52 protein-coding genes and 1 tRNA gene (2 of these 53 cut by a window edge) are annotated in these 57,671 nt (G+C 40.7%); 13 read left to right on the forward strand and 40 right to left on the reverse strand.

The genetic code is table 11. From position 1 onward, the window contains the following. The 3 genes from AC1DDK_RS09710 to AC1DDK_RS09720 form a co-directional block, all read right to left on the reverse strand. On the reverse strand, positions 1 to 2,348 hold the 5' portion of the coding sequence (locus AC1DDK_RS09710) for a TonB-dependent receptor (RefSeq protein WP_337714974.1). 295 nt of this gene lie to the left of the window's left edge; 2,348 of the gene's 2,643 nt are visible here — the first part of the coding sequence; it begins with the start codon at positions 2,346 to 2,348; its stop codon lies beyond the left edge, outside the window. Positions 2,349 to 2,485: 137 nt separating this feature from the next. Continuing rightward, positions 2,486 to 3,469, reverse strand: a complete 984-nt coding sequence (locus AC1DDK_RS09715; protein ID WP_172663443.1) for a FecR family protein — start codon at positions 3,467 to 3,469, stop codon at positions 2,486 to 2,488. A gap of 70 nt (positions 3,470 to 3,539) precedes the next feature. After that, positions 3,540 to 4,145, reverse strand: a complete 606-nt coding sequence (locus AC1DDK_RS09720; RefSeq protein WP_172663444.1) for an RNA polymerase sigma factor — start codon at positions 4,143 to 4,145, stop codon at positions 3,540 to 3,542. A 362-nt stretch (positions 4,146 to 4,507) separates the two neighbouring features. On the opposite strand from AC1DDK_RS09720, the gene AC1DDK_RS09725 reads away from it, so the two are divergent. Together AC1DDK_RS09725 and AC1DDK_RS09730 are read left to right on the forward strand one after the other, a co-directional pair. Continuing rightward, positions 4,508 to 5,350 (forward strand): hypothetical protein, encoded by an 843-nt coding sequence (locus tag AC1DDK_RS09725; RefSeq protein ID WP_337714976.1) that lies wholly within the window; start codon positions 4,508 to 4,510, stop codon positions 5,348 to 5,350. Between the two features lie 19 nt (positions 5,351 to 5,369). Next, on the forward strand, positions 5,370 to 7,808 hold the full coding sequence (locus AC1DDK_RS09730; RefSeq protein ID WP_337714978.1) for a bifunctional YncE family protein/alkaline phosphatase family protein: 2,439 nt from the start codon (positions 5,370 to 5,372) through the stop codon (positions 7,806 to 7,808). 51 nt (positions 7,809 to 7,859) lie between these two features. Here the strand turns inward: AC1DDK_RS09730 and AC1DDK_RS09735 are convergent, their stop codons facing one another. The 8 genes from AC1DDK_RS09735 to AC1DDK_RS09770 form a co-directional block, all read right to left on the reverse strand. After that, positions 7,860 to 9,155 carry a sensor histidine kinase gene (locus tag AC1DDK_RS09735; RefSeq protein WP_337714980.1) on the reverse strand — a complete coding sequence of 432 codons (1,296 nt, stop codon included), beginning with the start codon at positions 9,153 to 9,155 and terminating at the stop codon, positions 7,860 to 7,862. Next, positions 9,139 to 10,515 (reverse strand): sigma-54-dependent transcriptional regulator, encoded by a 1,377-nt coding sequence (locus AC1DDK_RS09740; RefSeq protein ID WP_172663448.1) that lies wholly within the window; start codon positions 10,513 to 10,515, stop codon positions 9,139 to 9,141. Before AC1DDK_RS09740 ends, AC1DDK_RS09735 begins: the two co-directional genes overlap by 17 nt. A gap of 19 nt (positions 10,516 to 10,534) precedes the next feature. Continuing rightward, a complete protein-coding gene (locus AC1DDK_RS09745; protein ID WP_288880135.1) occupies positions 10,535 to 11,662 on the reverse strand; it encodes an ABC transporter permease in 1,128 nt (375 codons plus the stop codon). A gap of 23 nt (positions 11,663 to 11,685) precedes the next feature. Beyond that, complete coding sequence (locus AC1DDK_RS09750; protein WP_288880138.1) at positions 11,686 to 12,936, reverse strand: ABC transporter permease; 1,251 nt, start codon at positions 12,934 to 12,936, stop codon at positions 11,686 to 11,688. A 19-nt stretch (positions 12,937 to 12,955) separates the two neighbouring features. Next, positions 12,956 to 13,624, reverse strand: a complete 669-nt coding sequence (locus AC1DDK_RS09755; RefSeq protein WP_172663451.1) for an ABC transporter ATP-binding protein — start codon at positions 13,622 to 13,624, stop codon at positions 12,956 to 12,958. A gap of 220 nt (positions 13,625 to 13,844) precedes the next feature. Beyond that, complete coding sequence (locus AC1DDK_RS09760; protein WP_337714982.1) at positions 13,845 to 15,311, reverse strand: TolC family protein; 1,467 nt, start codon at positions 15,309 to 15,311, stop codon at positions 13,845 to 13,847. Between the two features lie 9 nt (positions 15,312 to 15,320). After that, on the reverse strand, positions 15,321 to 16,565 hold the full coding sequence (locus AC1DDK_RS09765; RefSeq protein WP_172663452.1) for an efflux RND transporter periplasmic adaptor subunit: 1,245 nt from the start codon (positions 16,563 to 16,565) through the stop codon (positions 15,321 to 15,323). Between the two features lie 180 nt (positions 16,566 to 16,745). Next, positions 16,746 to 17,120 carry a hypothetical protein gene (locus AC1DDK_RS09770; RefSeq protein WP_288880147.1) on the reverse strand — a complete coding sequence of 125 codons (375 nt, stop codon included), beginning with the start codon at positions 17,118 to 17,120 and terminating at the stop codon, positions 16,746 to 16,748. 202 nt (positions 17,121 to 17,322) lie between these two features. Here AC1DDK_RS09770 and AC1DDK_RS09775 point away from each other — a divergent pair, with 202 nt between their 5' ends. Continuing rightward, entirely contained in the window at positions 17,323 to 17,739 is a 417-nt protein-coding gene (locus tag AC1DDK_RS09775) for an EamA family transporter (RefSeq protein WP_172663454.1), read from the forward strand. Positions 17,740 to 17,793: 54 nt separating this feature from the next. On the opposite strand, the gene AC1DDK_RS09780 is transcribed toward AC1DDK_RS09775, so the two are convergent. Further along, the gene (locus AC1DDK_RS09780; protein WP_337714984.1) at positions 17,794 to 20,199 is read right to left on the reverse strand and encodes a TonB-dependent receptor; all 2,406 of its coding nucleotides are present in this window, start codon (positions 20,197 to 20,199) and stop codon (positions 17,794 to 17,796) included. 319 nt (positions 20,200 to 20,518) lie between these two features. On the opposite strand from AC1DDK_RS09780, the gene AC1DDK_RS09785 reads away from it, so the two are divergent. Next, a tRNA-Ser gene (locus AC1DDK_RS09785) sits at positions 20,519 to 20,603 on the forward strand. A 474-nt stretch (positions 20,604 to 21,077) separates the two neighbouring features. Here the strand turns inward: AC1DDK_RS09785 and AC1DDK_RS09790 are convergent. Both AC1DDK_RS09790 and AC1DDK_RS09795 read right to left on the reverse strand, forming a co-directional pair. Then, positions 21,078 to 21,695 carry a response regulator transcription factor gene (locus AC1DDK_RS09790; protein WP_337714986.1) on the reverse strand — a complete coding sequence of 206 codons (618 nt, stop codon included), beginning with the start codon at positions 21,693 to 21,695 and terminating at the stop codon, positions 21,078 to 21,080. Then, positions 21,692 to 22,276 carry a sensor histidine kinase gene (locus tag AC1DDK_RS09795; RefSeq protein WP_337714988.1) on the reverse strand — a complete coding sequence of 195 codons (585 nt, stop codon included), beginning with the start codon at positions 22,274 to 22,276 and terminating at the stop codon, positions 21,692 to 21,694. The genes AC1DDK_RS09790 and AC1DDK_RS09795 overlap by 4 nt, the downstream gene beginning before the upstream one ends. 104 nt (positions 22,277 to 22,380) lie before the next feature. Here AC1DDK_RS09795 and AC1DDK_RS09800 point away from each other — a divergent pair, with 104 nt between their 5' ends. After that, a complete protein-coding gene (locus AC1DDK_RS09800) occupies positions 22,381 to 22,620 on the forward strand; it encodes a hypothetical protein (protein WP_337714991.1) in 240 nt (79 codons plus the stop codon). A 3-nt stretch (positions 22,621 to 22,623) separates the two neighbouring features. Further along, the gene (locus AC1DDK_RS09805) at positions 22,624 to 22,935 is read left to right on the forward strand and encodes a hypothetical protein (protein ID WP_337714993.1); all 312 of its coding nucleotides are present in this window, start codon (positions 22,624 to 22,626) and stop codon (positions 22,933 to 22,935) included. Between the two features lie 3 nt (positions 22,936 to 22,938). On the opposite strand, the gene AC1DDK_RS09810 is transcribed toward AC1DDK_RS09805, so the two are convergent. The 5 genes from AC1DDK_RS09810 to AC1DDK_RS09830 all read right to left on the reverse strand — a co-directional run bounded on the left by AC1DDK_RS09810 (position 22,939) and on the right by AC1DDK_RS09830 (position 26,736). Continuing rightward, complete coding sequence (locus AC1DDK_RS09810; RefSeq protein WP_337714995.1) at positions 22,939 to 24,297, reverse strand: IPT/TIG domain-containing protein; 1,359 nt, start codon at positions 24,295 to 24,297, stop codon at positions 22,939 to 22,941. 479 nt (positions 24,298 to 24,776) lie between these two features. Beyond that, entirely contained in the window at positions 24,777 to 25,373 is a 597-nt protein-coding gene (locus AC1DDK_RS09815) for a hypothetical protein (protein ID WP_337714997.1), read from the reverse strand. A gap of 29 nt (positions 25,374 to 25,402) precedes the next feature. After that, the gene (locus AC1DDK_RS09820) at positions 25,403 to 25,831 is read right to left on the reverse strand and encodes a VOC family protein (RefSeq protein ID WP_172663608.1); all 429 of its coding nucleotides are present in this window, start codon (positions 25,829 to 25,831) and stop codon (positions 25,403 to 25,405) included. A 93-nt stretch (positions 25,832 to 25,924) separates the two neighbouring features. Beyond that, a complete protein-coding gene (locus tag AC1DDK_RS09825) occupies positions 25,925 to 26,419 on the reverse strand; it encodes an SRPBCC family protein (protein WP_337714999.1) in 495 nt (164 codons plus the stop codon). After that, positions 26,419 to 26,736, reverse strand: coding sequence for an ArsR/SmtB family transcription factor (locus AC1DDK_RS09830; RefSeq protein WP_172663610.1), 318 nt, complete (start codon positions 26,734 to 26,736; stop codon positions 26,419 to 26,421). Before AC1DDK_RS09830 ends, AC1DDK_RS09825 begins: the two co-directional genes overlap by 1 nt. A gap of 466 nt (positions 26,737 to 27,202) precedes the next feature. Here AC1DDK_RS09830 and AC1DDK_RS09835 point away from each other — a divergent pair, with 466 nt between their 5' ends. Further along, positions 27,203 to 27,832 carry a hypothetical protein gene (locus tag AC1DDK_RS09835; RefSeq protein ID WP_172663611.1) on the forward strand — a complete coding sequence of 210 codons (630 nt, stop codon included), beginning with the start codon at positions 27,203 to 27,205 and terminating at the stop codon, positions 27,830 to 27,832. 397 nt (positions 27,833 to 28,229) lie between these two features. On the opposite strand, the gene AC1DDK_RS09840 is transcribed toward AC1DDK_RS09835, so the two are convergent. From AC1DDK_RS09840 to AC1DDK_RS09875, 8 genes are all read right to left on the reverse strand, one after another. After that, on the reverse strand, positions 28,230 to 28,583 hold the full coding sequence (locus tag AC1DDK_RS09840; RefSeq protein WP_172663612.1) for a hypothetical protein: 354 nt from the start codon (positions 28,581 to 28,583) through the stop codon (positions 28,230 to 28,232). 83 nt (positions 28,584 to 28,666) lie between these two features. Beyond that, entirely contained in the window at positions 28,667 to 29,422 is a 756-nt protein-coding gene (locus AC1DDK_RS09845; RefSeq protein WP_288880217.1) for an SDR family oxidoreductase, read from the reverse strand. Positions 29,423 to 29,511: 89 nt separating this feature from the next. After that, positions 29,512 to 29,865 carry a helix-turn-helix domain-containing protein gene (locus AC1DDK_RS09850; protein WP_246269735.1) on the reverse strand — a complete coding sequence of 118 codons (354 nt, stop codon included), beginning with the start codon at positions 29,863 to 29,865 and terminating at the stop codon, positions 29,512 to 29,514. Positions 29,866 to 30,332: 467 nt separating this feature from the next. Further along, on the reverse strand, positions 30,333 to 31,862 hold the full coding sequence (locus tag AC1DDK_RS09855) for a M61 family metallopeptidase (RefSeq protein ID WP_288880219.1): 1,530 nt from the start codon (positions 31,860 to 31,862) through the stop codon (positions 30,333 to 30,335). Positions 31,863 to 32,121: 259 nt separating this feature from the next. Continuing rightward, positions 32,122 to 32,949, reverse strand: coding sequence for a hypothetical protein (locus tag AC1DDK_RS09860; protein WP_172663616.1), 828 nt, complete (start codon positions 32,947 to 32,949; stop codon positions 32,122 to 32,124). Positions 32,950 to 32,960: 11 nt separating this feature from the next. Further along, positions 32,961 to 36,260: a TonB-dependent receptor gene (locus tag AC1DDK_RS09865; protein WP_288880222.1), complete on the reverse strand. Its 3,300-nt coding sequence runs from the start codon at positions 36,258 to 36,260 to the stop codon at positions 32,961 to 32,963. Positions 36,261 to 36,492: 232 nt separating this feature from the next. Next, positions 36,493 to 37,506 carry a FecR family protein gene (locus tag AC1DDK_RS09870; RefSeq protein WP_288880224.1) on the reverse strand — a complete coding sequence of 338 codons (1,014 nt, stop codon included), beginning with the start codon at positions 37,504 to 37,506 and terminating at the stop codon, positions 36,493 to 36,495. A gap of 122 nt (positions 37,507 to 37,628) precedes the next feature. After that, entirely contained in the window at positions 37,629 to 38,219 is a 591-nt protein-coding gene (locus AC1DDK_RS09875; protein ID WP_288880226.1) for a sigma-70 family RNA polymerase sigma factor, read from the reverse strand. A gap of 227 nt (positions 38,220 to 38,446) precedes the next feature. Here AC1DDK_RS09875 and AC1DDK_RS09880 point away from each other — a divergent pair, with 227 nt between their 5' ends. Then, entirely contained in the window at positions 38,447 to 40,990 is a 2,544-nt protein-coding gene (locus AC1DDK_RS09880; RefSeq protein ID WP_337715001.1) for an SEL1-like repeat protein, read from the forward strand. Between the two features lie 22 nt (positions 40,991 to 41,012). Here the strand turns inward: AC1DDK_RS09880 and AC1DDK_RS09885 are convergent, their stop codons facing one another. Genes AC1DDK_RS09885 through AC1DDK_RS09895 form a run of 3 tightly spaced genes read right to left on the reverse strand, consistent with a single transcriptional unit; the run spans position 41,013 to position 45,637 of the window. After that, positions 41,013 to 41,534, reverse strand: a complete 522-nt coding sequence (locus AC1DDK_RS09885; protein WP_172663621.1) for a hypothetical protein — start codon at positions 41,532 to 41,534, stop codon at positions 41,013 to 41,015. Between the two features lie 49 nt (positions 41,535 to 41,583). Next, positions 41,584 to 42,468, reverse strand: coding sequence for an HlyD family secretion protein (locus tag AC1DDK_RS09890; protein WP_337715003.1), 885 nt, complete (start codon positions 42,466 to 42,468; stop codon positions 41,584 to 41,586). 40 nt (positions 42,469 to 42,508) lie between these two features. Beyond that, positions 42,509 to 45,637 carry a beta-L-arabinofuranosidase domain-containing protein gene (locus AC1DDK_RS09895; RefSeq protein WP_337715005.1) on the reverse strand — a complete coding sequence of 1,043 codons (3,129 nt, stop codon included), beginning with the start codon at positions 45,635 to 45,637 and terminating at the stop codon, positions 42,509 to 42,511. Between the two features lie 265 nt (positions 45,638 to 45,902). Between AC1DDK_RS09895 and AC1DDK_RS09900 the strand changes: the two genes are divergently transcribed. After that, on the forward strand, positions 45,903 to 47,378 hold the full coding sequence (locus AC1DDK_RS09900; protein ID WP_337715008.1) for a family 43 glycosylhydrolase: 1,476 nt from the start codon (positions 45,903 to 45,905) through the stop codon (positions 47,376 to 47,378). Between the two features lie 71 nt (positions 47,379 to 47,449). Here the strand turns inward: AC1DDK_RS09900 and AC1DDK_RS09905 are convergent, their stop codons facing one another. Then, the gene (locus AC1DDK_RS09905; protein WP_288880237.1) at positions 47,450 to 48,427 is read right to left on the reverse strand and encodes an NmrA/HSCARG family protein; all 978 of its coding nucleotides are present in this window, start codon (positions 48,425 to 48,427) and stop codon (positions 47,450 to 47,452) included. A 114-nt stretch (positions 48,428 to 48,541) separates the two neighbouring features. On the opposite strand from AC1DDK_RS09905, the gene AC1DDK_RS09910 reads away from it, so the two are divergent. Then, a complete protein-coding gene (locus AC1DDK_RS09910) occupies positions 48,542 to 48,919 on the forward strand; it encodes a winged helix-turn-helix transcriptional regulator (protein ID WP_172663625.1) in 378 nt (125 codons plus the stop codon). A 36-nt stretch (positions 48,920 to 48,955) separates the two neighbouring features. Here the strand turns inward: AC1DDK_RS09910 and AC1DDK_RS09915 are convergent, their stop codons facing one another. The 7 genes from AC1DDK_RS09915 to AC1DDK_RS09945 form a co-directional block, all read right to left on the reverse strand. Further along, positions 48,956 to 49,168, reverse strand: coding sequence for a DUF6965 family protein (locus tag AC1DDK_RS09915; RefSeq protein WP_172663626.1), 213 nt, complete (start codon positions 49,166 to 49,168; stop codon positions 48,956 to 48,958). Between the two features lie 269 nt (positions 49,169 to 49,437). Then, a complete protein-coding gene (locus AC1DDK_RS09920; RefSeq protein ID WP_337715010.1) occupies positions 49,438 to 50,154 on the reverse strand; it encodes a hypothetical protein in 717 nt (238 codons plus the stop codon). Then, the gene (locus AC1DDK_RS09925) at positions 50,147 to 50,467 is read right to left on the reverse strand and encodes a hypothetical protein (protein ID WP_337715012.1); all 321 of its coding nucleotides are present in this window, start codon (positions 50,465 to 50,467) and stop codon (positions 50,147 to 50,149) included. The genes AC1DDK_RS09920 and AC1DDK_RS09925 overlap by 8 nt, the downstream gene beginning before the upstream one ends. Before the next feature lie 133 nt (positions 50,468 to 50,600). Further along, positions 50,601 to 51,416, reverse strand: a complete 816-nt coding sequence (locus AC1DDK_RS09930; protein WP_337715014.1) for an SDR family NAD(P)-dependent oxidoreductase — start codon at positions 51,414 to 51,416, stop codon at positions 50,601 to 50,603. A gap of 128 nt (positions 51,417 to 51,544) precedes the next feature. Then, on the reverse strand, positions 51,545 to 51,967 hold the full coding sequence (locus tag AC1DDK_RS09935) for a hypothetical protein (protein ID WP_172663630.1): 423 nt from the start codon (positions 51,965 to 51,967) through the stop codon (positions 51,545 to 51,547). Between the two features lie 135 nt (positions 51,968 to 52,102). After that, the gene (locus AC1DDK_RS09940; protein WP_477633873.1) at positions 52,103 to 53,002 is read right to left on the reverse strand and encodes an alpha/beta hydrolase; all 900 of its coding nucleotides are present in this window, start codon (positions 53,000 to 53,002) and stop codon (positions 52,103 to 52,105) included. Positions 53,003 to 53,087: 85 nt separating this feature from the next. Continuing rightward, a complete protein-coding gene (locus AC1DDK_RS09945; protein ID WP_288880251.1) occupies positions 53,088 to 53,999 on the reverse strand; it encodes a helix-turn-helix domain-containing protein in 912 nt (303 codons plus the stop codon). Positions 54,000 to 54,167: 168 nt separating this feature from the next. Here AC1DDK_RS09945 and AC1DDK_RS09950 point away from each other — a divergent pair, with 168 nt between their 5' ends. Genes AC1DDK_RS09950 through AC1DDK_RS09960 form a run of 3 tightly spaced genes read left to right on the forward strand, consistent with a single transcriptional unit; the run spans position 54,168 to position 55,591 of the window. Beyond that, positions 54,168 to 54,395 (forward strand): hypothetical protein, encoded by a 228-nt coding sequence (locus AC1DDK_RS09950; protein ID WP_172663632.1) that lies wholly within the window; start codon positions 54,168 to 54,170, stop codon positions 54,393 to 54,395. Between the two features lie 49 nt (positions 54,396 to 54,444). Beyond that, positions 54,445 to 54,984: a Crp/Fnr family transcriptional regulator gene (locus AC1DDK_RS09955; RefSeq protein ID WP_172663633.1), complete on the forward strand. Its 540-nt coding sequence runs from the start codon at positions 54,445 to 54,447 to the stop codon at positions 54,982 to 54,984. Positions 54,985 to 55,042: 58 nt separating this feature from the next. Further along, a complete protein-coding gene (locus AC1DDK_RS09960) occupies positions 55,043 to 55,591 on the forward strand; it encodes a DinB family protein (RefSeq protein ID WP_172663634.1) in 549 nt (182 codons plus the stop codon). A gap of 27 nt (positions 55,592 to 55,618) precedes the next feature. Here the strand turns inward: AC1DDK_RS09960 and AC1DDK_RS09965 are convergent, their stop codons facing one another. Continuing rightward, positions 55,619 to 56,464 (reverse strand): N-acetylglucosamine kinase, encoded by an 846-nt coding sequence (locus tag AC1DDK_RS09965; protein WP_337715017.1) that lies wholly within the window; start codon positions 56,462 to 56,464, stop codon positions 55,619 to 55,621. 20 nt (positions 56,465 to 56,484) lie between these two features. Further along, positions 56,485 to 57,671, reverse strand: partial view of a sugar MFS transporter gene (locus AC1DDK_RS09970; RefSeq protein WP_288880260.1) — the 3' portion only. 106 nt of this gene lie beyond the right edge of the window; 1,187 of the gene's 1,293 nt are visible here — the last part of the coding sequence; the start codon falls outside the window, past its right edge — the gene reads right to left on this strand; its stop codon occupies positions 56,485 to 56,487.

Raw genomic sequence — 57,671 nt, forward strand, 5'->3', positions numbered from 1 at the left:
ACAGCATTTCCAGTAGAATATACCCAATTTGCAGAAACACTCCATTTTTGGCTCAGTTTATATACGCTGACAACAGAAACATCATGAGTTTTATCCTGACGGGCATTATACCATTGATTGTTGTTGATGCCATCGATTTTTCTTTCCGTTTTTGATAATGTGTAACCTAACCAGCCGCTAAGCCTGCCCGCTTTCTTTTTCAACAGCAGCTCCATACCATAAGCACGCCCCTTGCCAAACAGCAACTGCGTTTCAATTGGTCTGTTTGTAAATATATCAGCACCATTGCGGTAATCAATCTGATTTTTCAGTGTCTTGTAATACGTTTCGACCGTTAGCTCATAAGCAGAGCCAATGTTCCGATAGTAACCCAATGACACCTGGTCACTCAATTCAGGTTTAATAATGTTGGTACTGGCCACCCACCTATCGGTTGGAGAAGCGGCATTAGAATTAGAAATCAAGTGCAGGTTTTGCACATTCCTCACATAAGATGCTTTAACCGATGCCCACTCACCGACTTGCAGTGCAGCGGCTAAACGCGGTTCTAAATTAACATAAGTTTTTACCAGTTCTCCCCTTTTGTAAGCAGTTGAGCCGATTACATCTCCTGCCTGGTTGATGCTGTAATAGTCACCAGGGCCCAATATGGTGAAAGCTGATACTCTCAATCCATAAGTAAGGGTAAGCGCACTACTGGCCTTCCAGGTATTACTCACATAGACTGCGTTTTCCAATGAGTATCTATTTTGAAGGTTCTGTGAAATGAAACCGGAATTTCCTGTGGCCTGCACTTCTCCAGGTTTTATGGTATGGAATATTGAGTTCAAACCAAAGCTAATCGTATTCTGCTCATTAGCATACCACTGGATATCCTCCTTAACATTCCAATCACGAATCTGCGAGAAGAGTGTCAGTGAATTTTCGTCCGTATTAGCCTGCACCTTATAATTGTAGTTGCTAAAAATTACCGAGGTATTGGAAAATAGTTTATTGTTAAAAACATGATTCCAGCGCATGGTTGCGGTAGCATTACCCCAGTTGATTCCAGAAAGGTTATCCGAGGCCAATACATCCTTTCCAAAATAGCCGGATAAAAACAAACGGTCTTTATCCCCTAATATATAATTGGCCTTGGCATTAACATCATAAAAATAAAGCTGTGTATTGTTGATCGAAGTATCGCTGGAGAGTTTTAGGAACATGTCTGCATAAGTCCTGCGGGCAGAGATGAGAAACGATGACTTATCCTTTTGAATTGGCCCTTCTACATTTAATCGTGCAGCAATAAGGCCAATTCCCCCGCTTACCCCCAACTTTTGATTGTTTCCGTCATTCATTTTAACATCCAGAACTGATGACAGACCACCACCATATTGAGCCGGCATTCCACTTTTATACAGCGTTACATTTTTAATTGCATCAGAATTAAAGGTCGAAAAGAAGCCCAGCAAATGGGAGGCGTTGTATACTGGCGCTTCATCTAATAAGATCATATTCTGGTCTGCCGTTCCGCCGCGCACAAACATACCACCATTTCCCTCTCCGGCAGTTTTCACGCCAGGTAATAGCTGCAAGGTTTTGATTAAATCCGGCTCTCCCATGAGTACAGGGACCAATTTAGTTTCGCTGATGCTCAATCGTTCCATTCCCATTTGCGGATTTCCGATATTTCGTTGTGCGGAAGTACTATTGATTGTAACCGTTTCCAATAAATTCTGATCATCAGTTAAGGTAGCATTCAGATTCGTATTTTCTTTCAAATCAATCCGGACTCTGTAGGTTTTTGAGCCGACAGCGCTAATCTCCAGATCATAGCTACCCTTTATCAGGGTAATGGAATAAAAGCCATATTCATTGCTGGCTGTAGCTAAATTAGCGCCCACGATCCTTATGGTTGCGGCAATTAAAGTTTCGCCTGTACTTTGCGATTTAACTGTTCCGCTTAGTGTATACTTTTCTTTGCTTTGTGCCGGATTTGCCGCCGGACCGGCCTCGTCCTTTTTTGTTTTTTCGGGATCAAGGCGAATGAATACTTCTTTATCCAGTATACTGAATTGCAGCGGCTTGTCAGCAAAAGCCAATGTCAGAATCTCTTTCAGGCTTTTATCCCAGGCGGTAATGCTGATCTTAATAGAACTGCTTGCAATCTGTTCATTAAAGGTGAATTTTGCACCGGAAATGGAAGTTATTTTATCTAGTGCTTTTTTAAGTTGTTCGTTTTTTAAGCTTATACTTAACTTTTTATCCAATGGACTTTGGGCATGTGCCCGCGACTGTAGGACTATCAGAAATAATAAGACAACGGCAATAAAGGTTAGGAACCCAACAGGTTCTAGTTTTTTCATTGATATGTTTGTTTGACAGTTATGGATTCATAACTTTATAATTAAATATTGATTTCTTATGTCCTGTAGTTCTCAAGGCTCGGACATTTTAAATTAGTTCAGATACTTGCCTGGTTCTGTATAACAGAATCGGGCATTTATTTTAGGATCACATAATGCCCTCCCTCTTTTCGCCATTTAGCTTCCACAACGGTACTTAGCTTGTTTAATGTTTCATCCAGCGGAGCTGACATGTTCAGATTCCCATAAAATATTGCTTCAGATAACTGCTTATCTAATTTAATTTTTATGTTATACTGATTTTCAAGATCTCTGCTGACTTCCTGAATTTCTGCTCCTTTGTATTCATATAAACCTAATCGTTTATTCATAAAGGTAGCAGCATCAGGATAGTCCACTTTTGAAATACGCGAGGAAATTTTATCAAACACGATACGCTGATTAGCCAATATCGTGTCTCGTTTGCTGCTGTTTGAACCATTAAGTGAAACAGTTACTCTCCCGGTCACAAGGGTCACATTTATTATGTGTTGTTCTTTGTAGGCGGTTACATTAAATGCAGTGCCAAGTACCGTAGTATTGATTTGGCCACTTTTAATGATAAATGGATGTTTGACATCATGTGCTACTTCAAAAAAAGCCTCCCCTTCCAATGATACTTTACGTTCAGTTCCTTCAAATCTGTCGGAATAACTAAGCTTACTATTGGGACTTAGCCACACTTTGGTGCCATCTGACAAATCAAATTGTTTACGCTCGGTTGATGTTGTGATTGATTTGGATTCCTGCGGAGGATTAAATATCCGAGACACATCGGACCAGTAAAAGCAAATTCCTATTACAATTAACAACGTTGCAGCAATACCTGCAAGCCTCTGCATGCCAAAACTGTTGCGACTTGATATCAGTCGATGTGTGGTCTTTTTATCAGGAAATGGAGGGGTTAACCCTTTCTCTGGACTAATGGCGGTTTGATCCCATGTTGCCGACATTAGCGTCATTACCTGTTCATCATCTTTACTTTTCTCAAGCAACCTGAAAAACAATTTCAGCTCTTCTGCTGTACACTGATTGTTCAGGTACTGATGATACAAATATTCAAATTGAACTTTTTCTTCCACAGTTTAAAAATTTACCGGAGGCTGCTTACCCGGCCGGTTTATTATAATACAACTGAAAAAGATGATAGGACTAGTTGGAACGAAAATAATTTGAGGCAATCAGAAAACAAACGATACTTCCATGTTTGCTGACATAGCTGCGAATAAACTTCGTAGCAACAACCATATGATTTTTAACCGTGTTTTTTGAAATATTCAGCCTTTCGGCAATCTGTTCATGAGTCATCTCTTCATTACGGCTCATTTGATAGATCAATTTCTTTTGTGCCGGCAAAAGTGCAATGGCTTCATCATAGGTTTTGAGTAACTCTTTCTCCAGGAGGCTGTCGTCAGTTGAGTGGCGAATAGCATCCATATAATTTAACACCTCTTCCTGCAGCACCTTGTCGCGTGCTATTTTTTTGAGGTGGTTAAGCACATGGTTTAGTGTAATTTTTCTGATGTAGGCATCAAAATTGAGTTCAGGGTTGATCTGGTCTTTTTTCTGCCAGATCCTGATGAAAACTTCCTGCACAACTTCCTCTGCCGTCTCCGCAGACTTACAAAGGTTGCAGGCATAAAGGTATATTTTACTTCTGTACAGGTTATAGATTTGCGCAAAAGCCAACTGATCACCTTCTCTGAGCTTTTTCAGTAGTTCAATGTCCTCAGTGATATCCGGCAGATGTGTAGGCATAAAAATCTATTGCGCCCAATGTTAGATAAAAATTCTTAGAATTGGAAACAATCGGGTCAACTGTAAAACTTTCCGATCATATGGTCAATACAAATGACAAACCACTTTAAAACCCTTTTGCATATTTTTTGTCTCTTTTGACCAGTTGGGAGCTTTTCTGATAAGACACCTAAATTTTACCCTAAAAAACCATTAAAAGTCAGATCAATAGTTTTCAAAAAGAACAGAATCAAGGGTAGAGAATTTGTTACAAAGAATTAACCCAATAATAACCTAAAGTTGGTATTAATCAAAACCAGCATTCCTAATATTACCCAGACTTTAAATTACTGGAGTCACAAAATAATTCTAGTTCAAAACAAATGAAAAAAATCCTGCTTTTTACAATCCTTCAATTGCTGATCATCAAGGGCATCGCCCAAACGATTAATACCGTAAATTCCGGGGACCCATTTGGAATGACCTCAACTCAGCCATTCTTATTTTCCATAAACACCCTTACCCCTCAAAATACCAGATGGAATATCCATTATTCAGGAAGTTATGGGCAACGGACGACAGGACAGTTCGGATACGATGGTCTGGGGCAGCAGTTTGGCGTAAAAGGCTATTTGGGTAACCGTTTCACTTTATATGCCACTGCGGCAATCGGTTTCGCAAACCGTGGTGGGATAACCTCTGCCGAGCAAGCTGAAGTAATTAGGGATTTAATTGGCGGCACACAACTCAGTGGTTTTAGACTCGGCGCTGGGTTGGGGGTAAGTCGGGATTGGTCAAACGTAAAATCAGCCATCAGTAGGATAACCGCCTCATTTGATCAAATCAATTGGCGTTTGCTGGGTAATTTAAGGTTTGAAAAAGCATTCGACAGTAATAGAGATAAACTGGATTTTATTACCAGTCTGGGTTACCAGCATCGCATTTCTGGCGGACTATATGTGGGTTTTGAAGCCGTAGGTCAGGATCTGGAAGGATTCTGGGAAAAAGATGAAGCAGAAGGAGGTGCCAAAGTATTAGTCGGTCCTGCGATAAACCTTGAACCCGCCCATTCAAAACTATCGTTCTCGCTTTCCGGTGGACCGGTATTTTATGCAACCAGAAGCCAGGTAATCCCATCAGAAGCCATTCGCGATATTGGCACGGTAGCATCAGGAAACGGATATACCATCAGAGCTTTGATTAACTTCAACTTGCGCAATCATTAAAACCTTATTCAATAGTAGTATGAAAAAATTCATTATATTTTTTGCATTTGTATTTGTGATCAACCAGACTCAGGCACAATGGCCGGGAAAGATTGAAAAAACAAGTCAGATCTTATTGCCGAATGGCTGGAAATTAAGTCCTGCAGGCCGCTCGATCAATTTAGGAGATCTGCCACTGAACATGCAACTAAGTTCAACAGGTAAATTCCTTGCAGTCACTAATAACGGGCAAAGCATACAGTCGCTACAGCTAATTGATCCTAAAACTGAAGCCATACTTGACGAACAGGTATTGGCCAAATCCTGGTATGGACTGGCTTTCAGTAAAGATGAGCAACATGTGTATGTATCCGGAGGAAACGATAACTGGATTCTGGACTTTCGGATCGAAAACAATAAACTGGGGAAAAGCGATACCATTAAGCTTGGCCCAGTTTGGCCGAAGGGAAAAATAAGCCCTGCAGGTATTGCCGTAAATAAAGCAAATACGCGGCTATATACCGTAACCAAAGAAGACAGCACCCTTTACATCATCAATCCTAATGAAAAAAAGGTGTTGAAAAAAGTGCAGTTACCGGCAATTGCATATAGCTGCCTCCTCTCTCCAGACGGCAATAAGTTATACATCTCTTTATGGGGCGGGCGGGCTGTAGCGATCGTCAGCACTGCATCAGAAGAAATTGTTCAGCAGGTCCTGGTCGGAGATCATCCAAATGAATTGCTTTTAAATAAAAAAGGTAACTTTTTATTTGTTGCCAATGCGAATGACAATACCGTTTCGGTGATCAATACCCTAACCAATAAGGTAAGTGAAACCATTGCGACAACCCTTTATGCCACCCAGTTAACAGGCTCCACAACCAATGGACTAGCCTTAAGCACCAACGAGAAAACACTTTATATTGCCAATGCCGATAACAATTGCCTTGCAGTTTTTGATGTCAGTCGCCCAGGCAGCAGTCAGAGCCTGGGCTTTATACCCGTAGGATGGTACCCGACCAATGTAAAAACCCTGGGGTCAAAGATCCTGGTTACAAATGGCAAAGGTAATACCTCGCTAGCCAATCCGGAAGGTCCACAGCCCATATCAAAAGCGGATAACAGTGGCTATCAGATGGGCGGTACAGCTAATAATAAACTCCAGTACATCGCCGGTCTGTTTAAAGGAACCTTATCTTTTATTGATGTACCTAAAGCAGAGCAATTAAAATCTTATACAGCTCAAGTTTACGCAAATACGCCATTTAGCGACAAACGAACAATATTGGCCGATGGAGAGGCCGGAAATCCTATTCCGCGAAAACAGGGGCAGAAATCCCCCATAAAGCACGTGTTTTATATCATTAAGGAAAACCGAACCTATGATCAGGTTTTGGGCGATCTCCCTCAGGGTAACGGCGATTCTTCCTTAACACTTTTTGGCAAAAAGATTACGCCTAATCAGCATGCGCTTGCAGAAGACTATGTGCTACTGGATAATTTCTATGTAGATGCCGAAGTAAGTGCCGACGGGCACAACTGGAGTATGGCCGCTTATGCTACTGATGTTATTGAGAAATCCTGGCCAACCGGGTATGGAGGCCGGGGAGGTACGGGGAATTATGAGGGTGGCCGTCCGATAACGTATCCTAAGGATGGATTTATATGGGATTACTGTCAGCGCGCGGGTATTACCTACCGTAGCTATGGAGAGTTTGGGGATTATGCCAAAGCGAATATCAAATCACTTCAAGGGCATATGTGCCCTGCATCTCCCGGTTTTGATATGGACATTACCGACCAGGTGAGAGCTGATGCCTGGCAGCATGACTTTGATTCTTTATTAAATGTCGGTGCAGTTCCGCAATTCAGTACGCTAAGGATTTCAAACGACCACACCAGTGGACAGAAAAAAGGCAAGGTATCTCCTCAGGCCGCTGTTGCAGATAATGACCTTGCGGTTGGGCGCATCTTAGAACACCTATCTCACAGTCCGATCTGGAAAGAATCAGTTGTTTTCATTTTAGAGGACGATGCGCAAAATGGACCCGACCATGTAGACGCCCATCGCTCACCGGCTTACGTGGTAGGACCTTATGTAAAACGAAATACAGCAGTACATACCATGTATTCTACTTCGGGCTTTTTAAGAACCATGGAACTGATTTTAGGCCTGCCACCAATGAGCCAGTATGATGCCGCAGCGGTTCCATTATTCGAATGCTTTACAAGTACACCTGATTTTAAACCCTATACGGTAAAACAGCCTTTAATAGATTTGGACACCCGCAATGTAGCCAACAACGAAAGCAGCCGACGTTCTGAGCAGTTTAATTTTGCAAAAGAAGATGCTGCTCCTGATCTTGATCTGAATGAGGTGGTCTGGAAATCTGTAAAGGGTGAGCATTCAGTGATGCCAGCTCCCAAAAGAAGTGCTTTTGTAATCCTCGAAAAAAAGAAAAAGGATGATGATGACTAAAAAACTAGCGAGCTATTTACTTTTCAAGATAGCTAACGGGTTTAACTCGAATTACATCACGATCTTGAATTCTGTCCATTCACCAATAGTTTGCAAAGAAAATTTAAAATTGTGGTTATAAAGGATTTCCCTTGTCAACATCAATCCAATACCTTGTCCATTTTTGGTCGTGCTAAAAAAGGGAGAGAAAAGCCGACGGCTGACCTCATTTGGGATTCCAGGTCCGGTGTTCGAAATGGAAATCATTTGATCTGGTGAAGCAGTTTTGATGCGTATGGTTCCCGAATAGTCCACAGCCTCAATCGCATTTTTCAGAATATTTATGAAGACCTGTTCCAATTGCTGGTAATCAGCAAAGGTTTCAAGCACCAATGCATCCAGGTCCCACTGCCAGCTGACATTTTTTTTTCTGGCAGTAGGTTCCATAAGGAGCACAACTGAGCGAAGCAATGCGATCAGGTCAACAATATGCTTAACGGGTTCAGGAACACGCACAACCCTGGCAAAATTCGACATCAGATCACTCAGGCTATGGTTGCGGCCTATGGAAGTATTTAGGGCCGCATCATAATCTTCCTGATCAGCTTCATCCAGTTGATGTTTGTAATTTAGGCAGCTGTTAAGAATTGAATTGATGGCACCGATAGAATTGTTCACCTCATGAGACATCATCTTAATCACCTTCTCATAAGCATTTTTTTCCTTCAGGTAGATCTCGCGACTAAGTTCTTCAATCGTAATAAAAGTCCGTGAATACCCAAGATCTGTGAAGGTCGATTTGTGGCATTTGTAGGATTTTATTCCATTCAGATTAATTACTTTAGCATCATTCACTTTTACCAGTACCAGTTCTTCAGCAAGTCGTCCGCCAATTTGGCTCAATGATTTACCTAAAATCTCACCACGCTGCAGACCTAATATTTCTGTAGCGGCAGGATTCACTGCCCCAATAATTCCGTTAAACTCAAATATAATGATCCCCGAAGGAGAGGCTTCAATAAGTTTTCCTAAGAAGGAACTTTTCTCCGCCTGAAGCAGGCGCTCATGTCTTAATTGTCCGATCATCATGTTATACACATCGATCAATTCATCCATCTCGGGATGTCCAATCTGGTTCAATCTGGCACTAAAATCCTTGTCTTTCAGCGTTTCTATTCCCGAGGAGATGGTATCAAACGTCTGGCTGATCGAACGATACAACCAATAAGAAAAGATCAGCGAAACAAAAAGCATGCCCTCCCCGATCAGGAAAGCAGTTCTGCTTGCCGCATATAGTTCCGTAAGCAGGTAGATAAATACCGCATGAACAACAAGTGCCACCAATAAAACTTTAGTTTTGAGCTTCATAAGGGATGTTGTATTTCTCCAGTTTACGGTATAGCGTGCCCCTGCTTAAACCCAGTGCTTTGGCCACTCTGCTAATATTATTTTGATGAAAAGCCATTGCATTCCTGATCATGGAAAGTTCCATTTCATCAATTGATAAAGTTCCCACAGCAGGTAACGTCAGCGAGGCATTTGGTAATCGTTGGGCTTCCAGGTGTTGCTCAAAATCCTTTATATACAAGTAATCCCCTTCGCTGAGCAATACAGTACGTTCAATCAGGTTTTTAAGTTCTCGGATATTACCCGGCAGCGGAAGTGATTTTAACCAGTTATAGGTTTTTCTATCTATCTGAAGCTTCGGCCGCTGATAAATTTCTTTAAGGTTTTTCAAGAAATAATTGGCCAAAATCGGAATATCTTCTGTACGTTCCCGAAGCGGTGGCAAACGGATAATGATCAGGTTGATGCGGTAATACAAGTCCTCCCTAAATTTTGCAGCAGAGATCATTTCCCTTAGATCGCGGTTGGTGGCACAGACTACCCTAAGGTCAACGGACCGGGTCCTGCTGTCACCCAACACCTCATACTTGCGGTCCTGTAATACTCTCAGCAGCTTTACCTGGCTGTTTAAATCCAGGTCACCTATTTCATCTAAGAAAATGGTGCCTTTATCGGCCAGTTCAAACCGACCTACTCTGTCGGTGCGCGCATCCGTAAAGGCGCCACGTTTATGACCAAACATCTCACTTTCAAATAAGCTGGAAGAAATTCCTCCAAGATTTACTTTTACAAATGCTTTATTTCTGCGGGAACTGTTTTCATGAATGGCTTCCGCTACGAGTTCTTTCCCAGTGCCACTCTCTCCAATAATGAGTACTGAGGCATCAGTGCTACTGACCCTTGCAATGGTCTGTAATACCTCCAAAAGTTGTGGATCTTCACCAACAATATTCTCAAAACCATATTTTTCATTCAGCTTCTTACGCGTCATTGCCCCTGGCGTATCCAATTCAATTGATAAATCCAGTGCTGTTCTTAATGCCCGCATTAAATGTTCGTTGTCCCAGGGTTTATTGATAAAATCTGCTGCCCCGGCTTTCATGCCCTCCACTGCCAGTTTAATCGATCCCCATCCGGTCATTAAAATAACTGGCAGCAGTGGTCTTGATTTTTTGATCTGCTGCAGCATAGCCAGCCCATCTTCCCCTGTAGTTTCCATAGAAAAGTTCATATCCAACAATACCGCATCTACTGGCTTTTCTTTAAGGTGCTTGAGTGCCTCTTCGGGACCATTTGCCTTGATGGATTTAAACCCATTCTGTTTTAACAACAGGTTTAGGGAAGCACATACAGCAATATCATCATCAATAATCAAAATCATAGGAACAAATTAAATTAGTTTATTCTTCATGTAATGCATCCGAAGGATTCAGCCTGGCTGCTTTTAAACTTGGATAGAAAGCGCAACTCAACATCAGCAAATACAAAAACAATGCAGCCCCCAAAATACTTAAAGTTCCATAATAGGCGTCTAAATATTGCATAATTAACATCTGAATCGCAATTAGCAAGCCCGGTAAAATACCTAAGGTAGTCAGCACTATGGATTCCAGGAGAAATTGCTGCAATATATCAGCCGGGCTTGCCCCCATGGTCACCCGCAGGCCAACTTCTGCTTTGCGTTTTGACAGGTTATAACTAAATACGCCAGAGATTCCCAGGAAAACATTGATCAGCAAAAATGCAAATACCAGCAAGGTAATACTCAACTGAATGTAATCTGTTTTCTGTGCATATTTTTTGACCAGCGTTAAAGAAATATTCTGCCTGATCAGAATTTCCGAAATGCCAACCGAGTTGATGGTTTTCCTGATCTGATCCTCCAGCAACTGGAAATTATCCGTGTTTTTTGATTTAAGCAAATAACTTGTTGCAGCAGTTTTCAATGGGATAAAAAATCCCGGGTTCAGATCAGCTCCGGTGTTCTCTCTGACCGCTTCCGATACCCCGACGATCAGGGCCGGCCTGTCGCCAATCAGGATCGTTTTTCCGATCGGGCTCCCCTGTTTGAAATCCCGTTCCGCTAAATCTTCAGTGAGGACCACCGGAATGGCATTTAACACATAGTCTTTTGCCGTAAACCATCGACCTTCGACTAGTTTAATGCCGAGTACCGTTGAATAATTCTCATCTACCTCAAATCCCAGAGCCTTGCTGGTTTGTTTGTTATAGGTGATCTTTTCTTCATTACCCCATTGTTGAAAAGGAATTACCTGAGTGGCACTTACCAACTCGATTTCTTTAACAGCCTGAAGCTTCTGCTGGATTAGCCTGCTGAACTCCAATTTCTTTTCCTCCGGCAGGTGTTGAAAATCGAGTACCACCAACCAGGAATCTTCGTACTGATAACCCAATGGTCTGAAATAGTTACCTAATTTTTTCAAATTCAAACCCAAACAAAGAAAAAGCGCGGTAAAGGTGACAAATAGTTGTAGTAACAGGAAGAAATTCGCTTTTTTCCTGTTCATTATCATTTTAAACAAATGCAAAATCATAAGCTGTTTCCTCCTTTCAATGCGTAAATAACATCCATTCGCGACATTTTCCAGGCGGGATAAATCCCCGAGACCAATCCAAGTAACAGACAGCTAAAAAGACAGAAACCAAACACCCGCCAGCTGATGATAAAACTATCGGTCGGCATTTTGAATAGCGGATCAAAGGTGTTGATAAACTGTACCAGCAACTGTGAGGCGTAAATGGATAAGCCTAGGCCGATCAATCCACCAATTAAGGTAATGATGATGTTTTCTGTTACCAGTTGCCCCACAAGGGTACCGGAAGTTGCACCGAACGACTTACGGATACCGATTTCCTCTGCCCGTTCTCCAATCCTGGTGACATTAATATTCACCAGACTGATTGCCGGGATCAGCATAAAAAGGATCAGCACAATACTAATTACAATCGCGGTTTTCCCATATTCAGGTTCATCATCGTTAAAGGAGCTGCTTTTCGCAAATTGTTCCAAAGCGGTGAATGCATGCACTTTTACCGAATCTGCACCCGAAACCAGATTCGCTTTTTTTAGAATCCCTCTTAGCTCGGCACGCACCTTTTTCAGGTCGTTCGTCTTTGCTAACAGCAGCGCATTATAAGTGCCTTCCAGCGCTTTTTCTGTTCGCTGGGTATTCACATCAGTGGTGTAAGGAACATAAACATCGGAATAAATTCTGCTGAAGGGCGTTGCGGGCTTTACTACACCAATCACTTGGTAAGCTATTCCTTGTATCGGAAAGGTCTTCCCCAGGGCAGCGCCGTCCTTAAAAAAGTATGCTTTTGTTTTTTCACTGATCACGGCAACCCGGGCACCTTTTCTGACCTCGATAATATTAAAGGGTTTTCCTTCCAAAAATTCAAAATCCGTGATCTTCCAGAAATTTTCATCGGTAAACTTAAGGATATGACCCGCAGTTTTTCCATTTAGGAACGAAATAAACTCTCTGGTCGTAAAGTAGGAAATGGTCTCAGTGCTTTGCAAAGCTCGTATATTTTTTTGAAGGAAGCTGATGCTAGGTGCCGCATCTGTCTTTTTATCCCCCTTATAAACAGATACTTTATCAAGGATCAGCGTTCTTTCCCGATGAATTTCCGGCGGATTCGCACTCACAATCTGATCCAGAAAGGATGCGAATACCGTGATGACCATAAGGGTCAGGCTAATGCCCACGAGGGTCAGCGCGGTATAATACTTCTTGCGAAGCATAACTTTAAAAGTGAGTTTTATATAATTTTTTAACATGATTTCTAGGTTATACAGATTAACTGACTTGCTGGCCGTCAAAAAAGTGAATGATCCGCTGTGTTTTTTTTGCCATCTGCTCATCGTGAGTGACCATAACGATTGTTGTACCATCAATTTTATTCAGATGAAGCATTAAGTTCATCACCTCTTCTCCCATAGCACTGTCGAGGTTCCCGGTTGGCTCATCTGCAAGCAGGATTTCGGGATCCCCAATAATAGCACGGGCAATGGCCACGCGCTGACGCTGTCCACCCGAAAGCTGATTGGGGTAGTGCTTGGTGCGGGCACTTAATCCTACTTTCTCCAAAGCGACTAAAGCTCTTTTGCGCCTTTCAGTACCTGAAATACCCTTGCGGTATAAAAGTGGTAGCTCCACATTGTCTATAACCGAAAGGTCATTGATCAGGTGATAACTCTGAAAAATAAAACCCAGCTTAAGATTTCGGAAGGTTGCCAGGCGTTTGCGGCTGAGAGAAGTGACAGGCTGATTGGCAATTGCAATGGATCCGGCAGTGGGCGTATCCAATAGTCCCATTATGTTGAGTAAAGTACTTTTGCCGCAGCCAGAAGGGCCCATAATGGCTACAAATTCCCCTTTGTTAATGTTAAGATTAATGTGGTTCAGGGCAGTGGTTTCGATAGTTTTGGTACGGTAAACTTTTTCTATGTTTGATAATTGTATCATTTCGATTTGAGTTAATAATTGTTATTATAGGATTTTACATTCCGTGACGAGAAATTGAAGCTCCGCTCCTGGTGGTCTAAAAGTTACCACTAATTTTCCATTTTCACCCTTCAAAATAAGTATCAATTGGTCTTGGGGTCATCTGGCATTTTATTGGCAAAGGAATTAAGTTTTTCATATGATTTTGTGGTTTTATGGTGTCATTTATTGATTAGAAGGCTTATATTTTTTTATTGGTGGTAAAATCATAAAGCGTCAGCTGCCGAAGGTTGAAGTAGGCACTCCAAAAGCTTCTTAAGGCAAAGATATAATCACGGCGTGCCTGATCCTTTTCCTGCAAAGCGATGTTCAGATCGGTAATGCTCAAGTCGTTCAGCAGGTATCTTTTCTGCGCGATTTCATAGCGCTGGGTTGCAGTGAGATCTGCTTCTGCGTTGGTTTGCATTTGTTCTTTGATCATCGCAAACTGTCTCAGAATGGTATAGATCTCTTGCTCAAAGTTTATTTGTGCCTGCTTAACGGTTGCGGCTATCAACTTGCGATTGGACTGTGCCGTTTTAATTCTCGAAGCCGAACGTCCCCAGTCCAGAATAGGGATCTGAAAACCCAATCTTATTTCCTGCTGGTCCTTAGCACGGCTATATATTCCCGGAAGCCGATCCGCTACATTGGTCAATCCAAATGTTCCAAAGAGGTTTACTTTCAGGCCGTTTTCTCCCCGTGCTTTGGCAACGTCCTTATCCGCTTCAAGCAAAGCCCGTTTAAACTCTATGGATTTCTGACGGTTATCTTTTGCCTGCTGGACAGCAATTGCAGGATCTACCTCAAAAGTCAGCAGATGTTCAGGAAGGATAAGCTTAATCTGGTTATCCGCAGAAAAACCAATAAAGGATTTTAACTGAAGGTCAGCCGTTTCTGCATCCACATTGGCCTGAGCCACAGCTTTCCTTGCGTTCAACACCCCCAGTTTTAATCGTAGCAGTTCGTCTTTGGACAACCGACCCAGGGCTGCTTTGCCTTCACCGATTTTGTAAATGGTCTCATTGTTCGACAGATTTTTAACGGCGATATCCTTGTTGATCTGGGCAATCAGCAAACCAAAAAACAGTTCTGAGGCATCTCGTCCCACCACTTCCATGTCTTCTTTGTACTTTTTCTGTGATTCTTCATAACGCAAAGGTTCGATCTTCTGATCCCACAATAGAGAATTGAAGGCAAACAACGGCTGATTCAGGCCGATGATCAATGGATTCCCATTGTAACGGGTTTGTTTGCGGTCGAAATCTGAGAACCTCAATACATTGGAGCCAAGGAATACTTGTCCGCCGGTTAAACTGATATTTTGTGTGAGGCCAAGGTTGATTTGAGAATTATCGTTAATCACGGGCTTAAATTCTACTGTTCCATCTGGCTGGATCACCGGGATATTGGTTTTACTAAATTGTGGCAAAGTCCCATCCAGCGTAAGTTGTGGATTATAATTTGATTTAAATGTTCTATACTGCCAATACTGATTTTCACGAATGGTCTCGGCCTGTACAGCTGCTGTAGAATGCATTTTGGCGATACCGATAACATCGTTCAACTTTAATTTTACGGTATCACTATCCCCCTGACCTTTCCCGAGAATGGGCGTGAGAATCGCTGAAAATAATAGGATGGTTTTGAACATGATTTTGTGTGTCATTTGTTTTAGCTATTTGATCTTAACTTTACTGAGATGAATAAAGTCCTGCATCTCTGAGGTGATGACTTTTTCCCCTGCTTTAAGACCTGAAAGAATTTCCACATAATCGCTATTGCTTTCGCCAACTTTCACCTGGCGGGACACCGCATTGTCGCCCTCAATCACAAATACCTTTTGTTGTTCGGATCCATTAAACGCAGCGCCATTCTTAACTCTTATGGTATGCTCCTTGTAAGAGGTGACGACAAAAACATCAACCTTCAGGTTAGAGCGGAGCAGCTTTGAACTTTTATTGCTTAAGTTAATTGAAAATTTCACGGTTCCATCCTCCACAGCTGGCTGTACATTGCTAATATTCCCGAGCAAGTCCGTTTTAGCGATCCTGACTACAGCCGTTCTACCTGATTTAACCTCATCAGCATACGTATCAGAGATGCTGGCTTCAACCTTAAAACTGCTCAGGTCTGCAATACGCACCAACTCTTCGCCTTCATTGATTTCTGCACCGATCTTACTATTGACCCAGGTGATTACCCCGTTTCTTGGCGAAGAAATGGACGCATTTTTCAGTTTATCACTGATTCCTTTGATGTCCTTCTCCCGAATGTTGATTTCATACCCCAGGCTTTTCAGATCGGCCTGCATTGTTGCCTTCTGATTATCCATTTGGTTTTTGATCTGCTTCAGTTCGAGTTGTGCCACATTTAAGGTTAGGCGGGCCTGTTTGACATTTTCATCCGTACTCCCGCCAATCGCCAAGAGTGATTGTTCGTGATCCAGTGCCGTTTCCAGACTACTGATTTTCATTTGTTTAATGGAATACTGAGTCTTTAACTCATCGAGGGTTTTCTGCAGGCCCAGAGACAATTGGTTTATTTTGTTACGATTGACATGCTGCTCCTCATTCAGTTTTTCAAAGGAGAGCAACGCTGACTCCTTGTTCAGGCGCAAAATGGATTGGCCGGCAAGTACCTTTTCGCCAGCATTAAACATTACCTGCTCAATCCTTGCATCTACCGGTGAGCTGATGGTGAATTCATATTCGGGAGTAATAATCCCTGACGCAGGCACGGTCGCCTCCATCCTGCCTACCTCTGCAACTGAGGTACTGAGCGCACTTCCTTTTACTGCAGGCTCAACGATACTGCTAAATTGAATAAACCCAAAAGCGATTGCCAGGGCAACAACACTACCGATAATGTATATCCTGGTTCTTCGCCTGGCTTGTTCTTTGGATGAAATTTCACGGTCCATATGTATACTAATTTGAACCCTATGTTCCAATAGAAATGCCAGAAGTAACAAGCTAAAAATAAGCAAGTTACAATTAAGCTATAAAATTCAACTGTCTCATTGTGGACAGTATGTCTTAAAATGAACAGGAAATGGGCGATTTATAGGAAATTCAAATGGACGCGTCGAGGTAGAGACATGTCAGACACTACGCTTGCTTTTTTTTTCATCCAATTGCTGAAGAAATTTCTGAAAGCGGCTGATTTGGCTATTCAAATTATGCAGAATTACTTCCTGTTGTTGATTTAATTCGGTTAAATCAACGATCTTACCTTTCAGTTGTTTGATCGTCTCCACATTCAAAGCGATATCCAGTTCTTCAGGATCCAGGTACTGAAAAAAATTTCTTTTAAGCACCCCGGAAATCTGCACCAGGAGATATACATCAATCTTTTCGCTTTTAAATACCTGACTAAGCTTAAGGCCAGGTACATCAAGTTTCTCGGTCAGTTGTAACTGAGTATACCCCTGTGTTTTCATTTCCTTCCAGATGAGATTACCGATTTTCGAATACATTTGATTGTGTAGCGATTATTTTTATTGTCTATAGATGCAGCCCTACCCATAGTAAAACTAACATTGAATTTAGGAGAAATTCTGAAGTTGGATTTGAAGCCTATTTTCCGTTGACCTGGAAAAATCAAGACAGAATAAGATTTAGGCTAAGGCTATCGGAAAACAATGGCTTATAACTATATTTAACATCAAAGCATAAAATATGTGGTGGATATATGCATTACTTTCTGCATTTTTTGCAGCGCTGACAGCTGTCCTGGCAAAAATTGGAATAAAAGGTATCGATTCAAATCTGGCTACAGCAATCAGAACCGTTGTCATACTGTTATTGGCCTGGGCAATTGTTTTCTTTAAAGGTGGACAGACCGGCATTTCCGGCCTGACCAAACAAAACTGGGTATTTCTGATCCTCTCAGGTCTGGCAACAGGACTGTCCTGGATATTTTATTTTAAGGCCCTTCAAATGGGCAAGGTCTCTCAAGTAGCCCCTGTAGATAAGGCCAGTGTTGCGATCGCCTTAATCTTATCGGTTATCTTTCTTGGGGAGCCATTGACATACAAAACTATAATTGCGGTACTCATGATCATTGGCGGCACAATCATCCTCATTTTTCAATAGCAAAAATTGATCTTTTTCTGGAAATGCCGGATTGATCCAGAGTGCTCTTAGGAACTAAAACTTATAACTGTAACCCAGCCTAAAAACCTGGGTTTCCAGATAGTCGGTGCTGATGAGGCTAAACCCATTGCCCCTCACTTCTCTCCTTGGGTTAAGCGTATTGAACAGATCGGTACCATTTAAAAATAATTCACCCCTGCCATTTTGAACCTGCTTTTTCACACCCATATCAACTGAAAATCTCGACCCTATTTTTCCCTGGGGAATGATATCAGGCGCCAAGTAAACGGCGGAAAATTGCAATTCTGTTTTTTTAGGTAATTTAAACATCCCATTCAGCTTTGAATTCCATGAGGTAATGCTCTCCCTTGGCATGGTATATTGTGTGGGAACAGGGTATCTGTTGTTTATTGTAAATGCATCTATCGTGTTTCGGTATAGGGATACACCCGTATTGAACGAGAACCAGGTGGCCACATCCTGCTGATAAGTAATCTCCCCACCAGTATTCCGGCTTTCACCTGCATTTTGAAAAATATTGTAGATTAAGGTATTACCAGGTACCACTGTGGCAATCCTGGTAATAGTTGCATCAATCATCTTATGATAAATTGCAGAGTATACACTCCCCTTATTCCATGTTAGTTTATGCCCCAGTTCTATACTTTTGGTAAACTGCGGACGCAAGGTGGGATTGCCTACCTTAATCACCTCTGGTTCATCGTACTTAGGGAAGATCCGGATATCTACTTCATTTGGACGGTCGACCCTTTCATTGTAAAATACCGAAATCTTATTTTTATCGCTCAGTTTATAAGATAATCTCAGATTGGGAAAGGGACGCGTATAGTCATATCCATCACTGCTATATGTATTATGATTTGGGTTCACGTCATACTCGACCTTTACATATTCAAATCTCAGGCCTGCTTCCAGCTCAAAACGATTGCTCTCAAATATATAATTACCATACACTGCAGGAATGGTTTCCTTATAATCGGCCCATCCACCCGCATTTACGTCTAAAGGAGAATTCAGACCAGGAAAGAACTGCATATCCGTGGGGATGGTCCTTCTTCTAAATTTGATTCCGGCTTCCAGCCGGCCATGTTTCAAAGGCCTGATATAATCCAGATTTAAATCTGCTACATGTTCGTCAGAAAGCAGCTTAAAGGAATCCTCACCTGTGAAGCTGGGCATGATATTCGTAAAGAAATACTTTTCATCTTCCCTGTGAAACGTATAGTTGAAACCAGCATTCAGTAAATGCCCTGGCTGAACAAATTTGTGCTGGTACAAAGCTGAGGCTGTCGCGGTATATTTTACCTCGTCTTCGAGGAACTGCCAAAGGCGGTTCCTTACTGAGAAATCACTATTAAAGTAGGGAATATCTCCCCTGTCCAGAATCTTCTCCCTGTTCAGATAAGCTGAAAGTGTGAAGGTATTTCTATCATCCGGGTTCCAGTCCATTCCGGTCTTAATCGTAGAAAATGTAGTGGTCCTGTTCCGCTTCACTTGCTGATTGATTACCGTTCCGTCATCGTAAACACGCTGAGCGAAATCATTTCGGTTCAATGTCTGGGTGTACAACCAGTCGCCCTGCAAAAAAGTATTCATTTTATTTTTACGATAATTGAGTGAGACTGATGGGTTCAGCTTTGGGGTTGCCTGGTATTGCGGACGTATGGTAGGCAGGTTTTCCTTCCTGATCCATAAGGCACCCAGCCCGGTGGTCAGACCTATTTTCCCATTAAACCCTTCCTGTCTGTTCTTTTTATAGATGATGTTAATGATTCCTGCATTCCCATTGGCATCATACCTGGCTGAAGGGTTATTGATAATTTCAATGCTTTCGATTGCAGATGCAGGGATATTGTCTAAACCCGTCTGACTGCCGAAACCTGTTACCGCATTTTGTTTCCCGTCAATCAATACGGCCACCTTATCATTTCCCCTGAGCTGCACTTTTCCATCCTGAATAGTAACCCCGGGAATATTTTGCATCGCCTGCAATACTGAACCTCCGGTTTGTGTTGCATTATTGGCCAGAGTAAAAGTCTTTTTATCCATTCTAGCGGAGACCCCATCGGATTGCCCGGCAACGATTTTTACCTCATTCAGGACCTTGGCATCTTCTTCCAGTTCAATTAAACCAAGATCCAGGAAATTGCTCAATGTGCCCGCTGTAAAGGGCTGTCTGATCGTCTTAAAACTCACCATCGATATTTCCAAGATGTAATTTCCGTTTTTTACGCCGGCCAGGCTGAACCGACCTTCATCGTTTGTAACCGTACCAACTACAAAGCTGCTGTCCTTAGCTGCTTTAAAAACCACATTCACATACGGAATGGCAATTTTATTGCCATCTCTGATCATTCCAGATACGGTAACGCCTGAACTGGTCTGCGCACTGACAAAGAAAGGAAGTATTAAAAGCAAAAGGGAAATAAATCTATACACGATTATCTTTTTACCCAAAGCTGCATCTCAAATCTGAAGAAATGTTGAACCACATCTTTTTTGTTTTACTTTAGGAATTCTTCTTTTTCCTGAGACTCGAGAATAGCAATATTTTGCGGATCGAGACCATATTTTGGCATGATAATATCGTTTTCGATGCGTATCCAATATTACTTCTCAACTTTTGTTTTCAGGCTAACTGTTATAAAAAAGTTGTATTTCAACGGATTAAGCATTTATATATTCCCCATATTAATTTAATATGAAATATATGTGAATCTTAGTTTGTAGAATCAATTTGAGTTTGTACTTTTGCGCCGGAGAGCTGGCAGAGTGGTCGAATGCGGCAGTCTTGAAAACTGTTGACTGTCATAGGTCCGGGGGTTCGAATCCCTCGCTCTCCGCAGTAAGTACAAAAGCGCGTGTTTTAGAACACGCGCTTTTATTTTTACACAACACTGATAATCAATGATTTATATAACAACAAAAAAGAACAACCTGTGATAGGTATTAACGATTTGAGCTAAAATAGACCCTTAAACCCCCAAAGAGCATTAGGGATTCGAACACCTTCAATTGACATCCTCAGCGGTCAAAAGCGCAAATTTCACTTAAAAATTAAGTACTTTTCTGGCCTTCTACTCTTGACATCTTTTAGTTATTACAAAGGATTTGTAAAAATGCAAATAATATGTGGCTGATATATCATCATTAATCACATCAGCAGGCAGTTTCTCCCCGATATTAGCCATTATTACTTCTACACCCAGCAATTAATTGTTGCCTAAGTGGGCATTTCGGCAGATCTGGCCATTAAATCCGCGTTTATCGTGACAGTGGATTTCGCTTCAAGATTTACCTAATGCACAATACAGGCTTCAGATAAGTTCCGTTTGCACAGCCATTTTAACCAAAGATGCAATGTTACGCGCCTGAAATTTAGAAAGTAGGTTTTTTCGGTGTGTATCAACTGTAGTTACACTCACAAAAAGTTTAAGCGCAATTTCGTTATTGGTTAGGCCGTCGGCGATAAATTCCAGCACTTCTTTTTCTCTCCGGGTAAGGATAATTGTTTTATTTTCCTGTTCACGGAGTAGCTGAAAGGCATCACTACTCATATAGGACCTTCCCATCCTCACTGTAAAAATAGCCGCTAACAATTCGTTTTTTGTGGCATTCTTAAGCACATAACCCGATGCTCCGTTTTCAATTATCTTTTTGATAAAGCTTTGCTGATTAAAGGTGCTTAAACCAAGAATATGAATAGCGGGGTACTTTTCTTTTATGATTTTACAGAGCTCTATTTCACTTTCTTTACCTAAATTAATATCCATTAATATCACATCGGCTTGGTGATGCTTTAAAAAGGCCAGGCAAGATTCAGTAGAAGTAGCATGTCCCAGCCACTCAATACGCTTTTCATCCTGCAGCAACGAACGAACCCCTTCAATAACCAGGTAATGATCATCAACAATTAAAACACTTACAACGTTCATATCTTAAATTCAATTAACACCGAAGTACCCTTTTCTGGCTCGCTTTTAACATCTATTTTTCCCTTTAAAAAATCAACCCTATTTTTAATATTGGCCCAGCCAATTCCGCGCGTTTCAGTTAATAAATCCGGGTTAAATCCTTTGCCATCATCTTCTACAGTTACTGTTATAATTCCGTCGCTTTTAGCCAGTTGCACAATGGCAGTATTAGCCGAAGCGTGTTTCATGGTGTTATTTAACAATTCTTGCACTATTCTAAAAATGGTTATTGCTGTTGTATTATTAAGGTTAGCCGTTTCCATTCCAATAGACTGATAATCGACCTGCAATGCTCCAGTAAGATTTATATCTGCACAAAAATCCTTTAAAGCCGTATCCAAACCAAATTTTACCAAGGCTTCCGGCATCATATTGTGAGCCACTCTGCGCATTTCTTTTATGGAACTGTCCAGCATATCCATACTTCTATTAAATGCCCTTGCGTTTTCCGGCGTCATTACTAAATTTCCTTGCATATGTCCAAATGAGTGTTTTAAACCTGAGAGCATACCGCCCAGGCCATCGTGTAAATCTTTAGCCAAACGCGTTCGCGATTTTTATGCAGGCGCGTACACTTTGCAAAATAATGCGTACTATTTTGCAAATCCGTATCTTTACATCATCAAGTACCAGCTAGACTATTCAAATGAAAAAAACACCTACTGTTGAGCGCCTTTTAAAAAACATGGGCAACATGCATGAACTTGGACGTCAGCGCGCCTTCGAATTGGGAAATCCCTTTTACGCTCAATTTGAAGAATATGGCAAATACTGGTGTAAAGAGCTTCCAACAGGCGAAAAATACCTGGTAGAGATCGAAATCATAAGCGATGCTAATGGCATACCTAAAGAGATTAAGGATACAGTTATTAAAAAGCTAAATTAAGGTATGCCAGAACTTATCTTTATCACGGGCTGCAATGCTGCAGGCAAATCTACTTTTATCCGAACAAGATTGAACGAACTGGAGGGGTTCGAAATTCTGATGACAGATGTTTACAAAAGCCGGACTAAAGAACTTGCCTTAAAAGCCATAGCCGATAAAAAAGACATCGTTCTGGAAACAGTATTTAATGACAGTTCCTTTATTAACATTGTTGAGGCAGCAAGGAAAGTTTTATATTTATCTGGCTTTTCTTATTTTGTAAACAAATCGACTTTTACTGATGTGGTACTATGTTTACATCCTATTTTAACATGACATCTATTGGATCATAAATTTCACAATCAAGCTCCCTGTCTTGCCCATACTTGACGGCTCATACATACGGCGACCATAGTTGACGGCGGCGCTGATGTACATATTTCCGGATGGGTCGAAAGTTATGCCGGTATAGCTCATAGTGAGAAATGAAAACGTACCTGTAAGATCGTAAAACTCTGAGGAATTTAATGCTTTGTTTACCATGAATACCGGGCCAAATGTACAGCAGCCGCCTGATGCGACCGTGCCGTTATTATAGGACGATCCGGGTAAAAATAAATTGCCGGCTACATCTACCGCAAGCATAGATGTAAATCGTAAAGTTACAGACCCTTTGCCCCCCGTCCAACTAGCCATTTGCTTTGGTATCGGCCCAATAGTGCTTACAATGCCGGCGGGTGTTATTTTACGAATGTAATAAGCGCTACTCTCGACACCCCTGATATCATAATCACCATCGCTTACATAAACATTACCAGAGGCATCAGTGGCAATATGATTCAGGTTGCCATAGCTTCCAAAAGCGGCTGAGGTACCCTGGCCATCCACTTTTCCGGCTGTTGCCTTACCCGCAAAGGTACTTACCTGCCCTGCCGGGGTAATTTTACGAACGCGATAAACATCCGTAACAAACAAATTTCCAGAAACGTCAATAGTCATACCTGCCGGAGCGGTAAACTGGGCTGCAGTACCAAGCGCATCAGCATACCCTGAAACGCCGCTGCCCGCAAAAACGCTTACTGCTCCAGCAGATGTAACTTTATATATTTTAAAATCATTAGTTCCCACCGTATAAACGTTGCCTGCTCCGTCTACAGCTATGCCACCCAACTTAGTGCTGCTGTTGCCCACTTTGGTCAGCATACTTTTAACTCCAGCCGGGGATATTTTAAAAACGGTGTCCGTATTGGTATTCACATAGACATTTCCGGTGACGTCGGCAGCCATGTTTACGATAGAGGCACCATCAAACGCATTATCGGCCGGAATTTTAGTGATAACAAAGGATCTAACCGTAAAATTTGCAGGAAATAGGATGACCGTATCCTTATTAGTTACCGTAATCTGACCGGTGGTAGCTTCTTCAGGTACTACAACGATCATTTGGGTAGCTGTTATTGACTTTATGGTGGCAGATTTACTATTAAATTTTACACTGGTCGTACGCAGAACGGTGTCAAAGCCAGCACCTGTAATCGTTACAATCGTTCCCTTCATCCCCTGTAAAGGACTAATATTAGTAATAACAGTCTTTATCGGAGTGGTATTTATGGGCGCGCTTTTTTTGCATTGCACTGTAAAAATGGCCGTAACAATTATACCGATTATAGCCAGGTAATTTCGTGATTTTTTCTTCATAGTTTTCAAAGTTTATTCTCATTGAGTCACGAGTACAAGTAAACTATCAGCCCAGCTTTTGATCCTCCTTCTTGCATTTATAACATCATTTAAAGCAGTATGTTCGCATCACAATAAGAGGGGGATAAAATTGCTTTATCGAGATTGATCTTATACGAAACTACGACTTTAGTAAATAGGCTACAATACCCATATTTGGGTATTGTAATCATAGCAGCGACTCAGATAGTGCTGCTTCCTGATCACAATAGGTTGTTCCATTGAAATACTTTTCTTTGTAGTACTACTCACACAAGTCGTTAAAGGCTTCGTTTATTACTTTCAATAGCTATGAATTCCGGCAAATAATTTGGAGTACATCCATCTTTTATAAAGGACGATGAATCCAGCGTTCGTAAGTCAATTCAAATTTAGTTTCGCCATTGGTGAAATAGCTGCAGCAAGATGACCCGTATCCTCACAACAGACGGCATGGAAATTTAACCTCGCTTTTCCCAGCAACCTTTTTCGTCAAGAATTTTTAAATACCTGTTATATTCCTCCTTAGCATGATAAAGTAGATATAGATGATTGGTTAGCGCTGTGAGAAAATTAAAGAAAATTGAAAACTCTTCTTTCGAATTATAAAGCCCACCCCACTCATTTAATATCCATTTTAATGTTTTTCCATTCCGAGTGGTGACCGAAAATTCCAGGTAAGGCATATCAGCTTCAGTTTTTTTGTAATAGTCGAGCTGTAGCCCCCCCAATAGTCCTATTTCCCTTACAGGAACCCGAATGGAGTGTATTTCTAAAAACAAAACAGAGCCGAAACAGGAGCTGGTAAAGCCTTCTTCACTTAGTGAAACGATGTCTGTCGACTTCCTTTCAGATACCACTTTAAACAGTCTGTAAATAGCTATTAACATTAACGGCAAGGAGATCAGTAATAGCCAGGTCGGGAAAAGTGGGTTCGGATGCGACGGTAAAACGATGGTTAGGACTGTTAGTGAAAGGGTCAGCAACGTGGAAAAAAACCAAAACAGAATAGTTGAACTTTTTTGGCTATTATTAAAATGGAAGCGATAGGTTTTCATAAATGACTATTTTGAAGTAAACTTGTCCGCTATAAGCTCGGATCAAATTCCACGATCCATTCAATACCATATTTGTCTCTAAACATTCCGGCGTATGTATTCCAAGGGCTGTCACCCATAGGCCCTTCAACCTCGCCCCCTACAGATAGGCCGCTAAATATCTGGTCTGCCTCTTCTCTACTTTCAGCACTGACCACTATTTTAGATCTGTTTTCGTTCTCGTTTACCTGTCCCATAAATTCGGGAACGTCATTGGCTATTAATACATTCTTTTTGCCAATAGGCAAAGCAATATGCATGATTTTGTTAGCCTCATGTTCTGCTATCGAAAATTCAGCACTTGCTAAATCTTTAAAACGAATGATCTTTGCGAACTCTCCGCCAAAAACTGATTTGTAAAAAGTGAATGCTTCTTCGGCATTGCCATTGAAGTTTATCCACGGATTAATTGCTCTCATAGTTATTCTATTTAAATGGTTAAATTTTATACTAGTATTCTCCGGTTTTAAGCATTCACGTTGCGAATGTGCCCCACCATTTTCTCCCTATATCTATTTCGGTAAGGAGACCAGCAGTTCTTCGAGGTTTTTCAAAGTCATAATGAAGCCTATTTTGAAGCCCTCTAATAATTTCTCCAGTCGTTCAAACGATTCATTAAAGATGGTAATATTCACTTTAGTGATGCCGTTTTTTTCGCTGAAACTGTAATCCCATTCAGAACCCGGCAATTCACGGTTTTCGTCTTTATCAGCAAACGTGTTGTACATCTTAAAATTGATTTTCGGGGTAATAGAAGTAAATTCCTGCACCGCCCAACGCTCCTGCCCATCGGGGCTGATCATGGCATAAAACCGGCGTCCACCTTCTTTAAAATCCATGTACTTGGTTTTGGCACGCATCGGCGCAGGCGCCCCCCATTGGTCCAGCAGCTCAGCCTTAGTAAAGGCATCCCATACTAAAGACTGTGCGGCATTAAATTCTCTGGTGATGTATACTGTTTTCGCCGTTTTATCAACGTTAAAATCAAATAGCAAATCGTTGTTCATTATTCCTTTGTTTTAATTATTGTTAATAATTGGTCCAATTGGTTAAATTGAGTTTCCCAGTTTTGTCTGAATTGGGCTAACCAATTATCAAATTCCTGCATTTTTTTCGCGTTAAAGTGATAGTAAATTTCCCGGCCAGTCTGCTCAGGTTTTATCAATTCACATTCGTATAACACTTTAATATGTTTTGATACCGCCTGCCGGGTCATATCAAATTTTTCTGCCATTACATTCGGCGTCAAAGCCTGAATGGCAAGTAAAGTCAAAATAGCCCTGCGTGTAGGGTCGGCTATAGCTTGGAATATGTCTTGTTTCATTTTGCAAATATTTAATCAGCAACCTTCAGGTTGCAAATATATGCGCAACTTTTGGGTTGCGCAAATTTATTTAAGTTTTTTTGGAAGAGGAATCGAAGTTTTAAAAGAGCATGTTGAGAAAGACCAAATGAGTTTTATAATAGTTTGCTTCCGTTCCTTCATATTCGTTTAAGCCATCTGCTGTTCAAAACTGAACAACGCATGTCCACTATCGGACAAAGATTCACAAGAAAGACCCAAATATTGTATTTACACCCCATATTATACGTTGTGGCATAAAAATGGAAACCACAATCACGAAATCAAACCATGCAACGATGTTTCTACTTAATTTCAAACTATCCCTGCGCGGCCTTTTGGAAAACCAATATTCCTCGCTCATCAACATCATCGGTCTCCATGTAGAGTTGGCGGGCCGTCTGCTACCAATCACCATCCAACCCAAAACTATTAAAGCAATTAAAATATGAACAAGTTTACCTGCTATCTCTTTGCCTTGACCCTCAACTGCCTATGTACTAAGGTAGTGGCGCAAAATAAGCCAGTATTTGACGGCCCTTCCTGGAAGCCACCCTATCAGCTTGAGCTGGACGGCTGGGGAATCGAACGTTTTCCCATCCCAATAGACTTCGCACCATCCATTACATACACTGGTGTGGAAGATATCCGGTTTACCAAAGGCTGGAGCAACCAGAAAAGCCCTGAATATTGGTCGTATGCGTTCCTATGGCTGCTGGACAATGCTCCTGTTCAAACTACAGTGATCCTCCAAAAAAACCTGAATGCCTATTATGACGGCCTTGTAGACAGGAACATCACCAAGCGAAACATTCCCAAAGCCCTAATCATCAAGACTGAGACCAAACTCCGGGCGATAAAAACAGAAAAAGGAGACATGCATACTTTCCAGGGAACTATCCGTATGCTCGATTATATGGCACAGAAACCAATACTACTTAATGCAAAAATCCATATCAAAAAATGCCCGGGAAGCATGCAAATAATTGTTTTTTACCAGCTATCTCCCAAACCGCTTACTAAACCGATATGGACGAAGCTAAATGCGCTATGGAGCCGTTTTAAATGCGGAGGATAAAAACGCGGTTGATCTCATACCTTTTACAAAAAATTAATAAAATATTGAAATCTCTGCTCCAATTCGGCCACCTTGCATCCCATAGGCAAAACACTACCCCTTGAAGAGGTCAATTCTATGGTAAATTCCTACGGGGCCTTTATACCGATCTCGATGCCGAATACACAACCTTATTTGATGGTGTAATAACTCTATTGTCGAGCCTTAAAGAGCAAGACAAAATTGTGATCGTGCTGAGCAACAAAGACTTAAGATTTCAGCAAGGTATTCGGTTCATAGTTCGCTAAAAGACACATAATTTATCGTTCGTTTGGATACACAGGACTTCATGAAACAGCACAAGACCAAATCTTTGGAATTGTATGTGAATAAAGCCAGCATGTATATAATTTGTCTCCTAGCTTACTTTCACCATTGGGTGCTGGAGGTAAATAATAACTAAGGACAGCAGGAAGAAAGGTACTTCAATCATCACCCCTTTAAGATCTCTGCCCAGTAAATGAAAACAGATAATTAACAGGATACCTGCTGCCATCAGGAAATTCCCCCAGACGAAAGTTTTAGGAATGAGCATCAGGACAACACTCAACAGCGTAAAGAAACCTAAAGCCATCACCCCCTGCTTGCCGATGCTCCATTTGCCAAACAGTTCCAGCATTTCGGTTTTACCCGAAAACATCGCCCAGCCTTGTTTGGTTCCCATGTAAGCAGCAAAAAGCATGAGTATGGTGTTTATAATTTTGATTATCATGATTTTAAGTTATGGATTTATCCAGGCAAATAAAAATGCAAGAGCAAAAATCCTATATCACTTAGGACTTTTGCTTGAAACCTCTATCTTGTAGTGTACCCTCCGTTCGCAAAAATGGTCTGCCCTGTAATCCACCAGCCATCTGTTACTAAAAATTCCACCAGCGGGGCAATGTCCTCAATCCGGGTAAGCCCCCCTAAAGCTGATGCCGATTTATGATAGGCAACAGCATCCTCCGACTCCTGTCCATAAAAAAATGGCGTATCCATTGGACCAGGAGCAACCGCAGTAACTGAAATCCCCCTATCTCCAAACTCTTTTGCTGCCGCACGGGTAAAATCCTCAACAGGTGCCTTTGCACCAGCATATGTCGAGTAATAACCCGTAAATGCAGCCAGTAATGAAGTCACTATAGTACAGATCTTACCATTATCGTTCAATTGTTTTCCAGCTTCCTGTAAAAAGAAATAAGCCTGTTTTGAATTGATGTCGAACATGCTATCGTACTCTGCTTCGGTTGTGTCTAAAAATGGTTTTTTCAGCACTTTACCCACCGTATTGATCGCAATATCAATACCACTAAATTTGGCTTTTGCTTCCGCAAACAGCTTTACCACATTTTCCACCCTGGTTAAATCGGCCTGGGTAAGGTAAGCCTCGCCACCAGCTGAGATAATATCGGCCAAGGTCTTCTCTGCATCAACTCTTGTTGACTCACTATTGTAATGGATCACTACCTTCGCTCCTTTTGCCGCTACATTTCTGCTAATTAAGCCACCCAGGTTTTTTGCACCTCCTGCGATCAGCACTACTTTACCTTTTAAATCGTTCCTGCTCATAATAAATTTTTTAAGATTATTGATAGTATAAAATTCAGCTATCGCCCTTTAAATAACATGGTGAACTTTTCGGAGCTTTCAGGTATTCGCTATTTTTTATGCAGTTTTCTAAACGCCCCAGGTGTTTGTCCGGTAAATTTTCTGAAGAATTTTGAAAAATTGGAGGGATCATACGTCAATCTCTTCGCAATGTCTGCAATAGAACGGTCCGTATGGAGCATCATTTCTTTTGCCTGTTCTACGATTTTCAAATCATAGAAATAACAGGGATGGTGACCCATTGTTTGCTGAATGGTATCGGTCAGGTGGGTATGAGAAACACATAAGGCGCTTGCGATTTCGTTCAAGGTCAACATTTCAGTGGCCTCACCGCTGACAATTTCAGCTAGATGAAGGTCTAAAAAATCAAAATAGGTCCTGGTAATTTCATCCCCACGTTTCATTGGCTTATTTGCGTTTAACATAAATAGGAAATTGCAAAGATTATCATAATTTAAGGTTTTCGCATGGTGAACTTTTCGGTATCGCTTTTTACTCAATTTACAAATCAGGTGGCATTAAAAAAGACAGCTATCTAAATTGGGATGTTCAACAGTCTTAATTTCCCCCTTGTCGTTTCTGCATTAATTTCCTGTAGAAATTTCAGGAGGCTACCTTAGGGTTGTCAGTGGGCATGGTTTATTTTGAATAAAAAAAATCATGAAAAAACTTGACCTGGCAAAAAAATACAAGCCCTACTATACCGCAAAGTTATCCAATCGGTATTTTAAGCAGTATACTTCAAGGTATACTGTTTTACCGGAGAGAACTATCAAAAACCGGCCAAAGTATGCCCGAAGTATACTTCCATCCCCGTTTGCAATGCAATAAGAGGGGTTCAACCAGACCTTGTAGACAAAATGGGTTCTGCTTATTGGTTTATCCATGCCTTTCTCAACGAAAGTTGACCACTGGAGGGGTTATTCATTTCAAAAACAGTTTTTGCGGCTTCATCATAATCGAGTCCTACCTTCATCAAACTCTCTTTTAAAGAAATTGTTTGTCCCTCTTCGACATAATCTTTAAAAAACTGACGAATCTCGGGGAATGTAAATGCAGTAATTACATTAAACAAGTCTTCGTCTTTAAAAGCTTTTTCAGGACCATATTTTTTAACCAGCTTTTGCATTAATTCCTGTGTACCAAGCTTTCCATTGGAAAGTTCTCTTAAGCGAATGTCAAGGCATAAACCTATCAAGGCACCTTTTTGGTAAAAATTCATATACTGATCCTGCCTTTTGATCGCATTAGTGCTCATCACAGTCATAGACAAGTTATTATCGAATCCTTCCATACCCTTGATTTTGGCTTCGATCTTTTTAGCAAACTGCTGAAGGCTGATCATCCGTTGTTTTATGGGCATATGCATGGTCGCATATTCAGTCATACCTTCATAAAGCCAGAGGTGCCTTGACAATACAGGGTTAAGAAAATTAAAATCCTGTACTTCCTTAGAATGGATATTGAGTGGCGTCAGAATATGAAAAAACTCATGAGAAGCAACATCAATTAATGCCTCGGGAAGCTGGTCTAAAGTTTCCGAACCGTACAGGCATACAGTGGAATTGCTGTGTTCAAGGCCATCAGCCATCAGTCCCCTTGGGATTTTTTCATGATAGATCAGAAATGCATACTCATTAACAGGCAATCTCCCGCCAAGGTATGCCTGCTGACTCCTTAAAATCGTGTCCAATCTGGAGGCTAAGGTTTTTGAATAAGATTGATGCGACTGCGAATAAAAGGAAACCAGGACTTTCGCATTCCCCACTGTGATCCAGGTGGTGTCTGGTACGCAATACATGACAGGTGCATCGACCAGATGACGGTAATCTTTTGCTGAAACCACATCTATAGTATCGTTCTGATGGGTGTATTCCAAGGCAGATGAGGGATAGAATTCCCGGTTTTTCTTTACCGTCACCTTGTAGCCTTTATTTCTAACTTTTTCAAAGTAACCGACGAGCGCATTATAGTTTAGGATAAAAAGTTTGTCTTTTTTAAAGGTACTTTCGGCAGATTTTGCTCCCGGAGTATTTTGCGGCAGATCCTCCCAACCGCTGGATACTTCATAGGTTATTCTAGCAGTATTCTTCAAGTCAGGCACGATCCAGGTATTCGTATCTAATCTTTTAACGGTGATTGGCTCTCCCTTCTTATTAAATGCCTTAAATGCGGAAACGTATTGACCAAAGTTCATCGCGTCATAGTAGCCCGGAATTAGCTTAGGCATTACAAATTTAGCTTCTCGCTGATTGGTTTTGGGTGGTACAAGGGAAACCTGCACCCTATTATCTCGCATATTCAACAAATCGATTTTATATTGATACTTATTGGTTTGAGACTGCGCCGATAATCTTGTTGAACAGATGAGTATTGCTACTATCAATAGGAACTTATTCATAGACATAATTTCTATAATATTTGACAATATATTCACTTTCTGTGTTATCCAATTAAAATTAATTACTATAAAGGCCATAAATACGAAATAAAGCTGCATTTAGAGCTGGGTTCGAAACCTCCACTCTTTGCCAAAGTGGTATCATAACCAAGAAAAAGCCTGCAAAATCATACGATCTTTGCAGGCTTTTTTTGTTTCTCTTCGAATGAGGGAACTATACGCCCCATACAAAATCTTATATAATTAACACCCCAGACAATTAGCGGGGAAACAACTGGACAAGATCATAGAACTCCAGAAAGAATTTTTTTTCTGTACCACTCGGTATCTTGTTCAGATATAGACTCTGCACCTTACCCGGAGAAACCCCGTCGTAAGGAATTTCCATATTAATTGTACTTTGGTCCCTATTCTTATTGACATAATAGTCTTTGGTCTTTGCATCCCTGACCACTACAATCGGGTAAAGTTCAGTGCCACTTTGTTGCGGGGTGGCTATTGGTACTTGAACTTTCAGGTAGGGCGTCCATGCTCCTGCCTTAACATTTTCTGCAATGGGAATGGTCGTGGTATTTACCACGATAATAGGATCTGGCTTGGTACCGTCAAAATAGTACTCAAGTACCTCAATATTAATATCTACCGGGGGAAAACCGCCAGCGGGATCCACATAAAAATTCGCTGTATATTCATCTCCCTGCGGATCCGGGTAAGTATATCCCTTGTTGAATTTCAAGCCGTCGAAATAAAAACGAGGAACAACATTTTGCTTGTCATTGATGTTAAATGTTTGACGATAAATGGTCTCTCCGTTACTTTTTCTTCTCAATTCCATGTTAATCTCGTCCTTTTCAAAGGCAAGCTGGTTCTGAAAAGAGACAGTCCTAACCTGTCCGTAATAATCCCGCATTTTAACACCGTCAAAATATTGTTCAACAGTATCGCCTACAACAAAACCGCTTATGCTAAATTCTTTGTTGATGGCTTTTATCTTGGGCATCATATGGATACCATCTTTTTCACAGGCACTGAACAGCAATATAGGCAAAATAGCTGCCAGGTAAATTATTCTAAATGTTTTGATCATGATCATTTAAATTAAAAATTATAAGAAATAGAGAGACTGAAAGTACGGCCAGTATAACGGGTAGAAGTTTGTCTGTCACCGACCAGCCTGTTTGTAGCCGGATCCATATATCCCTCTTCAAATTTCTCCGAGAAACCAAATTTATATTTGTATTTGTCGCTCCATTCCAGGTCTAACTTGCCCTCATTTCCGGGTTTTAATTCATAGGTCGTTGGATCATTAATAAAATAACGAAAAGGTGCGTCAAGCAGGTTGCTCATGTTTAATTTGGTTTCTAGTTTTCCTTGAAGAAATCTATAGCTGATCTGTGCATCCATTTGTGTTCGCGGCCTTTCATATTCAACATAAGAGGGCTCTATCCCCGTGATAAAAGTCTTATAACCGGAATGGTTCAAGCTAATGTTTAAACCTAGTTTTTTACCAGCGTATTGTACTCCTGCATTATACAATACTGGAACTTGCCCATATAAGGCACGGGGATATTTCATGTATTTATAATACATCGTATCGATTCCAGCAGCCGTTTTTTCATATTGCACCTCCCGTGCCCTTACTTTTGATTTTTGAAGCGTAAGGTTGCCGCTAACGTATACGTTCTTTAGAAAAGCAAGTCCATCGTACACAAAACCTAAACTTTTACGAAGTTCAAATTCCCATCCGCTTACCTTTGCCCAGTCAGAGTTTGAAATGGTAATGTAACCCCTGCCATTGTTTTCATTGTCTATCCTATAATATTCTGCAGGCTTATCAAAATATTTATAAAAATAGGCTGCCGACAAGAGTTCTCCTGCGCCGGGAAACAGTTCGATCTTGGCATCGTAATTATCGATAAGCGTACTGCTAACCCCATTGCTCCTCACAACCGATCCATAATTGGGGTTATAACGAGAGAACCTTGAATTTTCCATCAATCCTGGACGAACAGCTGACTTTGCATAGGAGGCACGTAGGTTCAGATCTTTTAAAGGGGAATAAGTAATGTTCGCCGAAGGCAGAAAATACCAGTCTTTCTTTTCTTCAAAGAAGATCTTACTATTTTTGTCCCTGAGCAAACTGGCAGAGTTTGTTATGGTATCCAACTTAAAATATTCAGCCCTGCCTCCCCAAACCACCCTAAGGCCTGGTAACAATTTGTGATCTAACATTACAAAGCCGCCCTTATTTATGCTTTTAGCTTCAAATTTATTTGAAGTGTAATCTTGCTTGAAATAGAACAAACTGTTTCCCGCGTTTTCCATGCTCATGTAATTGCCCCAGTCCTGAATGGGAATCAGTTCTACTGGAACAGTTGAATTTGTCCCTTTTACGATAGGAAGCACCTCCCAATCGTAAAACGCATGCTTTTTTAAATAATTCACTCCAGTTTTAAAGACATGTCTGGTTTTGCCAAGCCTAAAATCGTATGCAGCACTAATCACACCATCAAAATTATTTTCTTTGTAGATATATTCATCACGGTGCAGTGGGCCTGAACCAGGATCGCTTACGGTGCCTGGCTGATAAATGTAAAGCACCCTATTTCCAATTTCCCTGGGGCTCTGCGAGGCGGATATCGCATCCTGCTCAAGCGATTTTAAAGATGTCCTCGCTAAACTCCAGTCAATTGTGAGCGATTTAAAGTGATGCGTGCCACTTACTTTGTTTTGCAACAAATCTGTAAATTTAGGTCGGTCATCTTCTAAAATACCCCCATATTTCGTGTCCGTATCATTTTTCGGAGTTTCAAAACTCCAGCCGGTATAGCGGCTAAACCTATTGTCAAATATCCTTGTATATAAATTGTAGGTATTGATCTGGTGATTTTCTGTTTTCAAGCCCCCGTTTAGCAGTAATCCCAAGGTTGTATTAAAACCATATATATTCCCGGTATTTACATCAGTAGGGTCATCTTGGCGAGCAGGTTCATGGGCCCAGTCTCCGCGGCGCATGGTAGAAACATAATCATTGGTTTGCGTGTTCCGGTAACTTACCGAACCCACAAAACCGAGTTTGCGTACTTTAGCTTCACTAAGCGAATATGCCCTGCCCAAACTCAGCTGGTAATTTTGGGAGGGCATAGACTGAAAACTGCGTGTACCTAAACGCCCTGTCCCTCCTATACGCTTGTTCTGCTCACCAACCTGTGGAGCTTTGATTTCGTTCTGACTCTCATCCTTTGTTGGATCAAATTTACCCACAAGATTCAGCAGGTCAGCCGGAAAATGATCTCTGTTTCCATCATCAAAACCCAGGTAATCATATTTGCCACGACCATATCCCAGAAAATCTTTTCCAATGGTGCGGGTGTTAAAAGAGGTTCCGGCACTTATGGAAAGAAAATTGCTTTCCGGTACAGATTTAGTAGTGATCTGAACCAACCCCCCGGCAAATCCATAAGGCATATCTGCAGTGATCGACTTGGACACCACAATGTTTTCGACCAGGTTGGTGGGGATCAGGTTGAACTCAAAATCGCGTTCCTGAACATCTGTACTTGGTAAAGTGCTCCCGTTGAGCAGAGATACATTGTAACGCTCTGCAATACCACGGATTACTACTTTTTTATTTTCATTGGTGGATACCCCGGTAATGCGTTTCAGCGTTTCACCTACATGTTTATCCGGTGTTGCAGCAATTTGCTCTGCAGAAATCCCATCTGAAAGATTGGACAGATTTTTCTGCTGCGCATATAGCCCCGCTACCGATGCTTTTTTATAGGTTGAAGTTATCATTACCTCTGTTAAGCCTTTCGAATCAGGTTTCATGGATATATCCAGTGCTGTGTTGCTTCCTGCTTTAACCACTACATCTGTAATACGCTGCTTTTGATAGGAAATGTAGCTGATTTCCAGGGTATACGTTCCCGGCTTAAGACTAATGCTATACTTCCCATCTACTGAAGTTTGTACCGTCTGATCGGTTTCTACAATTTTAATCGTTGTGCTGGGCATCGCTTCACCCCTGTCGTCAGTGATTTTACCAGTAATACGCCCAGGCTGTTGCGGAACAGGTTTAGCATCAATAACAATGTAATTTTTAAAAAGTCGATACGTAAGATTGGTTTTCTCCAGGATGCTTCGTAAAACAGCTCCTGCCGTAATATCATTACGGTTTAACGTGATCTTTTTACTTTCTTTCCGGAGCATATCATCAGCATAGGAAATCCTTATGCCACTTTTTTTAGAAAGCGCAATGAGGCCTTCTTCTATAGAAGCATTGTTAAGTTTAATCTCGATCTTTAGCTTGTCGAGATTTTGACCCCATACATCACTGGCAAGCAGGACTCCGACAAAGGTGAGCTGGAAGACGGCAATAATCAGGGATAATTTCATTATAAATCGAATTGTTGGACGTAGTTTTACTACATTATGCATATTTTTGAATGTTAATGTTGTTTGATAAAAGCACTTTAATTTAATCCAGGCCTGGCCTGGAACATTTCACCTGCGGTACAGCGTCTTGGTAAACATGTTATTGCGTGTGATCACATTTTCCGTTTCCGGTTTACCGGGAACGGATTTTTTGTTTAGTAAAGATTAACCCTTCATTTTTCTCCTTTCCATTTTATTCTTTGCCGGATATAATAATTTCCTGTCTTCCGTTAAAACGGTATTTCAGGTCAGCTGTATTGCAGATGATATCCAGCGCATCCGAAAGTGAGGCTTTCCCGTCAACACTCAAGGAGAGGCGCTTACGAACCGACGCAGACCCTGCAAATCTGATTTCAATATTGTACCAGTTTTCCAGTTCATCCGCAATTTGTGCCAGAGAACGATTTTTAAAGGTAATTTCCCCTGATGACCATCCTTGGATTGCCGAGACGTCAACAGGTATTATTGATGCCTTTCCTAGCTGATGATCCCATGATATTCCTTCTCCTGGGACAAGCACCGCAAGTTCTGCCACTTTTGTATTTTCCTTCCTGGATACCCTTACTTTACCGGTTGCCACTTCAACAAACAACGGATCATCTTTAAAGGCCGTGATTTTAAAAGAGGTGCCCAGCACAGTGGTCTGTATCTCGCCAGTATGGATCACGAAGGGCCGCTTGGGATTTTTTGATATTTCAAAAAAAGCTTCCCCTGTAAGTGTTAAGTTTCGTTCGTTCGCGGCAAATTGCTGAGGATACCTGATACTACTTCCCGCGCCCAGGTAAACCACAGAGCTGTCCGGTAGCGTCACCTTGGAGCGGATACCCCTCGGATTGGTTTTCTCTATCATCACCTTAGCTGTTGTAAAGGCCGGTTTGGTCTTTACCAAATGTTCGCCCAGCAAATATCCTCCAATACCCAGAACAAGGAGGCAAGCGGCAGCATAACCTATCCATTTTGTGTACCACAATTTCATCGGCATTTTTTTGAAATACTTATCTCGAAACTCCTGGTTCCACTCTTCCAAAGTCGTCTCATCAGCTTGCGGCGCAGGCTCAACTGTAGAAAAGTCGGCTTCCAGTATTGCTTCCAGTGCATGCTGCCATCCGGGATCCTGAAGAAAATGCTTTACATGAAGTAGTTCATCAGCAGTACACTTGCCATTGATATATCGGACTAAAAGTTCTCTGTCTATTTCTGTTTTCATGCCTTCGGTATTAGAGCAAGTGCGCTATCTATACATACCGTAAGAAACAGAACTTATACCCAATGCAAAATGCGGGTATTCGTCAAAAACAACATAAACAACTGATAATGAGAAGGAAATATTTAACAAAAAATAAAGATTGCGATGGCAGGCAAAAACAAAAGAGTGATATCCCCCTTTTTCCGCACTAAACTTCTAACCGTATGCACTGCATCTGTAAGGTGTCGGTTTACCGTTTTAGGAGAAATGTCAAGTTCATCCGCTATTTCCTTGTAACTCATTCCCTGTTGCTGGCGCATTTCCAGTACCAGCCTTCTTTGGGGACTGAGACAGTTCAGGCTTTCCTGATACAATGAACTAAGTTGGCTGTAATTGATTCGATCATCGGCTCTTTCTCTGGACTCCGGCTCGGCAAGCATCTGATCAACTGGTAAGAAGAGAATACTTTTCCTACGGAATTGATCCACCATAGCTCCTTTAAGCAGGTGAAAAAGAAATGGCTCCAAACTCTGGCTTATGAGTTCTTCTTTCTTTTGCCATGCTTTGAACATGACGTCCATTGTTATTTCCTTTGCCAGCTCACTATCGTGAATATACCGGGAAGCAAATCTGAGTAATTTATGGAAATGAAGTTTAAATAATTTGTCGAATGCGCCTTCATCCCCGTTTTTCCAAAGATTGATTAGTTCATGTTCGTTCAGACTTGGGGACATTTGACCAATATTTATTTGCTCTCAAAAGTACATTAGAGAGATACAATAGCGCATTAAATGTATGTTAACTATTTGTTATATCTAATCTTACCAGCATGTACCTCGACTACTTGGAGAAGAATTACAAATGAGTTTTAATTTTGAAGAGTGATTTGGTTTTTGCTAACAAATGGCATAAAATTGGCTCTAGGCTCAGCATCATTTGTAAGCCATTTAATATAGACTGAATGTCACACCGCGCCTATTTATACAATATCAATACCCCATCAGTTGCCGAAAATACCGATAAGATGATGATGGAATGGGGTTACGAAATGCCACTTATGCTTCATCCATTATTAGTAGAGGGAGGTTTCATTTCAGGTAATAATTATAACAATCATGTGGAATCTAATGATTCCGGATTATATTTTGATTCCGAACCTGGAATTGAAAATCTGAAGCGGTTTTATAAATTTCTAGAAGACCAACCTGGTCTGATCACAGATATAGAAAAGTTTAATGAAGCCCGCGACAAGCTGTTCAATTACCTGGATAAGCTTACAGGGCGCTATTTTCACCTGGACATCTGGGACGTATTGAATATGGAGGATACGCCTCATGCGGAACAGGCCCAGCTTTGGCTGGCTAACATTGCCCATAACAATCAGATAATTACCAGAGCGATGGACGCTGGGGATATCAGCCTGCTGAATTATAAAGATCTTAATGATGTCAGTCCTGGTTTTAACGCTTTCCCTGAACTGTTAAATTATGAAGGCTACGATTACGGCTGGTCCTGTATCTGGGTGGCTGATGAAGAGAACCTTCCCTATGAAATATTTGAAGAAAATAACCTTTGGGGACTAAAGGATAGCGATGGCCGGGTTTTACTAAACGCTCAATTTGATGAATTTTACAGCTTTGGATCGCAGGGCTTGGCAGTAGTGTCAAAAAATGGCAAATACGGATATGTAAATACCGCCGGAAGAATTGCAATTCCGCTAATCTGGGAAGATGCCTTTGATTTCGAATATTCAGGTGTTGCAGTAGCTACACTCCAAAAAAAATCAGGATTGATTAACACAAAAGGCAATCAGATCACTCAGTTTGTTTATGATGAAATAGAAACGATTGGAAATGGGAATTGTTTTAGTGCAAAAAAAGAAACTTTCTGGGGTGTCATTGATGCTTCAGGACGTATTGTAATTGATTTTGAACACACAGAGGTAATTGATTCCGGATATGGTTTTTATTACACCAAGATTAGTGGACAGAAAAACCAAAAGATTTACAATGAGTTTTTTAAATACCTTGGCGAATTTCCAATCGATTCTATAGAAAACCTGGATAAGGGACTGTTATTAATTAAGCCTCATAAAGGTCTTAATTCTAGTTTATTGTACAAAAAAGACGGAAGCCTGCTGGATAGCGGATTTGAAAAAATAAACAGACAAACAAATTTCAACGACTTGCTGGTAATCCGAAAAGATAAGAAACACGGCCTCATCAGCAGGAAAAACGAAAGCTATGTGCTGCCCTGCCTGTATGATGCAATTTTGGATATCCGTGCCAGAGTTAATGATGGGATAAGTGACATCGCACTAATCCATCAGGCAGAGAAAAAAGGCATTTATGACGGCAATCCGAAGCAACCATCCTGGTTAATCCCACTTGATGACTATCAACAAATTCTTTGGCTTCATGAAACCGTTTTCACGTTGCAAAAAAAACAGATGTGGAGCATCGCTAATACGGCAACCAGTGAGTTTAGCGATTTTGAATTTGACCTGGTTGTTCAGAAACCTAATGAAGATGGTTTTGCTTATGCATTTAAAGCAGACAACGTTTATTCCGTTAGCGAGACTGGCATCACTCCTACCCCCAAATCAGTTGCGCTGGAACATGCCGGCGAGGATTACGCTTACTATTTTGAGTTTGAAAGCAGGAAAAGACTTTTAGCCTACGCAAAAGGGCTGAGCAGAAATGGTGAACAGACAACCGATGAACTGACCTCTGTCCATGATCTGTGCGTAAAGGCCATAGCGGCTTACAACGCCAGGGATTATGCAAAATCAATATACTACGACACCATTGCATCCGAAAAAGGATATGCACTTTCCATGAATAATCTTGCGCACCTTTACTATAATATTGAAGGATTTCTTGACGACGATAAAGCTTTCTATTGGTACCATAAAAGTGCCCTGTCTGGCAATGAAAATGCAATGAATGGACTGGGAATGTGCTATAAGCATGGAGTGGGTACCCCTGTAGATATAGAGAAGGCGCTGTTCTGGCTAAATAAAGCCGCTGAAATGTCACTGGCAATAGCAAATAACAATCTTGGTGATTTGTATTCCGAAGATTTGCTGCTTCCCTCCGATAACGATAAGGCCCTTCAATACTACCAGACTGCTGCAGATCTGGGTGAACCCATGAATAACTGGTTAGGTTATCTTTATGATTTAAAAGGCGATTATGAAAAGGCGCTGCATTATTATCAGCTTGGCGCTGATGAGGGGATTGATGTTTCTGCCTACAATCTGGGTATTTTTTATTTAAATGGGTTAGGAACCGACAAAAACGTGATCAGGGCAATCGATAGCTTTAAAAGCGCGTTAGACCGTGGGTATCAGCAGGCACATATCGATCTTGCCTTGATTTATCAGAATGAAACAGGCTTTAAGGATAAAAACAAAGTACAGCAGCATATCGATGCGGCCAAAGCAGCAGGTTTGGAAATACCAGAAGACCTTGTGGCCAAAAAGAAAGGCTGGTTTGGTTTTTAGGACCATAGATTTTTCCTGTTTCTCAGTAAGAATCAATGATTTTAAGGGCCTTTTTGCTAAATTTCAGATAAGTAACAACAACTTTAGATCCTGCTTTGTAACGATTGTAATCCTCTTGCTTAACCTCAATCCTTATTTTTTCATTTTTAAATGGTCCGGCAAAGGTTAGGTATTCTGCATGTTCTGTTTTATCACGGTTAATCACTACACTCGTTAATTTATTTTTTCCGTTTAGTTTATCCTTCTTCCAGTTGTACTTGTTATACCTATCGGCCAGCATGGCAATGAAATAGCAAAAACTAAAAAATAATAATGCTATGCAGGAGAAAGCGATATAATCATAATACTTCAGGTTGTCTAAGGTTTCCTTTTCTACAGATAAAACAGCAATTATCCCCAAAAACAATATGCCAACAATGATCGTAATTGTAACAATTCTCATGGTTGCTTTTTGTCCTATCTCCATTTCTTTTATTTCCTCCTCAGTCAGTGGAATATTTTCTTGCAATCGTATTTGCGAATTTTCAATTTGACGACTCTCCATTTACTCCTTAAAAATTGTTAAACAATCACTCTCAACTTACGACATTATTTTATCGAGCTGTAGCCACACTGACAATACAACTCATTCGACTTTTAAACTTATCCTTATCAGCTGGTGGTATTTCGACTTTAATGGTAACAGGAAATTTTTCAACCATTTTCACATAATTCCCACTCTGGTTGCTAGGTGAACTAAAAGGAGATTCATTTTTTAGTTTGCCGATCTCTGATACTTTTCCCGAAAGACGAATTTCAGGTAAATCATCCATAATAATTTTCACAGCTTGCCCCTTAAGCAAATGCTGCATCTGGTTTAATTTGAAATTGGCTGTAATATAAAACTCATCAATCCCATTAATTTCCTGGACATCAAGATAGGCATCATCAGTGAGTTCAAAATTTCCATCTTTTGATGGGATGATCCGGCTACTTAGCAAAATTTCAGACCATTGAGTTAAAAAATCGGCTGGAAATTTGTCTGTTTTCATTGAAACAAGAACCGTATGCCTGCAGGTTTTGCCATCTATAATATAAATAAGCGTAGAAATGGGAGTTTGCTCAGATTTAATCGTTCGGTTTTCCAGACTGATCAGCCGATATGGAAGAGGGTTATTTTTATTTTCCGCCAGGAGCGTAAAACGAATGCCTTTGTCTGCTGATAAGTCATGTGATATATTAATACTATCCAGTGGCTTAGTATTTTTTGTGATATCATCATTTAATATCATCAGCATTTTTTGCCAGCTTTCCTTCTTGTCGTCTTTAACATCCCACTTCTCATGACGACGAGAAAAATCAGTTTGGATAGATAATTTCTTGTCAAGGTCCCATCGCTCGGCTTTTGGCCAGCGGATCTCTATATCTTCCCGATTAGACTGCGCTTTTGCCAGCCCGAACATTAACACCAGAGCGCTTAAAGCAACTATGTTTTTCATTTGTATTTTTCAGTCATGCAGATGCATTAAAGTTAGCACATTATTTTAAATCAACGTCCAGGTAAACCGAATGTCTCCCATAAGTATCATAAAATGGTTTAAAAACAACATCGTCAATCCTGAATTCTAAACGGTTAGGATCACCTTTAATCGTCTTGCTAATATCGGCAGCGTTCAAGGTAATTTTGCGCCAATCCCTTCTTGCTTCCGGTTCCTGTGCGGCGAGCAAAATAGGTCCATAAAACAGACTGGCTATGTTCTGCTGATCCATTACCGGATCAAGATGAAACTGAAAAGGCATTCGAAGCTCAATGATATCCCCGTCCTTCCAGCTCCGGCTCAACCTGAGATAAGTTCCGGGATGCGCCTCCAATTTTTGAGCCTGCCCATTAATCACGACAAAGAATCCCCTGGTAGCCCAACCAGGAACTCGAACATTGATATCAAATTCCCCACTTCCTTTAACTGTCAGTTTGGTATGATCTGCTCTGGGAAAATTTGTAGATTGTATAATGCTTACCTTACGTTCTGTCCATCTCAATATTGAAGGTATATAGAGATTCACGTACAAGGATTGATCATCAGTGCTTTTAAAATAAATTGAATTCTGCAACTTAGTGCTGCTTTCTATTGCGGTACCATTACAGCAAGTAAAGCCGGTCATCTTCGCATTCCCAAATTGCTTTAGGGATCCAGGTCTGAGTGGCACATGATAAGTATTTGCAGGAGAGTGTTCATCAACTGACGCCAGAATATGGTTATACAATCCGCGCTCATAATAATCCATAAACGCTGCACTTTGATCAAAAAGAAAAAGTTCAGTGCTTAATTTTAGCATATTGTAGGTTGCACACGTTTCATTCTGACCGCCCTCTGAGAAACCATTCTCATAAAGCGTTCCGGGTTGAGCAATGAAACATTCGGCATTGGCAGGATTCCGTGCACCAGCAACTCCGCCTATGCTATACATATAACCGTTAACCACGTTATACCAAAAGTTGTCAGCAATTCTATAATAGTCTGGATTATTCGACACCCTGTACATTTCGATACTTCCAACAACCTGAGGAATATGCTGATTGGCATGCAATCCACGAAATACATCCACATTATTTACCAATCCGCCAGTATGATTTTTATCCCCGTAAAACACTCTGATGTTATCAAACTTTATCGCGGTTTGAAGATAATCTTGATTACCCGTGATCCTGTACAATCTTGCCATGGCCTCATTCATGCCTCCAAACTCGCCGGCAATATAAGTGTTCCACATCTTGATAAGGGTATCTGTAGGCAATACATTTAAGCGCTTATGAACCCAGTCGCCCATTCCCTTGGCTAAATTCAAAGCCTTTTTATTGCCGCTAACCTCATAAACATCCATCAGACCTGCTAAAATCTTATGTAATGTGTAATAAGGTGCCCAAACCTGATTGTTTTGCCCACCATATTTAGCGCCTTTCTCCAACATAATAAACTGATCTGGCGGATAGGCACTGATGAATCCTGTACCCCAGTTCCAATAATCTTTGCGAATTCCCAGATCACTAAGATCAGAATCAAAACCTGTTTTACCAGGGCCAAAGGGTATTGCAGCAGGATCCGATACAAATGCACCTCCAGCTACCTTAGGTCTGCCAGAAAGTTGTGACAATTCATATAAGGTATTAACCATATACTTCATTTTATTGGAAAAATTTTCATGAAGTGTCTTATCATAGCTGGTGCTGGCATAAGCCTGGGCAATTGCGGTAAGATAGTGTCCTGTAGCATGTCCTCTGAGTTTGGTGTCCTGGGAATCCCATACGCCAAGTGGCACAGCCCCAACTGGTTGTTTCTGTCCGAAGGCATGTCGGAACATGTAGAGAAAGGAATTCGGATCAGTTTTGGCCAGGGTAGAGATGAACTTGTCTCTGTTTTCGGTAAATTTAGTTTGGTGACCCAAAAGATCATTTCCTAAAGACACCCGATCGAGACCAAAAGTCTCCAGTTTTAAAACCGGAGCTGTTGATTTTTTTTCTGCACCTACCGTAACAATCGCTTTGGCTCGAATTTGGGTACCAGGAATTTGCCCGTAAACAATATACTGCCCTTGGCTAAGCACCGAACTGTTGTCATTAGGCAAAGGCCATAAAACCCTCACAGCCGGCCCATTTTTTAATTGTCTGTATGTCCCCTGAATATAACTGGGAAAGCGTGGTAAAACTCCCACCTCGGTGGCAACTTCTATATCAGCTACCTTTTCCAGATAGGTATTATATAGCTGCGCTTCTGTTTTGGGAAACTGCTGAATATCCTCTTTAAAATTACTTACATTTACCCCATTGTCGTTCGCAATTCCCGCAGGATTGACTGAATTCTTGTAAATAGTCAATACCTGTGTTTTACTTAAGGCAACCCGATAAATACGAAAATCATGAAGCAATGCATTCAGATTAGACTTTCCGGACTTCAAAGATTTTCCGATAAAAAGCGTATTCCGGTCATCCGGAAGTTGATTAAAAACCATCTTCAACTCAGAGGGAATCTCCTTGCTATTTCCCACGAGTTTACCATCAATATAGGTCATGATAGATTTAGATGAAACATCAATAATTATTGCAACATGAAGCCACTTATTGAGCTCTGGAGAGGGGCTAACACCCCCATTTCCCCCACTCTTCTCTGAACGTATCGTGGTCTGAAAACCTTTTTCATCATCTATGCCAAACGGAGCAGCGAAAAAATGGTTTGTTACACTCTTTCCAAAATCAAACAAATATTGCCCAGGTTGATCGGAACGCAGTTTTACCCACGTGGATAAACTAAGTGACTCTATATCCGCCAAAGATGCAGCAGGCAAACTAATAAAGTCATCACTATCACCAGACAATGATAAAACCTTACCAAATTGTATATCATTTGCAAAATGAGACTGCACACCTTCAGCTTTGGCATGAAGGTTATTTCGAGACCAGTCTTTAAGATCACCGTTAAAAATATAACGCGCAATCATACCGGTTTCGCCTATACCATCCAGTATCTGATCACCACTTTGTGCTTTAACGTTGTAGATGGACTGGCTAAAAAAAGTGATGCATAGCGCAGCGTAAAAAAGTAGAGAATGGACTTTCCTTCTTAAATTATATTTTTTAACAATACACTTATCAATATAACAGTAGCAATTCATGACGTAAAACTATCAAGAATTAATCGTCGATAGTTAGTGGATTTTAACTTATGAAACCATAATATTAACACCCTACCAATTTTTAAAGTGCAATCATCTCTTTAGCCCGGCTTTAATACTGGAAATATTTGGTTTTCAAATAATGGGGAAATACACGTGACTGGCTTATTCTTGATATTGAATAAATGATACAATTAGACAAATTTTTGATCAGAATTGAATGTATGGAAGCAGTAAATTAGATTAAACCAATTATAAAAATCGTATGAAAATCATCTCAACGGGCCGTTTGCGAATAGCAAACAATTTATTCACCTATGCAATAATTATTGCTTCAATTTTTTCAGGATGTGCAAAAAAAGATCCTGAGTCTGTTTCCAAAGCCACGCTCAAAAGTAATGAGGCAACACAGAAATTACTATCTGTGGATTTAATGAGTGGTAATCCTATTTTACCTGTCGCGACGGCAGATCCCGATATCATTTATGCAAATGGAAAATATTACATTTACCCAACTGCTACCGGACCAAATGCCAGCCAATTTCATGCTTATTCATCAACAGATTTACTAAACTGGACCGACGAGGGCATTGTATTAGATTTAGTAAACGTTAGCTGGGCGCATACAGATGGTTGGGCACCATCTGTAGTTGCACGAAATGGGAACTACTATTTTTATTATACTGCTGCAAAAAAAATCGGTGTGGCTGTGAGCAGCAGCCCAACAGGTCCATTTGTTGATAAAGGGAGTGCTCTTGCAACTGGTGATGGAACTGACCCAATAGATCCGATGGTGTTTGTAGACACCGATGGGCAAGCCTATATGTACTGGGGAAATACCACGATAAACATTCAGCAGCTTAATAATGATATGATATCGCTAACAGGCACGAGAGGACATAATAAGCCGTCCAATTATTTTGAAGCACCGTATATCATTAAAAGAAATAGTATTTATTATCTGATGTACTCCATTAATGATTTCAGCAGTGATGATTATCATGTAGAATATGCGACTTCATCTAACCCAATGGGTCCATGGACAACTAAAGGGCGTATCACATCACCACTTGGAGCGATAAAAGGACCAGGACATAATGCCGTATTAAGAAAACCGGGCTGCAGTGATGAGTATTTCTTTGTTTACCACAGACGCACGAGTACGAATATACATGAGCGTCAAGTGGCTATTGACAGGATGTTTTTTGATGGGGCAGGTAATATTATGCCAATAAACATTACCGTTTCAGGTGTAACACAATCATTGGGTTCAGCACCTTGCCTGATACCTAACCCAATACCTAACGGGCAGTATGCAATCAGATCAAAGGTTAATACAGTTTCTGGTGTTGGCTTATATCTGGATATTGCAGGGTGTGCTGTTGGCAATGCCGATGTAAGGACCTGGACTCGTACTACCTGTAATGGACAGAAATGGAACCTTACTTATTTGAACAATGGGTTTTATAAGATCATATCGGAACTGCCTAATCATAAATCATTAGATCTGGATGCTTGTGCAATTGAACGCGGGGCAAATGTCCAGGTTTGGGACGTTTTCCCTAATGATTGCCAGCAGTGGCGCATTGAATCTGTGGGAGGAGGCTGGTACCGTATTATGGCAAAGGCGGGAAATAATGTGCTTGATATTGTAAATGGAGACCCGGCACCGGGGGCAGATGTAAGGTCATGGACATGGAATGGGGCAGATCCTCAGCTTTGGAAGTTTGAAAATCCTTAATATCTTACCTTTTATAGTTAGAAAAGCAGTAGCTGTTTTTCTAACTATCGAATTCAAATAATGATTCGTCATCAATATGTGAGCTTTTGGCCTTGCCAACCCGTAGTCCGTAGAAACTCTTCCCAACTAAGGGTATCGAGGTCTATTTGACGGCTCCATAGCAAATCGCGATCTTTGCCGAAATAGCCATATTCAACTGCATACTCAGCCATTCCCAAAATCTCACGTACCAAAAGCTCGTTTGACCGAAATTCCGGGAATTGATAAAGGAAATCCTCCCGTGTGAATGCTGAGCCATACCTGGCTTTCTTACCTGTGACCCGAACAAAAGTATCTACCATTTCCTGTGGTGAAATAATATCGCCAATTACTGGCAGGGACTTACCGGCATATCGACTGGGGTTCGAAAGAATTTCCAAAACGGCGGGGCCAGTAGCTGTAAGGGGATCAACAAATGGTGCGCGAAAATCTTTTGGTAAATAAATCGGAAATACAAGTGTATCACCCACTAAAACAGGAGTATAAAACTCCATAAAATTAGTGTAAAAAAAAGCCATGTAGATAAACGAGCTTGTGATGGGAAGTGTGCGGATATATGCTTCAATCATAGCCTTGTCTGTAAAATGTGGAGCAAACTTTTTCCCTCCTGTAATTTTATCTACATTTTCCAAACTGCTAAAGATAATATGCTGAACCCCTGCTTCAACTGCTGCGTCCGCTAACTCCTTACCCAACTCCATCTCGTGGGTTTGCGGAGGGGCAATACTTGGCGTCATCATGAAAATACCATTCGAGCCCCGAAACGCTTCCACGAAATCTTTTTTATAACCCAGACAAAGTGGTAAACTCACAAGTTCAGCTCCTTGCTCGACCAAATCAAGGGCTTCTGGTGAATCTATACGTCGAGTAATTCCACGTACACGATAACGCCCGCTCTGTAACAATGTACGTGCAGTGCTGCGCCCCTGCTTGCCCAAAATACCAACTATTGTGATAAGCGGTTTGTCCTGTTGTTTCATTGCTTCATTTACTTTTAAATTCGATACCATTCTTTTATTATTTAAGTGAAATGTTATACTATAAAAATTATAGTTGCAAAATTATTTTTAGCATACTACATTTACAATAACTATCCAAACAGATAGGTTAAAACAAAATGCCGGATGAAAACAGAATGTATAGGTGATTACGTAAAACTAAAGGGAAGAGTTTATCCCTGCACAATAAGTCTAGCGATGGATTTAATAGGTGGTAAATGGAAAGCGGTAATTCTGTATCATTTAAAAGATGCTGAAAAACGCTACAACGAGCTTCGGAAAGAAGTACCGAATATTACCGAAATGACATTGAGTTTACAGTTGAAACAATTAGAAAAGGACGGCTTAATATTAAGGAAAGTATATGGTAAAAAACCGCCTATTAAGGTTATATACAGCCTAACGGATTTTGGAAAAACATTTATACCAGTTTTAGAAACAATTACGAACTGGGGAAATCAGATCGTTTCAGAAAAGGGTGAATTTGTTAACAACACCATTTAAAATATAAATACGGCAATAAAAATCTCTTTTCACCAGCTATTGGTGACTATTATTGATCAATTCAATCAGTCTGTTTAACCTCCATCGCACCGGTTCTTTAACCCGCTCGTTATTACCGAATTTTAATATAGCCAATTCTTTAGCCACAAATAAAGGAACATCCGTAACTATTGCCCCCTGTCCTATTTCAATTGGCCCTTCCGGAAGCGCAATCCCATGGAATGCCGCTTCGTAATCTTCTGCTGTCATGGCGCGAAGATATCACATTGACTGGAAAAAGCGTTACGTTTATTTTAAGCCTACAGGAAATCAACTGACAGTCAACCTTAAGAAAAGCAAAAGATGCTTGAGGAACCCAAAAGTTATACAGAAATTACACTACCTGGACCGAAGGATACCTAAGGTCTGATACTGGTTTTTCGGCGAAATGTAAGGTGAGCAGTATTAATACAATTAATACGCACCAATTGCTTTTGTTTTTTTAATTTTAAAAACTACTCTCCTGTGGAACATCAATTCTAGGGGGATCTGCGGACATCTTTCGTCTTATCAAAAGTTGCCAGACAGCTATCCAGTGGTTGACCTTGCTTATAAATGCAGTCGCAGAAAATTTCGCAAGCCGCGGGGTTTTTGCTGGAAGCGCATTGATTTCTGCATTCAGCTTCAGAGTTGCCCGGTATGATCTCATATAAATAGAAAGTACCTACAATAATAAAGGCCACAGCTGCGAAAGAACCACCAAAAAATATGACCCGAAGACGTACACCCAGGGGCTTTTTTAACACATAAGGATCTGTGTTGGGCTGCTTAAATGGCAAAATGTATTTTAAACGGTCATAGTCCCAAATTAGTAAAAACAAACTTGCCAATAGCATGATCGTAACGATCCGGGTACCGTCAAAGCGGGTAGCATAAGTGAGTACACATATGTTCACGATGAGGGAAAAATACATCAGGGCACCAAGAAGGGATGTTCTCGGGATCAATAATAATATTGCTGTTACTATTTGAGCAACTCCAATAAAGGTGTAGTAATACCCTGTGAGATGTAATGCATCAAAATAATGTCCTAAAGGATTATTTGATGGCAGGCCCGCAGCGAATCGTTCACCTATGATTTTAATATAACCTGCGGGAATAAAACTGGCTGCCAGAGCGAGACGGCAAAAAATAGCAAACCGCTGAAACCAATTGTCAGACTTTGCTTCATAGTATATTTCTTCAAATCTATTCATGTTTCTTGCGAAAGATAATTTTACTTAGGATAAAATGAAGAACGATAGCTATAACAGTCCAATATAGCGCACAAGCAAGTGCCCGAACTGGTGGTGCAGGATCCGGATCGTTGAGTATAGGGGCCAAGGGCCCTACTAAAACAACTTTGACAGGATATATGATTGTGGCTACGGTGCGTTTCCATGCTATTGGCGACCCAGTTCCAGGGAACCAATCTCCGTTTACAGGCTGCAACAGTAAATTAAAGATAATCTGAAAGGCAAACGCCGAAACAAGAAAGATGATAACAAATTTTGTTCTTGAGATCTTCATACTATTGAGTTTTCACAAATAAAAAAGCACTTTGCAATACAAAGTTAACCAACTCACTTTGTATTGCAAAGTATTTTAAGAAAATTATTACCTGCTCCTACGATTCAAGTTACCTTGTTTATCTGTTGGTCGTTCAATTGTCCTTAAGAAAAGCGGGTTTTGCGTTTTTGTAATTAAGTGCAGCTGTTGTTCCTGCAGTAACATCTATAGTAACACCAGTTATTTTCCCTGCCAAATCTGATCCTAAAAAAACGGCAGTATTTGCAATATCCTGCATCAATGGCAACTGATTGAGCATTGTATCATCCACAATTTTTTGCAAGAAAGATTCAGCCTCATCACTTCCAGTAGCAATAAATTCTTTAAATGGACGTGAATCTGGTGAACCCGCCGACCTGATATTAACAACTCTTACCCCATATGGGCCAAGTTCTGCTGCCAGATCCCTGGAAAGACTCTCTATTGCGCAGCACACCGGACCAAAACCACCAACCATTGCATATCCAATACCGCCTGGAGTTGCTGTTAAAGAAAGTATTACTCCCGATTTTTGATTTTTCATAATTCTACCAGCCGCTGTCATTGTCAGAAATTGAGTATGCATTGCATCATGAACAGGTGAAATAAAATCTTTGAGTGACATCTCGATTAGTGGAATATTCTGAACATTTTTAATTCCTATTAAATTGAAAGATATATCAACACTACCAGCCATATTATGAACGAATTCAATATGTGTTCTGATGGAATCCTCCTGCATTGCGTCAACCATACCGGCATAGGCTTTACCACCGGCCGCAATAATTTCATCAGCAACCTGCTGCGCAACCAATAAGTTTTTATTGGTTACAAAAACATTGGCACCGGCTGTGGCCAGTGATTGAGCAACAGTTCCTCCCAGGGAGGAACTTGCCCCATAAACAATCGCATTTTTATTTTGAAGTATCATAATTCCAGTTTATACATATTGTTCAATACAAAGCTATTGTTTGGCTCATTCTAATTAGGGGTGTAAAACGGACAATATTAGGTGGAGAATGCGACAAAATCGGTGATACAATCCTTTATGGCTAAATCTTACTGTTTTGTTCCCCTGAAATTGTAGGTAACATCACTTGAGGAACTGGAAAGTGTAACAATAGATATGTTTTTTACCGAGTGTTGATATACCAGTGTACCTTCAGGTGTTCCAATAGCCTCAGCATCATCAGAATTCTGTATTGCTTTTACGGTGATAATTTTTGGCGTTACATTGGAATATGGTTCGCCTTGTTTTGGTGTAATCTTTACTTTGTTACCATTTTCTTTGGTAATAACAATAATTGCGTTAAAATATTCCTGGGTAGCATCAAGTGTTCCCTTATATGTTCCCACAACTCTTTTTGCAGCTTCCTCATCTGAATTTACAGGTGAACCTCCTTCTTTTTTCTTACAGGAAAACAATACAGTTAACGCTAATACTGATAATACTAATGATAAGTTTTTACTTGCTGATTTCATAGATTGATTTTTTAATACCTTATTAAATAATGTCGATTTAAACTGATCAAAATTACCCGGTCGGTTTTACTAAACATGTGCAAGAATGCTCAATTCCAGAAATGCGCTTTTCAAACAGTAATAGTTATTGTATTTTTAAAGAAGACCATTTTTTTGCATCCAATTCAGACAACTCGGAAACCAGTTACTTTTGTTTTCCGAATCAGAAATCCCAAATCCATGTCCACCTGATTGCAGGATATGCAACTCACCCGGAACACCAGCTTTAAGCATTGCTTCATAGAAACTCAGACTATTTTTTACTGGAATAACGTCATCATCAGCAGCATGAACCAAATATGTAGGCGGTGTTTTGGCACTTACGTGCCTATTGGTACTGTATAAATTTAATGCCTGTCGGGAAGGTGTCTTTCCGATTAAATTTTCCCTGGTCCTGAATATATAGGGGTCATAAATAATGACCGGATAGAGCAAGATCATAAAATCTGGCCTAAGCGATATGTTTTCATTGTTTTCAATCACTACCCTATTTAACTGAGTACCGGCTGTAGAAACCAGATGCCCCCCTGCCGATAATCCCATCATGCCGATTTTGAGTGGATTTATGTTCCATTCGCCAGCTCTTTTGCGTACGATCTTAATAGCGGTTTGCGCGTCTTGCAGGGGACCTATTGTTTTATCTTTCATGATTTTGTCACTGGGCAAACGATATTTCACAACAAAGGCCGCAACTCCAAGTGCATTAAATGCATTTGCAAGCTCAACGCATTTTTTTGGCGCCAGAACAAAATAGCCGCCACCTGCAAAAATAATTACAGCAGTGCCATTGGCCTTATCTTTCTCCGGAAAGTAGGCCTGCATAGTCGGAACACTAACGTTGCTAATCAGGCCAGAACTATCAGTCTGCTCTATATAATCTGGAGGTACTTTTTTTGAATTTGGGATACCATACGGATAAAGTGGTATCACCTGATCCTGGGCTTGGCAAAGGGATATCAATAAAATACAAAAGATTAAGGTTATTGCTCGTTTCAATATTACTGGAGTTAGCGTGATCAGATTTAAAAATTGATCTAAATTATTCCGTCATTTGTACTAAACGTATGCAAGAATGCTCAATTTAAGCGTAAGCTTTTCTAAATATTAAAGGCTGGGTGCCGTAAGCAGATTTAAAGGCCCTACAAAAAGCACTGACATTTTCAAAACCACATTGCCAGGTGATCTCATGTACAGGTTTATTGCTGTTTTTAAGGAGTTCAACAGCCCGATCAAGCCTGATCTGGATCAGGTACTGATACGGAGTGGTTTTAAAAACAGACTTGAATTGCCTTACGAGCTGAGGAACAGATAAACAGGCGTTACTGCTGAGTGTATCTAAATCATGCTTTTCCATAAACGTGGAATGAAGGAAATCTTTGGCAATACACAGACGTTTGTATATCTCCATTTTGGAGCTTAGCTTTACCGCGGAAACCTCGGCCGCCTGTCTTGATTCTGATTTGAGCGTGCTTATAAGATAATGAAGAAAAAAAACAAGATGTTCTTCGGTACCTCCATTATAACCATGGGTTTCAAGATCTGAAATCAGCCTTGCAAGTTGAAACTGTACTTCAGGTTCAATAGCATTAAGCGTCTGGAAAAACTCAGGTTGTGCATTGTGAATGAGAAAAGGATTGTCTAATAACTCATTATCTTTTTTTAATGTGTCGTTGAAGACTGAAGATGCAAATTCCTTTTTAAAGAAAACCGATATCCCTCTAACCCTTTCATGGGTATCAATATTGCACGAATAATTCTGTTCATTGTTAAGGATCAGGAATTGTCCGGGCCTTATTGCCAGCCGGCGATTATTAATGCCATACCACTCTTCACCTTCCAATATCGTCTTGAAAGACAAACATCCTACATGGTCATCACAAAAACTAAAACTGCTTGTAGTATTGAAAATAACATTGTGTTCTTTAAACCTGCTAAAGTGTAGCTCTTCGTTAAAATCTGGGCTGGAGTGATCAGGAAGCGAAGTTAAATACATAGGTATGATGATTATCTTAATCTGTAAAGACGTACACAATATAGCAATTGCCCCATAAAAACAAGGGAATTGTTAATAAGATAATATTGTGGAAATCTTGTGAATAATTTATTGAATACCAATCCGATTTACCTCGTAAATTAGTATAGTATTTAACAATTGTCAGTCATGAAAACGGTCTTCTTTCTTTTGTTAAGCTTAGGGATTTCTGCCAGCGCATTATACACTGCAGCCAATATGTCCAATCCCTTTCCTGTATATGGTTTAGTTCTGAGTATCTGGGTTTTGTTTTACTGGAGTTATACCCGCAGATCACGCCGTATAGCCAACAGACGATTCCGGGAAAACATGTTTCAGGAATACATGCGCAGCACCATGCACAACCAACGTCCATAGCCAAGCCATAAAATCTGTTATTTTTGCCAAAAAGAAACCGGCTATATTCATGGATGAAACACAATCTTTTACCTTTAATCTGATTAATTCACTGAAGATTTCGGAAGTTAAAAAGACCTTTTCCAAAGGAGAATTTATTTTAAAGAAAGGAGAAATAGAAAGGAACATATACTTTGTTGAATCAGGTGCAGTTCGGGTTTTTCTTTTATCAGAATATGAAGAACAAAGCATCCGCTTTGGTTTTGAGGGCTCCATAATCAATTCTTTAGCCTCCTATTTTAGCGAAAGTCCATCAGAATTTTATATTGAAGCCATCAGGAAAACAACTTTGCGAGTGCTCCCTAAAGAAAAGGTATCAGCGTTAGTAAATGGAGATCTTGATAGTTTAGCCGGCTATAAATCTTTATTAGAAACAGTAATTATCGAACAAATCGAGAGGGAAGTTGATCTGCTCACAGTTTCTCCCACAGAACGTTTAAAACGGGTCTTACAAAGAAGTCCCCACCTATTTCAGCATGTTCCATTAAAATATATAGCATCCTATCTTAGGATGACTCCTGAAACTTTGAGTCGCATTCGAAATTCTTGATTTCAATCAACAGCCAATAAATTGTTTCTTTTCATTTTTGTATAAATTAATAACAACGATGAAGATAATAAGTAGTCAACTGATAGAGAATCTTTTAATTATAACCGCAAATTCTACCGAAAAAGTTAAGCAGCTCAGAGAATTGAATATTGATGAGTTGAATAAAAAATCTGCACCAAATAAATGGAGTATTTTAGAATGCATTGAACATTTAAACCTGTATGGCGACTTCTATCTTCCGGTCATTGAAAGCGCGATTCGTTCCCAAAAGGTGACACGCAATTCAGGGATTTTTAAGAGCGGTATCATTGGAGATTATTTTGTGAACCTGGTAAAGATAAAACCAGACGGGATCAAAAAAATGTCTACAACAAAGGAAATGAACCCCTTTGGAAGGCGCCTGACAGTGACAACTATTGATCGTTTTTTAATGCAGCAAGCACATTTAAAGTCATTATTAACTCAGGCAGAACAGGTGAACATGACCAAAACTAAAACACCGATCTCGCTAACCAAACTCATCAAATTAAGGCTTGGAGATACCCTAAGGTTTACAGTACACCATATTGAAAGACATGTTGCTCAGGCAGATAACAATAGATATTAGATGAACATCTCCCCCGGATGATTTATTTTATTTTGCCCGATGATAGGCTACCAGCTCCTCAATTAAAGAGGGAATAATTAGCCCGGGCTTCATATTGAATTCAGTTAAAACCTCCAGCAGTGCATTCTTGAAATGATAGGCAATTGAGCCTACGCAATTGAATGAATAAGCTGTATATCCGGGATAACAGCTAACCAGATTTTCGAAGAATTGCTGAAAAGATGTTTTTACTATCCGATAACTGTAATCTGCATCCACTTCCGGATGATTAAGGAATTTAGCAAATTGGGCACAAAACCGATTTGGCATTGGTTCGATATACACTTGATGGATAATCTCTTCAGCTGAAAAACGGTATAGCTTTTCGAATTGGATACGAACAGACGATGGCATTTTATTCCTTAAGTAATCACTAAGAATCCTTTTTCCAATAGCACCTCCACTTCCTTCATCCCCCAGTATAAACCCCAGTGAATCAATATTTTTAACAATATTTACTCCATCATAAATGCAGGTATTTGTTCCTGTTCCGAGTATCGCCGCAAAACCGGATTTCTGTCCGAGCAGCCCCCTTGCAGCTGCAAGCAAATCGACATCTGCATATAACTGTTTGCAATTACTAAAAACTGAACTCAATACCTCATTCATCAACCCGGTTTTGTCGGCCTCACAGCCTGCACCATAGAAATAAAGCGTAGCAACTTCCATTGGATCAATATGCACAGAAATGCTACTGCGAATGGATTCAATCATAGCTGATTTGGCAAAGAAATAAGGATTATACCCTTCGCTTTTAAAGTAAAGGCTCTTGCCCGAGTTCTTGATCAGGCACCAGTCTGTTTTAGTTGAGCCACTGTCGGCTATTAAAATCATGCTTCCGTTGTTTAAATAAATCAGCTATTCTTCTTTCCCACTTTATGACCGGCGATTGCATAGTAACCCACTGCCAGATAGCATGGGATCACCATCAAATAGGCCTGCTGGGGGTTCATATGGTCTGCTAAGTACCCATACAAAAGTGGCAGTACTGCCGCGCCGGAAATTGCCATCACCAACAGTGAAGACCCCGCTTTGGTAAATTTACCCAGGCCTGAAATGGCTAATGGCCATATGGACGGCCACATCAATGAATTTGCCAGCCCTAGCAGGGCCACAAAAACGACTGAGGTTAAACCCGTGCTGAACATAGCCAGTACTGTGAATACAATACCTAATACTGCAGAACTCTTAAGTGCTGTTTCCTGACTAAAATACCTGGGAATGCATATAATCCCTATCAGGTATCCGGCAAGCATGCTAATCAGTGTAAAAGAAGTAAAAAATTTAGCCATTGTCAGTGGAATACCCTGATAGGCCCCATAGCCAATAATGCTATTCCCTGCGATTACTTCTACACCAGTATACCCAAACAACACTAAAACCCCAATGATCAGGTGCGGAAATTGAAAAACGGAAGTCTTTGTACTTTTTTCCAGATCATTCTCAGCTGCATCCAGTTCTTCCTCGTCAATTTCGGGTAAAGCAGAAAAGTAGATCACCGCCGACAATGCGATAAGCACCAATGTAATAATTGCATATGGCAGAATTACCTTAGCCGCCAGCCCATTTAATTCGACAAGCTTTTGGGCACCATTTAAGGAACCCAGTTTACTTTTCAATGCGTCTGCATCATTTAGGATTACTGCACCCAGGATTACAGGGGCCATTGCTCCGGCAATACCATTACATATCCCCATAAAACTGATCCTTCTTGCTGCGCTCTCCCTGGGACCCAGAATGGTCACATACGGATTTGAAGCCGTTTGCAATACAGTAAGTCCCGCACCTTGTACAAAAAGCCCGAGCAAAAAAATAGCGTACTGCCTGTTCAAAGCAGCGGGGATGAAAAGCAAGGAGCCTGCTGCGACAAGCAGCAATCCGAGCGACATTCCTTTTTTAAATCCGGTAGCTTTTAAAAGCCATCCGGATGGAACACCCATCACAAAATAGGAAATGTAAAAAGCAAAAGCTACCAGGTAGGATTGGAAATTATTGAGCTCACAAGCAATCTGCAAGTAAGGGATCAGCACTGCACTTAGCC

It is taken from the genome of Pedobacter sp. 05T44 (assembly GCF_056395985.1).

Bases quoted from the DNA above. Each gene is read 5' to 3' on its own strand.
- AC1DDK_RS09720 (WP_172663444.1), bottom strand. From the start codon at position 4,145: ATGCCTACACATCTGCCGGATATCACTGAGGACATTGAACTACTGAAA.
- AC1DDK_RS09725 (WP_337714976.1), top strand. From the start codon at position 4,508: ATGAAAAAAATCCTGCTTTTTACAATCCTTCAATTGCTGATCATCAAG.
- AC1DDK_RS09730 (WP_337714978.1), top strand. From the start codon at position 5,370: ATGAAAAAATTCATTATATTTTTTGCATTTGTATTTGTGATCAACCAG.
- AC1DDK_RS09735 (WP_337714980.1), bottom strand. From the start codon at position 9,155: ATGAAGCTCAAAACTAAAGTTTTATTGGTGGCACTTGTTGTTCATGCG.
- AC1DDK_RS09740 (WP_172663448.1), bottom strand. From the start codon at position 10,515: ATGATTTTGATTATTGATGATGATATTGCTGTATGTGCTTCCCTAAAC.
- AC1DDK_RS09745 (WP_288880135.1), bottom strand. From the start codon at position 11,662: ATGAACAGGAAAAAAGCGAATTTCTTCCTGTTACTACAACTATTTGTC.
- AC1DDK_RS09750 (WP_288880138.1), bottom strand. From the start codon at position 12,936: ATGTTAAAAAATTATATAAAACTCACTTTTAAAGTTATGCTTCGCAAG.
- AC1DDK_RS09755 (WP_172663451.1), bottom strand. From the start codon at position 13,624: ATGATACAATTATCAAACATAGAAAAAGTTTACCGTACCAAAACTATC.
- AC1DDK_RS09760 (WP_337714982.1), bottom strand. From the start codon at position 15,311: ATGACACACAAAATCATGTTCAAAACCATCCTATTATTTTCAGCGATT.
- AC1DDK_RS09765 (WP_172663452.1), bottom strand. From the start codon at position 16,565: ATGGACCGTGAAATTTCATCCAAAGAACAAGCCAGGCGAAGAACCAGG.
- AC1DDK_RS09770 (WP_288880147.1), bottom strand. From the start codon at position 17,120: ATGTATTCGAAAATCGGTAATCTCATCTGGAAGGAAATGAAAACACAG.
- AC1DDK_RS09775 (WP_172663454.1), top strand. From the start codon at position 17,323: ATGTGGTGGATATATGCATTACTTTCTGCATTTTTTGCAGCGCTGACA.
- AC1DDK_RS09790 (WP_337714986.1), bottom strand. From the start codon at position 21,695: ATGAACGTTGTAAGTGTTTTAATTGTTGATGATCATTACCTGGTTATT.
- AC1DDK_RS09800 (WP_337714991.1), top strand. From the start codon at position 22,381: ATGAAAAAAACACCTACTGTTGAGCGCCTTTTAAAAAACATGGGCAAC.
- AC1DDK_RS09805 (WP_337714993.1), top strand. From the start codon at position 22,624: ATGCCAGAACTTATCTTTATCACGGGCTGCAATGCTGCAGGCAAATCT.
- AC1DDK_RS09810 (WP_337714995.1), bottom strand. From the start codon at position 24,297: ATGAAGAAAAAATCACGAAATTACCTGGCTATAATCGGTATAATTGTT.
- AC1DDK_RS09815 (WP_337714997.1), bottom strand. From the start codon at position 25,373: ATGAAAACCTATCGCTTCCATTTTAATAATAGCCAAAAAAGTTCAACT.
- AC1DDK_RS09820 (WP_172663608.1), bottom strand. From the start codon at position 25,831: ATGAGAGCAATTAATCCGTGGATAAACTTCAATGGCAATGCCGAAGAA.
- AC1DDK_RS09825 (WP_337714999.1), bottom strand. From the start codon at position 26,419: ATGAACAACGATTTGCTATTTGATTTTAACGTTGATAAAACGGCGAAA.
- AC1DDK_RS09830 (WP_172663610.1), bottom strand. From the start codon at position 26,736: ATGAAACAAGACATATTCCAAGCTATAGCCGACCCTACACGCAGGGCT.
- AC1DDK_RS09835 (WP_172663611.1), top strand. From the start codon at position 27,203: ATGAACAAGTTTACCTGCTATCTCTTTGCCTTGACCCTCAACTGCCTA.
- AC1DDK_RS09840 (WP_172663612.1), bottom strand. From the start codon at position 28,583: ATGATAATCAAAATTATAAACACCATACTCATGCTTTTTGCTGCTTAC.
- AC1DDK_RS09845 (WP_288880217.1), bottom strand. From the start codon at position 29,422: ATGAGCAGGAACGATTTAAAAGGTAAAGTAGTGCTGATCGCAGGAGGT.
- AC1DDK_RS09850 (WP_246269735.1), bottom strand. From the start codon at position 29,865: ATGAAACGTGGGGATGAAATTACCAGGACCTATTTTGATTTTTTAGAC.
- AC1DDK_RS09855 (WP_288880219.1), bottom strand. From the start codon at position 31,862: ATGAATAAGTTCCTATTGATAGTAGCAATACTCATCTGTTCAACAAGA.
- AC1DDK_RS09860 (WP_172663616.1), bottom strand. From the start codon at position 32,949: ATGATCAAAACATTTAGAATAATTTACCTGGCAGCTATTTTGCCTATA.
- AC1DDK_RS09865 (WP_288880222.1), bottom strand. From the start codon at position 36,260: ATGAAATTATCCCTGATTATTGCCGTCTTCCAGCTCACCTTTGTCGGA.
- AC1DDK_RS09870 (WP_288880224.1), bottom strand. From the start codon at position 37,506: ATGAAAACAGAAATAGACAGAGAACTTTTAGTCCGATATATCAATGGC.
- AC1DDK_RS09875 (WP_288880226.1), bottom strand. From the start codon at position 38,219: ATGTCCCCAAGTCTGAACGAACATGAACTAATCAATCTTTGGAAAAAC.
- AC1DDK_RS09880 (WP_337715001.1), top strand. From the start codon at position 38,447: ATGTCACACCGCGCCTATTTATACAATATCAATACCCCATCAGTTGCC.
- AC1DDK_RS09885 (WP_172663621.1), bottom strand. From the start codon at position 41,534: ATGGAGAGTCGTCAAATTGAAAATTCGCAAATACGATTGCAAGAAAAT.
- AC1DDK_RS09890 (WP_337715003.1), bottom strand. From the start codon at position 42,468: ATGAAAAACATAGTTGCTTTAAGCGCTCTGGTGTTAATGTTCGGGCTG.
- AC1DDK_RS09895 (WP_337715005.1), bottom strand. From the start codon at position 45,637: ATGAATTGCTACTGTTATATTGATAAGTGTATTGTTAAAAAATATAAT.
- AC1DDK_RS09900 (WP_337715008.1), top strand. From the start codon at position 45,903: ATGAAAATCATCTCAACGGGCCGTTTGCGAATAGCAAACAATTTATTC.
- AC1DDK_RS09905 (WP_288880237.1), bottom strand. From the start codon at position 48,427: ATGGTATCGAATTTAAAAGTAAATGAAGCAATGAAACAACAGGACAAA.
- AC1DDK_RS09910 (WP_172663625.1), top strand. From the start codon at position 48,542: ATGAAAACAGAATGTATAGGTGATTACGTAAAACTAAAGGGAAGAGTT.
- AC1DDK_RS09915 (WP_172663626.1), bottom strand. From the start codon at position 49,168: ATGACAGCAGAAGATTACGAAGCGGCATTCCATGGGATTGCGCTTCCG.
- AC1DDK_RS09920 (WP_337715010.1), bottom strand. From the start codon at position 50,154: ATGAATAGATTTGAAGAAATATACTATGAAGCAAAGTCTGACAATTGG.
- AC1DDK_RS09925 (WP_337715012.1), bottom strand. From the start codon at position 50,467: ATGAAGATCTCAAGAACAAAATTTGTTATCATCTTTCTTGTTTCGGCG.
- AC1DDK_RS09930 (WP_337715014.1), bottom strand. From the start codon at position 51,416: ATGATACTTCAAAATAAAAATGCGATTGTTTATGGGGCAAGTTCCTCC.
- AC1DDK_RS09935 (WP_172663630.1), bottom strand. From the start codon at position 51,967: ATGAAATCAGCAAGTAAAAACTTATCATTAGTATTATCAGTATTAGCG.
- AC1DDK_RS09945 (WP_288880251.1), bottom strand. From the start codon at position 53,999: ATGTATTTAACTTCGCTTCCTGATCACTCCAGCCCAGATTTTAACGAA.
- AC1DDK_RS09950 (WP_172663632.1), top strand. From the start codon at position 54,168: ATGAAAACGGTCTTCTTTCTTTTGTTAAGCTTAGGGATTTCTGCCAGC.
- AC1DDK_RS09955 (WP_172663633.1), top strand. From the start codon at position 54,445: ATGGATGAAACACAATCTTTTACCTTTAATCTGATTAATTCACTGAAG.
- AC1DDK_RS09960 (WP_172663634.1), top strand. From the start codon at position 55,043: ATGAAGATAATAAGTAGTCAACTGATAGAGAATCTTTTAATTATAACC.
- AC1DDK_RS09965 (WP_337715017.1), bottom strand. From the start codon at position 56,464: ATGATTTTAATAGCCGACAGTGGCTCAACTAAAACAGACTGGTGCCTG.